The sequence below is a fragment of the Haloferax sp. AS1 genome (assembly GCF_014530665.1).
GTDB lineage: Archaea > Halobacteriota > Halobacteria > Halobacteriales > Haloferacaceae > Haloferax > Haloferax volcanii.
The window spans coordinates 1-55,245 of record NZ_SPSA01000001.1 but is presented as its reverse complement, the minus strand read 5'-3'; the positions used below and the strand labels follow the sequence as shown (position 1 = coordinate 55,245).

The 55,245-nt window shown below is 68.1% G+C and carries 57 protein-coding genes (1 of these 57 only partly in view); 35 read left to right on the top strand and 22 right to left on the bottom strand.

Annotation, left to right across the window (positions count from 1 at the left end; genetic code table 11):
- The 7 genes from E4P24_RS00285 to E4P24_RS00255 form a co-directional block, all read left to right on the top strand.
- Positions 1–1,059: the 3' portion of an O-acetylhomoserine aminocarboxypropyltransferase/cysteine synthase family protein gene (locus tag E4P24_RS00285; protein WP_004065939.1), read on the top strand. The gene continues 234 nt to the left of window position 1, outside the view; the window shows 1,059 of its 1,293 coding nt (coding positions 235–1,293); the start codon falls outside the window, past its left edge; it ends in the stop codon at positions 1,057–1,059.
- A 106-nt stretch (positions 1,060–1,165) separates the two neighbouring features.
- Positions 1,166–2,287 (top strand): inorganic phosphate transporter, encoded by a 1,122-nt coding sequence (locus E4P24_RS00280; RefSeq protein ID WP_006600870.1) that lies wholly within the window; start codon positions 1,166–1,168, stop codon positions 2,285–2,287.
- Positions 2,288–2,427: 140 nt separating this feature from the next.
- Positions 2,428–2,817, top strand: coding sequence for a ferredoxin Fer (gene fer, locus E4P24_RS00275; RefSeq protein WP_004065944.1), 390 nt, complete (start codon positions 2,428–2,430; stop codon positions 2,815–2,817).
- 118 nt (positions 2,818–2,935) lie between these two features.
- Positions 2,936–3,877, top strand: a complete 942-nt coding sequence (locus tag E4P24_RS00270) for a hypothetical protein (RefSeq protein WP_115860737.1) — start codon at positions 2,936–2,938, stop codon at positions 3,875–3,877.
- 73 nt (positions 3,878–3,950) lie between these two features.
- Entirely contained in the window at positions 3,951–5,003 is a 1,053-nt protein-coding gene (locus E4P24_RS00265; RefSeq protein WP_115801947.1) for an A24 family peptidase, read from the top strand.
- Positions 5,004–5,084: 81 nt separating this feature from the next.
- The gene (hisI, locus tag E4P24_RS00260; RefSeq protein ID WP_188147951.1) at positions 5,085–5,453 is read left to right on the top strand and encodes a phosphoribosyl-AMP cyclohydrolase; all 369 of its coding nucleotides are present in this window, start codon (positions 5,085–5,087) and stop codon (positions 5,451–5,453) included.
- 90 nt (positions 5,454–5,543) lie between these two features.
- Positions 5,544–5,795 carry a hypothetical protein gene (locus tag E4P24_RS00255; protein ID WP_115801945.1) on the top strand — a complete coding sequence of 84 codons (252 nt, stop codon included), beginning with the start codon at positions 5,544–5,546 and terminating at the stop codon, positions 5,793–5,795.
- A 45-nt stretch (positions 5,796–5,840) separates the two neighbouring features.
- On the opposite strand, the gene glmM is transcribed toward E4P24_RS00255, so the two are convergent.
- A complete protein-coding gene (glmM, locus tag E4P24_RS00250; RefSeq protein WP_004065950.1) occupies positions 5,841–7,205 on the bottom strand; it encodes a phosphoglucosamine mutase in 1,365 nt (454 codons plus the stop codon).
- A gap of 125 nt (positions 7,206–7,330) precedes the next feature.
- On the opposite strand from glmM, the gene hisA reads away from it, so the two are divergent.
- Entirely contained in the window at positions 7,331–8,047 is a 717-nt protein-coding gene (gene hisA, locus E4P24_RS00245) for a 1-(5-phosphoribosyl)-5-[(5-phosphoribosylamino)methylideneamino]imidazole-4-carboxamide isomerase (protein WP_004065951.1), read from the top strand.
- Between the two features lie 45 nt (positions 8,048–8,092).
- On the opposite strand, the gene E4P24_RS00240 is transcribed toward hisA, so the two are convergent.
- Both E4P24_RS00240 and E4P24_RS18935 read right to left on the bottom strand, forming a co-directional pair.
- Entirely contained in the window at positions 8,093–8,281 is a 189-nt protein-coding gene (locus tag E4P24_RS00240; RefSeq protein WP_008576453.1) for a hypothetical protein, read from the bottom strand.
- 57 nt (positions 8,282–8,338) lie between these two features.
- Positions 8,339–8,485 (bottom strand): hypothetical protein, encoded by a 147-nt coding sequence (locus E4P24_RS18935; protein WP_223173856.1) that lies wholly within the window; start codon positions 8,483–8,485, stop codon positions 8,339–8,341.
- 122 nt (positions 8,486–8,607) lie between these two features.
- Here E4P24_RS18935 and hisB point away from each other — a divergent pair, with 122 nt between their 5' ends.
- On the top strand, positions 8,608–9,201 hold the full coding sequence (gene hisB / locus E4P24_RS00230; protein ID WP_004044873.1) for an imidazoleglycerol-phosphate dehydratase HisB: 594 nt from the start codon (positions 8,608–8,610) through the stop codon (positions 9,199–9,201).
- Positions 9,202–9,237: 36 nt separating this feature from the next.
- On the opposite strand, the gene E4P24_RS00225 is transcribed toward hisB, so the two are convergent.
- Complete coding sequence (locus E4P24_RS00225; protein ID WP_004065955.1) at positions 9,238–9,933, bottom strand: hypothetical protein; 696 nt, start codon at positions 9,931–9,933, stop codon at positions 9,238–9,240.
- Positions 9,934–10,083: 150 nt separating this feature from the next.
- On the opposite strand from E4P24_RS00225, the gene E4P24_RS00220 reads away from it, so the two are divergent.
- Both E4P24_RS00220 and E4P24_RS00215 read left to right on the top strand, forming a co-directional pair.
- Positions 10,084–10,587 (top strand): ACT domain-containing protein, encoded by a 504-nt coding sequence (locus tag E4P24_RS00220; RefSeq protein ID WP_004044870.1) that lies wholly within the window; start codon positions 10,084–10,086, stop codon positions 10,585–10,587.
- A gap of 334 nt (positions 10,588–10,921) precedes the next feature.
- A complete protein-coding gene (locus E4P24_RS00215) occupies positions 10,922–11,554 on the top strand; it encodes a YigZ family protein (protein ID WP_115801943.1) in 633 nt (210 codons plus the stop codon).
- Positions 11,555–11,838: 284 nt separating this feature from the next.
- On the opposite strand, the gene E4P24_RS00210 is transcribed toward E4P24_RS00215, so the two are convergent.
- From E4P24_RS00210 to E4P24_RS00195, 4 genes are all read right to left on the bottom strand, one after another.
- Positions 11,839–12,042 carry a hypothetical protein gene (locus E4P24_RS00210; protein WP_004044866.1) on the bottom strand — a complete coding sequence of 68 codons (204 nt, stop codon included), beginning with the start codon at positions 12,040–12,042 and terminating at the stop codon, positions 11,839–11,841.
- A 155-nt stretch (positions 12,043–12,197) separates the two neighbouring features.
- Positions 12,198–12,878, bottom strand: a complete 681-nt coding sequence (upp, locus tag E4P24_RS00205) for a uracil phosphoribosyltransferase (RefSeq protein ID WP_004044864.1) — start codon at positions 12,876–12,878, stop codon at positions 12,198–12,200.
- Positions 12,879–12,986: 108 nt separating this feature from the next.
- Positions 12,987–13,241: a hypothetical protein gene (locus tag E4P24_RS00200; protein ID WP_115891794.1), complete on the bottom strand. Its 255-nt coding sequence runs from the start codon at positions 13,239–13,241 to the stop codon at positions 12,987–12,989.
- A complete protein-coding gene (locus E4P24_RS00195; RefSeq protein ID WP_188147950.1) occupies positions 13,238–14,524 on the bottom strand; it encodes a GTP-binding protein in 1,287 nt (428 codons plus the stop codon). Before E4P24_RS00195 ends, E4P24_RS00200 begins: the two co-directional genes overlap by 4 nt.
- A 101-nt stretch (positions 14,525–14,625) precedes the next feature.
- On the opposite strand from E4P24_RS00195, the gene E4P24_RS00190 reads away from it, so the two are divergent.
- From E4P24_RS00190 to E4P24_RS00180, 3 genes are all read left to right on the top strand, one after another.
- The gene (locus E4P24_RS00190; RefSeq protein ID WP_115801940.1) at positions 14,626–14,922 is read left to right on the top strand and encodes a hypothetical protein; all 297 of its coding nucleotides are present in this window, start codon (positions 14,626–14,628) and stop codon (positions 14,920–14,922) included.
- A 1-nt stretch (position 14,923) separates the two neighbouring features.
- Positions 14,924–15,889 carry a TRC40/GET3/ArsA family transport-energizing ATPase gene (locus E4P24_RS00185; protein WP_004065960.1) on the top strand — a complete coding sequence of 322 codons (966 nt, stop codon included), beginning with the start codon at positions 14,924–14,926 and terminating at the stop codon, positions 15,887–15,889.
- A gap of 136 nt (positions 15,890–16,025) precedes the next feature.
- Complete coding sequence (locus E4P24_RS00180; protein WP_115860745.1) at positions 16,026–17,849, top strand: carbon starvation protein A; 1,824 nt, start codon at positions 16,026–16,028, stop codon at positions 17,847–17,849.
- Between the two features lie 55 nt (positions 17,850–17,904).
- Here E4P24_RS00180 and E4P24_RS00175 read toward each other — a convergent pair whose 3' ends face one another.
- Positions 17,905–18,558 carry a hypothetical protein gene (locus E4P24_RS00175; RefSeq protein ID WP_115801937.1) on the bottom strand — a complete coding sequence of 218 codons (654 nt, stop codon included), beginning with the start codon at positions 18,556–18,558 and terminating at the stop codon, positions 17,905–17,907.
- A complete protein-coding gene (locus tag E4P24_RS00170) occupies positions 18,555–18,935 on the bottom strand; it encodes a cupin domain-containing protein (protein WP_188147949.1) in 381 nt (126 codons plus the stop codon). The genes E4P24_RS00175 and E4P24_RS00170 overlap by 4 nt, the downstream gene beginning before the upstream one ends.
- An 88-nt stretch (positions 18,936–19,023) precedes the next feature.
- On the opposite strand from E4P24_RS00170, the gene E4P24_RS00165 reads away from it, so the two are divergent.
- From E4P24_RS00165 to E4P24_RS00140, 6 genes are all read left to right on the top strand, one after another.
- Positions 19,024–19,233, top strand: coding sequence for a hypothetical protein (locus E4P24_RS00165; protein ID WP_188147948.1), 210 nt, complete (start codon positions 19,024–19,026; stop codon positions 19,231–19,233).
- A 73-nt stretch (positions 19,234–19,306) separates the two neighbouring features.
- Complete coding sequence (locus E4P24_RS00160; RefSeq protein ID WP_188147947.1) at positions 19,307–19,999, top strand: DUF5828 family protein; 693 nt, start codon at positions 19,307–19,309, stop codon at positions 19,997–19,999.
- A gap of 113 nt (positions 20,000–20,112) precedes the next feature.
- Positions 20,113–20,349, top strand: a complete 237-nt coding sequence (locus tag E4P24_RS00155; protein ID WP_004044839.1) for a hypothetical protein — start codon at positions 20,113–20,115, stop codon at positions 20,347–20,349.
- 82 nt (positions 20,350–20,431) lie between these two features.
- Positions 20,432–20,803 (top strand): helix-turn-helix domain-containing protein, encoded by a 372-nt coding sequence (locus tag E4P24_RS00150; protein WP_004044838.1) that lies wholly within the window; start codon positions 20,432–20,434, stop codon positions 20,801–20,803.
- Between the two features lie 114 nt (positions 20,804–20,917).
- Positions 20,918–22,177, top strand: coding sequence for a threonine synthase (gene thrC, locus E4P24_RS00145; RefSeq protein WP_006600885.1), 1,260 nt, complete (start codon positions 20,918–20,920; stop codon positions 22,175–22,177).
- A gap of 149 nt (positions 22,178–22,326) precedes the next feature.
- On the top strand, positions 22,327–22,905 hold the full coding sequence (locus tag E4P24_RS00140; protein WP_188147946.1) for a hypothetical protein: 579 nt from the start codon (positions 22,327–22,329) through the stop codon (positions 22,903–22,905).
- Between the two features lie 36 nt (positions 22,906–22,941).
- On the opposite strand, the gene serA is transcribed toward E4P24_RS00140, so the two are convergent.
- Positions 22,942–24,519, bottom strand: coding sequence for a phosphoglycerate dehydrogenase (gene serA / locus E4P24_RS00135; RefSeq protein ID WP_006600886.1), 1,578 nt, complete (start codon positions 24,517–24,519; stop codon positions 22,942–22,944).
- Positions 24,520–24,657: 138 nt separating this feature from the next.
- On the opposite strand from serA, the gene E4P24_RS00130 reads away from it, so the two are divergent.
- Entirely contained in the window at positions 24,658–25,323 is a 666-nt protein-coding gene (locus tag E4P24_RS00130; RefSeq protein ID WP_049922126.1) for a hypothetical protein, read from the top strand.
- Positions 25,324–25,353: 30 nt separating this feature from the next.
- On the opposite strand, the gene E4P24_RS00125 is transcribed toward E4P24_RS00130, so the two are convergent.
- Complete coding sequence (locus E4P24_RS00125; RefSeq protein ID WP_004065978.1) at positions 25,354–25,791, bottom strand: hypothetical protein; 438 nt, start codon at positions 25,789–25,791, stop codon at positions 25,354–25,356.
- A gap of 142 nt (positions 25,792–25,933) precedes the next feature.
- Here E4P24_RS00125 and serB point away from each other — a divergent pair, with 142 nt between their 5' ends.
- From serB to E4P24_RS00105, 4 genes are all read left to right on the top strand, one after another.
- Positions 25,934–26,581 (top strand): phosphoserine phosphatase SerB, encoded by a 648-nt coding sequence (serB, locus tag E4P24_RS00120; protein WP_004065980.1) that lies wholly within the window; start codon positions 25,934–25,936, stop codon positions 26,579–26,581.
- A 51-nt stretch (positions 26,582–26,632) separates the two neighbouring features.
- Positions 26,633–26,824: a hypothetical protein gene (locus tag E4P24_RS00115; RefSeq protein WP_004044830.1), complete on the top strand. Its 192-nt coding sequence runs from the start codon at positions 26,633–26,635 to the stop codon at positions 26,822–26,824.
- A 199-nt stretch (positions 26,825–27,023) separates the two neighbouring features.
- A complete protein-coding gene (locus E4P24_RS00110; RefSeq protein WP_006600888.1) occupies positions 27,024–27,440 on the top strand; it encodes a DUF2178 domain-containing protein in 417 nt (138 codons plus the stop codon).
- Positions 27,437–27,649, top strand: a complete 213-nt coding sequence (locus tag E4P24_RS00105; protein WP_004044826.1) for a helix-turn-helix transcriptional regulator — start codon at positions 27,437–27,439, stop codon at positions 27,647–27,649. Before E4P24_RS00110 ends, E4P24_RS00105 begins: the two co-directional genes overlap by 4 nt.
- A gap of 32 nt (positions 27,650–27,681) precedes the next feature.
- Here the strand turns inward: E4P24_RS00105 and lpdA are convergent, their stop codons facing one another.
- The 5 genes from lpdA to lipA all read right to left on the bottom strand — a co-directional run bounded on the left by lpdA (position 27,682) and on the right by lipA (position 34,036).
- Positions 27,682–29,109, bottom strand: a complete 1,428-nt coding sequence (gene lpdA / locus E4P24_RS00100) for a dihydrolipoyl dehydrogenase (protein ID WP_004065987.1) — start codon at positions 29,107–29,109, stop codon at positions 27,682–27,684.
- Entirely contained in the window at positions 29,109–30,689 is a 1,581-nt protein-coding gene (locus E4P24_RS00095; protein ID WP_188147945.1) for a dihydrolipoamide acetyltransferase family protein, read from the bottom strand. The genes lpdA and E4P24_RS00095 overlap by 1 nt, the downstream gene beginning before the upstream one ends.
- A 3-nt stretch (positions 30,690–30,692) precedes the next feature.
- On the bottom strand, positions 30,693–31,676 hold the full coding sequence (locus E4P24_RS00090) for an alpha-ketoacid dehydrogenase subunit beta (RefSeq protein WP_004044820.1): 984 nt from the start codon (positions 31,674–31,676) through the stop codon (positions 30,693–30,695).
- Positions 31,673–32,779, bottom strand: coding sequence for a pyruvate dehydrogenase (acetyl-transferring) E1 component subunit alpha (pdhA, locus tag E4P24_RS00085; RefSeq protein WP_004065991.1), 1,107 nt, complete (start codon positions 32,777–32,779; stop codon positions 31,673–31,675). The genes E4P24_RS00090 and pdhA overlap by 4 nt, the downstream gene beginning before the upstream one ends.
- 321 nt (positions 32,780–33,100) lie before the next feature.
- A complete protein-coding gene (gene lipA / locus E4P24_RS00080) occupies positions 33,101–34,036 on the bottom strand; it encodes a lipoyl synthase (RefSeq protein WP_049920508.1) in 936 nt (311 codons plus the stop codon).
- A gap of 709 nt (positions 34,037–34,745) precedes the next feature.
- Here lipA and E4P24_RS00075 point away from each other — a divergent pair.
- Positions 34,746–37,085, top strand: a complete 2,340-nt coding sequence (locus tag E4P24_RS00075) for a DEAD/DEAH box helicase (protein WP_115860757.1) — start codon at positions 34,746–34,748, stop codon at positions 37,083–37,085.
- Between the two features lie 69 nt (positions 37,086–37,154).
- On the opposite strand, the gene E4P24_RS00070 is transcribed toward E4P24_RS00075, so the two are convergent.
- Complete coding sequence (locus E4P24_RS00070; RefSeq protein ID WP_188147944.1) at positions 37,155–37,805, bottom strand: HAD family phosphatase; 651 nt, start codon at positions 37,803–37,805, stop codon at positions 37,155–37,157.
- Between the two features lie 102 nt (positions 37,806–37,907).
- Between E4P24_RS00070 and E4P24_RS00065 the strand changes: the two genes are divergently transcribed.
- The 3 genes from E4P24_RS00065 to E4P24_RS00055 all read left to right on the top strand — a co-directional run bounded on the left by E4P24_RS00065 (position 37,908) and on the right by E4P24_RS00055 (position 41,430).
- Positions 37,908–38,639 carry an Sjogren's syndrome/scleroderma autoantigen 1 family protein gene (locus tag E4P24_RS00065; RefSeq protein WP_188147943.1) on the top strand — a complete coding sequence of 244 codons (732 nt, stop codon included), beginning with the start codon at positions 37,908–37,910 and terminating at the stop codon, positions 38,637–38,639.
- 185 nt (positions 38,640–38,824) lie between these two features.
- Positions 38,825–39,844, top strand: a complete 1,020-nt coding sequence (gene endA, locus E4P24_RS00060; RefSeq protein WP_188147942.1) for a tRNA-intron lyase — start codon at positions 38,825–38,827, stop codon at positions 39,842–39,844.
- A complete protein-coding gene (locus E4P24_RS00055) occupies positions 39,841–41,430 on the top strand; it encodes a tryptophan--tRNA ligase (RefSeq protein WP_115860761.1) in 1,590 nt (529 codons plus the stop codon). Before endA ends, E4P24_RS00055 begins: the two co-directional genes overlap by 4 nt.
- Before the next feature lie 24 nt (positions 41,431–41,454).
- Here E4P24_RS00055 and E4P24_RS00050 read toward each other — a convergent pair whose 3' ends face one another.
- Entirely contained in the window at positions 41,455–42,504 is a 1,050-nt protein-coding gene (locus tag E4P24_RS00050) for an ornithine cyclodeaminase family protein (RefSeq protein WP_188147941.1), read from the bottom strand.
- Positions 42,505–42,595: 91 nt separating this feature from the next.
- On the opposite strand from E4P24_RS00050, the gene E4P24_RS00045 reads away from it, so the two are divergent.
- The 5 genes from E4P24_RS00045 (at position 42,596) to E4P24_RS00025 (ending at position 51,431) form a co-directional block, all read left to right on the top strand.
- A complete protein-coding gene (locus E4P24_RS00045) occupies positions 42,596–43,783 on the top strand; it encodes an FAD-binding oxidoreductase (RefSeq protein WP_115801926.1) in 1,188 nt (395 codons plus the stop codon).
- A gap of 279 nt (positions 43,784–44,062) precedes the next feature.
- Entirely contained in the window at positions 44,063–45,562 is a 1,500-nt protein-coding gene (locus tag E4P24_RS00040) for a phenylalanine--tRNA ligase subunit alpha (protein ID WP_115801925.1), read from the top strand.
- On the top strand, positions 45,562–47,274 hold the full coding sequence (pheT, locus tag E4P24_RS00035) for a phenylalanine--tRNA ligase subunit beta (protein WP_188147940.1): 1,713 nt from the start codon (positions 45,562–45,564) through the stop codon (positions 47,272–47,274). Before E4P24_RS00040 ends, pheT begins: the two co-directional genes overlap by 1 nt.
- Positions 47,275–47,521: 247 nt before the next feature.
- A complete protein-coding gene (locus tag E4P24_RS00030) occupies positions 47,522–48,727 on the top strand; it encodes a PLP-dependent aspartate aminotransferase family protein (protein WP_115801923.1) in 1,206 nt (401 codons plus the stop codon).
- Between the two features lie 91 nt (positions 48,728–48,818).
- Positions 48,819–51,431 carry a valine--tRNA ligase gene (locus E4P24_RS00025; RefSeq protein WP_188147939.1) on the top strand — a complete coding sequence of 871 codons (2,613 nt, stop codon included), beginning with the start codon at positions 48,819–48,821 and terminating at the stop codon, positions 51,429–51,431.
- A gap of 63 nt (positions 51,432–51,494) precedes the next feature.
- Here the strand turns inward: E4P24_RS00025 and E4P24_RS00020 are convergent, their stop codons facing one another.
- The 3 genes from E4P24_RS00020 to E4P24_RS00010 form a co-directional block, all read right to left on the bottom strand.
- A complete protein-coding gene (locus E4P24_RS00020; RefSeq protein ID WP_282348790.1) occupies positions 51,495–52,853 on the bottom strand; it encodes a DUF6498-containing protein in 1,359 nt (452 codons plus the stop codon).
- A 95-nt stretch (positions 52,854–52,948) separates the two neighbouring features.
- Complete coding sequence (locus E4P24_RS00015) at positions 52,949–54,004, bottom strand: quinone-dependent dihydroorotate dehydrogenase (RefSeq protein ID WP_115860769.1); 1,056 nt, start codon at positions 54,002–54,004, stop codon at positions 52,949–52,951.
- 60 nt (positions 54,005–54,064) lie between these two features.
- The gene (locus E4P24_RS00010; protein WP_004044784.1) at positions 54,065–54,262 is read right to left on the bottom strand and encodes a hypothetical protein; all 198 of its coding nucleotides are present in this window, start codon (positions 54,260–54,262) and stop codon (positions 54,065–54,067) included.
- Between the two features lie 237 nt (positions 54,263–54,499).
- Here E4P24_RS00010 and E4P24_RS00005 point away from each other — a divergent pair, with 237 nt between their 5' ends.
- Complete coding sequence (locus E4P24_RS00005; RefSeq protein ID WP_004044781.1) at positions 54,500–54,814, top strand: non-histone chromosomal MC1 family protein; 315 nt, start codon at positions 54,500–54,502, stop codon at positions 54,812–54,814.
- The last annotated feature ends 431 nt before the right edge of the window (positions 54,815–55,245 follow it).

Below are 55,245 nucleotides of genomic sequence, written 5' to 3'. Positions count from 1 at the left end.
GTGGGTGCGGTCGCCACGTCGTCCGGGATGGCCGCGTTCGACCTCGCGACCTTCCTGCTCGCCTCGGCCGGCGACAACATCGTCTCCGCGTCGTCGCTGTACGGCGGGACCTACACCTACCTCACCCACACCGTCGAGCGCCGCGGCGTCACGACCCGGTTCGTGGACACCCTCGACGTGGACGCCTACGAGGCGGCCATCGACGACGACACCGCGTTCGTCCACCTCGAAACCATCGGCAACCCGGCGCTCGTGACGCCCGACATCGAGGCCATCGCGGAGGTCGCCCACGACCACGGGACGCCGCTGTTCGTCGACAACACGTTCGCGACGCCCTACCTCTGCAACCCCATCGAACACGGCGCTGACCTCGTCTGGGAGTCGACGACGAAGTGGATTCACGGGGCCGGCACGACCATCGGCGGCATCCTCGTCGACGGCGGCAGCTTCCCGTGGGACGAGTACGCCGACGACTACCCCGAAATCGCCAAGCCGAACCCGGCGTACCACGGCGTCAACTTCGACGAGACGTTCGGCCCCGCCGGCTTCACCTACGCCGCCATCGCCCGCGGCCTGCGCGACCTCGGCAACGCCCAGTCGCCGTTCGACGCGTGGCAGACGCTCGAAAAGCTCGAATCGCTCCCGCTTCGGATGCGCGCCCACTGCGAGAACGCGCAGGCCGTCGCGGAGTTCTTAGACGACCACGAGAAGGTGTCGTGGGTGAACTACCCCGGCCTCGACTCCCACGAGACCCACGAGGAGGCGTCGAAGTACCTCGACGGCGGCTACGGCGGCATGATTACCTTCGGCCTCACCGACGGCTACGAGGCCGCCAAGGGCACCGTCAACAACGTCGAACTCGCGTCGCTCCTCGCCAACGTCGGCGACGCGAAGACGCTCGTCATCCACCCGGCGTCCACGACGCACCAGCAACTCACCGACGACGAGCAGGCCGCCGCGGGCGTCACGCCCGACATGGTCCGCCTGTCTGTCGGCATCGAGGACGTAGACGACATCGTCGACGACCTCGACCAGGCGATTCGCGCCGCGTCGAACTGAGCGGGCTTCGGCGTCGCCCGAGCGACCGACCGCCGTCACTTTTGTGCCTGCGCCAGTAGGTAACTCCGTGGTAGAAGCACTCCTCTTCGTCGGTCTCCTGGTGGCAGTGTTCGTCGGGTTCAACATCGGCGGCTCGTCCACGGGGGTCGCGTTCGGCCCCGCGGTCGGGAGCGACGTGCTCGGGAAACTCGCCGCCGCGGCCCTGATGACCGGGTTCGCGCTCCTCGGTGGGTGGACCCTCGGCCGAGAAGTCGTCGCCAAGATGGGCGGCGAAATCGTCCCGCAAAGCGAGTTCACCCTCGCGGCGAGCGTCGCCGTCCTCTTTTTCGTCGGCCTCGCGCTGTTGGTCTCGAACACCTTCGGCGTCCCCGCCTCCACGTCGATGACGGCGGTCGGGGCCATCGCGGGTCTCGGCCTCGCCCACGGGTCGCTCGACGCCGGCGTGATGCTCGAAATCATCTCGTGGTGGATCGTCGCGCCCGTCATCGCCTTCTGGATATGCGCGGTCATCGGGAGGTACGTCTACCCCTACCTCGACGCGTGGCTCAAACTCGACCGAAGCCCCGGCGCGCTCGTCGCGCTCGACCGCGACGGCGGCTTCCCGCGGCCGCGACTCGGCCCGAACACGACCTACCGCGAGTTCGGCAGCACCGTCCTCGTCGTCGTCGTCGCCTGTTACATGGCGTTCTCCGCGGGCGCGTCGAACGTCGCCAACGCGGTCGCCCCGCTCGTCGGCAACGGCGCGCTCGAGATGAACACGGGCATCCTCGTCGCCGGCGGCGCTATCGGCCTCGGCGCGTTCACCATCGCTCGCCGGACGCTCGACACCGTCGGCAACGACCTCACGCAACTGCCCATCCTCGCGGCGCTCATCGTCGAGACGGTGAGCGCGTCGCTCATCTCCTTCCTGTCGGCTATCGGTATCCCCGCCAGCCTCGCCGTGAGCGCGACGATGTGCATCGTCGGCCTCGGCTGGGGTCGGGCGACTCGAACCGTCACGCTCGGTGAGGCCCTGAGCGGCGGCGAGTCCCCGCAGGTGTCGGTCAACGCGCTCACCGTCGAGCGAGAGGACGAGGTGCCGAAGATGGGCGAGGAAGCGCCGGACGAACTCTCCGCGCAGGACCTGTTCGACCCCGGCACGACCGGGCGCGTCATCTTCTTCTGGATGCTCACGCCCTCGCTTTCGGCCATCGCGTCGTACGCGCTGTTCTCCGCCGGCATTGTCTGACCCGTGCACCCGTCGCACCCGTCATTCTGCAACCATCACGGTCAAAAATGTAATAAACGGGCGGTCGCCGCCGGAACGCGGGCCGAATTCGGCGCACGGAACAGCAAAGTCTAATGGGGTGGCCTTCGAATCCTCTGTCGATGCCCACGGTAACCTACCTCAACTACGAAGTTCTCGACGACAACGGCTGGGACCTCGACGACGACGACCTCTTCGAAGAGGCGGCTGACGCCGGTCTCGACGCCGAAGACTACGGTGAGATGGAAGTGAACCAGGGCGAGTACATCCTGGAAGCCGCCGAGGCGCAGGGCTACGACTGGCCCTTCAGCTGCCGCGCAGGTGCCTGTGCGAACTGTGCAGCCATCGTGAAGGAGGGCGAAATCGACATGGACATGCAGCAGATTCTCTCCGACGAGGAAGTCAACGAGAAGAACGTCCGCCTCACCTGCATCGGTTCGCCTATCGAGGACGAGGTCAAGATCGTCTACAACGCGAAGCACCTCGACTACCTGCAGAACCGCGTCATCTAAGGCGCTCACCCGCACATTTCTTTCGACGCGCCGACCCGTGACCGGTGGGTCCGCCATTTATCCGCGCAGTGAGCCGCGAGCCGACAGCGATTTGTCCCGCGGCGCGGTCGCTCCACCCGTGTCGAGGTTCGCGACCGCCGTCCGCGCGTTTCGACCCGACCGCTCGCTCCCCAGCGAAGCATCCGAACTCGGTCGAATCGGGCTGTTTCTCGCCTGTCTCGCAGTCGCGAGCGCGGCCAGCTACTGGGTGTCGCTCAGACTTCTCGGCGTCCCGGTAGTCGGCGCGCTCGCGTCGCCGAACGTCGCCGGCCTCGCGGTTCCGACGCTCGTCTACGCGCGCTATCGCGGTGTCCCGCCGTCGTTCGGTCTCCCCGAGCGCTCCCGCATCACCGACGCGCCGGCGGCGGCTCTCGCGCCGGGACTCGCCGTCGTCGCCGCGAGCGCACTCCTCGCGGTCGGCTTCGACGCCTCGCTCGCCGCGCTCGTCGGGTGGACGTACCACCCCGAGGCGTCAGTTGGAGCGGCGGCAGCACGGGCCGCCGAAGACGTGGTTCTCTCCGGTCTCGGCTTCGGGTTCCTCGTCGCGGCCGTGTTCGACCTCGCCTCGTCGCGGGTCGGACTCGCGCCCGCTCGGGCGGCCGTCGCTGCGGCCGCGCTCGCGACGTTCTTTCAGTCGGTGCTTCGGGACGCCGCCTTCACGCTGGTCGTCTTCCCGAAACCGTGGCGCGTCACCGTCCTCGGCCTGCTCCTCGTCGCGACCGTCTGCGGCTGTGTCGCCGCCGGCGTGACGTACCGAAGCGCGGTCGAGCGGTCGCTTCGGCCCGTCTCGCGGCCGGCGCTCGCTCCCGTGTTCGCCTTCGGACTGCTCGGCGTCGCCGCCTTCGGGACCGTCTTCGTCGACGTTCCCGGCGGCGTCGAACACGTCCTGTGGGCGCTCGCGTTCGGACTCGCCGCCGTCGGCTACCAGCGCTCGCGGTCGGTGTGGGTCCCCGCGGCCGCGCTGGCGCTGTTTTCGATTTCGGTTCGGCTCGTCGGCTTCGTCGAACTCGCGGCGTTCTGACCCGCCGCCGGGGTGGATTTCAGGATTGATACCCGTCCCGAACACCTAACTCCCCTGCCCCCAGTCTCCGGGTATGTTCGGTATCGGCACGCTCCCCGACCTCCTGCGGTTGGCGGTACTCCCCGTCCTCGCGTGGACCGCGGTACGCGACGTTCGCACGCGGCGCGTCCCCAACGTCGTCTGGTATCCGCTGGCCGCGCTGGGTATCGCTCTGCTCGCGTGGGAACTGCTCGGCCACTTTCCGCCCGAGACCGTCTTCGACCGGCTCTACCTGATTCGCGTCGGCGTGAGCGTCTGTCTCGTCGTCCCGCTTTCGTATCTGTTCTGGCGGCTCGGCGGCTTCGGCGGCGCGGACGCGAAGGCGCTCATGGTGTTCGCCATCCTGCTCCCGACGTTCCCCAGCTACACCCTCGCCGGGACGGAGTTCCCGCTGGCCACCACCCGCCTCGGCGTCTTCTCGATGACGGTTCTCACGAACACGGTCATCGTCGGCCTCGCCTACCCGCTTTACCTTGCCGCCCGGAACCTCGCGGACGGCGAGTTCGAGTTCCCCATCTCGTTCGTCGGCCGCCGCGTCTCCGTGTCGTCGCTCCCGACGGCCCACGGCCGCCTGTTCGAGTCGCCCGAGGGCGTCACGCGGAACGGCCTCGACCTCGACGCGCTCCGGATGTACCTCCGCTGGCGCGGCCTGACGCTCGCGGACCTGCGTTCGAACCCGGAGGACCTCCGCGACCCCGACGGCATCGGCGAGACGTTCGACCCGACCGACGGCGCGGTCCACCGCGCGGCCACCGACGGCGGCGCGTCGGCGGATTTCGACGGCGACGGCGAGACCGCGGACGCCGCCGGCGGAGACGCCCCCGGAGACGACGGCCGCGAAGCCGACTCTGGCGGGTCGTTCGACGACCCGTGGGGCGCGGCCCAGTTCCTCGACAGCATCGAGGGCAGCGCCTACGGCACGTCGCCGGAGAAACTCCGCGGCGGACTGGACCTCGTGACGACCCGCGAGTCGGTGTGGATTTCGCCGGGCATCCCGTTTCTCGTCCCCATGTTCGTCGGCCTCGTCGTCGCGTTCGTCTACGGCGACGTGCTCTTCGGCGTCCTCGGCGCGCTCGGTATCGTCTGAGTCGCTGCGGAGTCGGCGTCGGGCGCGCCTTCCGCGCGGCGACGCACAAGAGATAACCCCCGCCGCCGCGTGGCCCGAATCATGACCGTCGATGTCGATTTCGGCGAGGACGGCCTCGTCCCCGCCGTGGCGCAGGACGCCGACTCCGGAGAGGTGCTCATGCTGGCGTACGTCTCGCCGGAGGCGCTCGACCGAACCGTCGAGACGGGCCGGGCGCACTACTACTCGCGGAGCCGCGACGAACTCTGGGAGAAGGGGGCTTCGAGCGGCCACACACAGGAGGTTCGGGAGGTCCGCGTCGACTGCGACGCCGACACCCTGCTGTATCTCGTCGACCAGAGCGTCGGCGCGTGCCACACCGGCCACCGGTCGTGTTTCTACCGCACCGTCGAGGGCGACCACGTCGGCGAGCGCGTCTTCGACCCCGACGCGGTCTACGACGACGAGTGACCGATGCGAGCCGACCGATGACGACACCGACCGGCGCGGCGACCACGGCGACTCCCGTGGCGACCGACCGATGATTGCGACCGCAGGCCGATGGTGAACGTCAGTCCGATTTCGCTGGTCGCCATCGTCGTGGGGCTGAGCTGTTTCGCCCTCGGCGGCCGACTGCTCAAGAGCGCCGCGGCCGCCCGCCGGGTCGCCCGCTCGGACGACCCGGAGTTCGTCCTCGACCCGACCCGCGAGGACCCGCCGGACGACGACCTCGACGGCGACGACCTCGAACGCGGCTTCATGCTTCTGGTGTTCGGGGCGCTGGCGCTTTTGTTCGCGGCGATTAGCCTGTGAGCGGCGCGCGAAAAGAGATTCTTTTTCGTCGGTTCTGTCGCCGAGTTACAGCGTCGCGACCGCGCTTCGGAGCGCGTCGGCGGCGTCTTCGGCGAGTTCGGTCGCGCGCTCCTCGGAGCGGCCTTCGGCGTAGACGCGGACTTTCGGCTCGGTCCCGGAGGGGCGGACGAGCACCCACGCGTCGCCGTAGTCGAGGCGGTAGCCGTCGGTCGTGTTCGGGGTCGCGTCGGCCGATTCGGCGTAGTCGGCGGCGGCGTTGAGCATCGCCGTCAACTCGGCTTCCTCGTCGTATTCGAGGTTGATGCGGACGTTGTAGTAGTCCTCGTAGGGCGCGACGAGTTCGCTCGCGGGGCGCTCGGCGACGAGTTCGAGGAACTTCGCCGCGATGTACGCGCCGTCGCGGACGAGGCGGTAGTTGGGGTAGAACACTCCTCCGTTCCCCTCGCCCGCGACGGGGACGTTCCGACCCTCGCGCCAGAGCTCGCGGATGCGGGTGATGAGGTTCGTCGCGCCGATGGGCGTGAGTTCGAGGTCGGCACCGACCTCCTCGCAGACGTCGACGAGGCGCTGGGAGACGTTCACGGCGGAGACGGTCGCGTCGCCCGGTTCGAGGGCGGCGGCCGCGAGGGCGGCCAGCGACGCCTCGCCGGAGATGCACTCGCCGCGCTCGTTCACGAAGACGGCCCGGTCGGCGTCGCCGTCGTGGGCGATTCCCACGTCGGCGTCGGTCGCGCGGACGAGGCGTTCGAGGTCGCGGAGGTTCTCGGGGACCGGCTCGGACTGGCGACCGGGGAAGTGGCCGTCGGGCTGGGCGTTGACCGTGCGGACCTCGCAGCCGAGTTCGCGGAGGAAGTCGGGCGTGACGAGCGACCCGGCGCCGTGGCCGGGGTCGAGCGCGACCGTGAGGTTCGCGGCGGCGATTTTCTCGCGGTCGACGTTGGCGAGGAGGTCCTCGCGGTAGTCGTCGTTCGCGGTCTCGACCGACCGGACGCTCCCGACGGCGTCCCACTCGGTCACGTCGAACTCCTCGGCGAGGATGTGGTCTTCGATGCGCTCTAGCTCCTCGACGGCGAGTTCGACGCCGTCGTCGCCGACGAGTTTGACGCCGTTGAACTCCGGGGGGTTGTGCGAGGCCGTGATGACGACGCCCGGAACGGCCTGATTCTCGCAGTAGCGGACCGCCGCGGGGGTGGGGACGACGCCGAGGTCGTCCACGTCGACGCCGACGCTCGCCAGCCCGGACTCGGCGGCGTTGACGAACATCTCGCCCGTGGTTCGGGTGTCCCGTGCGATGGCGACCCGGCCGGTGTTCCAGACCGTGCCGGCGGCCTTGGCGACGCGGAGGACGAACTCCGGGGTGAGGCTCTCACCCACCACGCCGCGGGTGCCGCTGGAACCGAAGAGTTTCATTGAGTGTGTGTGAACCCCGGCGCGACAAAGCCGTTCCGAACTGTTGGTTCGCTCGTTACGTTCCTCGGTGAACCCGGGTCGCCGTATCCGGTGCGTTTACGCACGCCGCTCGCCCACGGTGACGTATGTTCCCGGAGTTCGAAGTCGTCCCCGCGGTCGACATGCAAGACGGCGAAGTCGTCCAGCTCGTGCAGGGCGAACGCGGCACCGAAAAGAGCTACGGCGACCCGGTCGAGGCCGCCCGTCGCTGGGTCGACGCCGGCGCGGAGACGCTCCACCTCGTCGACCTCGACGGCGCGTTCGAGGGCGAGCGGAAGAACGCCCCGGCGGTGGACGCCGTCCTCGACGCGGTCGACGTGCCGCTCCAACTCGGCGGCGGCATCCGCACCGCCGACGACGCCCGCGACCTCTTGGACCGCGGCGTCGACCGCGTCATCCTCGGCACCGCGGCCGTCGAGAACCCCGATATCGTCGCCGAACTCGCCGCCGACTACCCCGACGGCGTGATGGTCAGCCTCGACGCGAAAGACGGCGAAGTCGTCGTCTCCGGCTGGACCGAGGGCACCGGCCTCGACCCCGCCGAGGCGGCCGCCCGCTACGAGGAACTCGGCGCGGCGGCCATCCTCTTCACCGACGTGGACGTGGAGGGGCAGCTCGAAGGCGTCCACCTCGAGACGACCTCGGCCGTCGTCGACGCGGTCGACATCCCGGTCGTCGCCTCCGGCGGCGTCGCCTCGCTCGACGACGTGCGCGCGCTCCGCGAGGCGGGCGCGGCGGCGACCGTCGTCGGCACCGCGCTCTACGAGGGTCGATTCACGCTCGAAGAAGCGATGGAGGCGTAGTCGCGTCGCCGGCACGCCGAGACGCACCCGAGACGCCGCGCACCGCTACGCGTCGAGATACGCGGCGACGGCCGCGGCGAGGCTCTCGACAGTTCCGTAGACGCCGACGGCGACGAACAGCGCGCCGATAATCGCGGTCTCGGGGCGCGAGGTCGCCAAGAACGGCCCGGCGAGGACGAGCATACTGACCGTCACCACGTCGCGTTTCGGACTGGCGGTCGCTCCGCGGCCCATCAGTCGCCCGCCCCCTGACGGGTCGACACTTTTCGCGTCGGTTCGCTCTCTATCACTTCAGACGCCCCCGCCGAGCACGACCGCGCTGACCGCGAGCGTCACCAGCGCGACGCCGAACGCGACAGCGACCCCGGACCGCGCGGTGAGCAGGAGTCCCCCGACGCAGATGGTGTACCCCACCACCAGCGCTCCCTTTCGCTGCATACCCCACCGTACGCGTCCGAACGCATGAACGCCCGTCAGACGCGCGTCTGACGCGTCGGCGGGGTGGCCCCGGTCGCTCGACGACGAGAATCCCTATATGCGCGGCCCGCCTCGAACGCGACATGAGCGACGCCGACCGACGCGCGGCCGTCTCCCGCGAGACGGCCGAGACGACCATCGACGTGACGCTGGCCATCGACGGCGACGGCGACGCGGTCGTCGACACCGGTATCGGATTTTTCGACCACATGCTGGAGGCCTTCGCCAAACACGGCCTGTTCGACCTGACGGTCCAGTGCGACGGCGACCTCCACATCGACGACCACCACACCGTCGAGGACGTGGCCATCGTCCTCGGCGAGGCGTTCACCGAAGCGCTCGGAGACAAGCGCGGCATCGTCCGCTACGCCGACCGCAAGGTCCCGCTCGACGAGGCCGTCGCCTCCGTCGTCGTCGACGTGTCGGGCCGCCCCTTCTTCGAGTTCTCGGGCGACTTTTCCCAACCGTACGTCGGCGAGTTCACCAGCCACATGGCCGAACACTTCGCCATGTCGCTGGCGATGAACGCCGGCCTCACGCTCCACGCGGGCGTCGAGGGCGACAACGCCCACCACGAGGTCGAGGCGCTGTTCAAGGCGCTCGCGCGCTCGCTCGACGACGCGACCCGCGTGGACCCGCGGCGCTCCGACACGCCGAGCACGAAAGGAAAACTGTAATCGCCGCCTGCTCCCTGATTCCGCGCGTTCGACCGCTCAGGGCCGCCGGAGCGTCCCCGAGTCGTCGACGAGCAGCCCGCGTTCGATTGCGTAGTCGAAGATGTCGGCCACCTCGTCGTCGTCGAGGTCGTACGCGCCGGACGCCAACGCCTCGACCTCCGCCCGCTCGACGGGGAACTCGCGGTTCTGGAGGATGCGGATGACCTTCCGGAACTTCGGCGGCTCCTCACCCCGGCCGGACTCGCCGTCGGGTCGGGGCTGCTCGTCGGCCGCCGACGCGGAGGGCTCGTTCTCGGTTTCGGTCTTGGCCTCGGCTTCGGTTTCGACCTCGGCTTCGTCGTCCACGCCGTCGTTGTCGTTCGCGTCGTCTCCCGGAGAACCAGCGTCGTCGCCCTCGTCGGGCGAGTCGTGGTCCGCCGGCTCCGGCGGCGTCGGCGCGGGGTCGACCGCGTTCACGTCGACGGAGGCGGCCTCGCCGCCCGACCCGCTCGTGGTTCGCTCCGGTGCCGCGGACGCGCCGGTCTCGGCCCGCGCGTCGTCGGCCACGTCCACGTCGGCGTCGACGCCGAGTCGGGAGAGAAGCGGCGCGATGACCTCGCTGAGGGTCTCCTCGCAGTGCTCGCAGAGGACGACGCGCCGCTGGTCGTCGGCCGGCGTCAACGCCGGCGGGAGTACCTCGAACACGCCGACGGCGTCGGTCCCACAGAAGTCGCAGGTGCGTAGTTCGCGCATGGACGACCGGTCTCCGCGCCGACGGTTAAACCCATTCCCCGGACGCGGCGTCGGCGGCCCGCCGGCGGGGTCGACGCCGAATGCCTCGGCCGCGGCGTCGCCGGTGACGGACCACTTAATGCATCCGCCCGCAAATCCCCCGACCAACGAATGTTCGACGAGATTATGGAGAAGTTCGAGGGCAGCCCGAGCCAGCAGGCTGTCATTCGGCTTCTCTTGGAACGGGGCTTTTCCGTCAACGACCAGGGACGGGTCGTCTCGGGCGGCATCGAGATACCGAACACCGGAATCGCCCGCGAGGCCGAGGTCGACCGGCGGGTCGTCGACTCGACGACCGACGCCATCCTCGACGACGAGGAGCTTCGACGAATCTTCCAGAACATCTCGTCGATTCCGAGCCTGATGGACCTCGCGCCGGTGCTCGACCTCTCCGTGCTCACCGTCGAGGTGGCCGACGCCGACGAACCCGGCATCGTCGCCACCGTCACCTCGAAACTCGCTGACGCGGACATCTCGATTCGCCAGACGATAAGCGAGGACCCCGAGTTCACCGACGACCCGAAGCTCTACATCATCACCGACGAGCCGATTCCCGGCGACCTGCTCAACGACCTGTCGAACCTCGGCTTCGTCCGCCGAATCACCATCGCTTGAGCCCGCCCGTCGGCACCGCGGATATTCTGTCAACACGGCAATAAGATTCTTGTAACCTCCCGCGGTAGTTTTTCGCATGGTGTCCATGCGCAGTTGCATGTGCTGTGGTGAGCCGATTTCCGAGACGCGCCACCTCTGCGGCGTCTGCATCCAAAACGGGTGTACGTCGTACGCGGACGCCTGCGGCCAGTAGCGCGTCGATTCCGGTTCGAATCCCCGTCGCCGTCGCCGTCGCTCCCCGTTGGTCGCGTCGCTTGCCCTCCTCGCCGCCCGCGTCGGCGCGCCGACGACACGGTGCGAACGCTTTTCCACGCCGCGACGCCAACTCGGTGGCATGACCGACGCCTATCGAACCGTCGCCGGCCGGGGCGACGCCCGCTTCGAGGTCAACGGCTCGGAGTTCATCGGCTACGTCTCCCCCGCGGAGACGGTCGAGGAGGCGGAGGCGTTCGTCACCGAAATCGAGGAGCGCCACCCCGACGCGACCCACAACGTCCCCGCTTACCGGGTACCCGCGGGGTCGGCCTCGTCGTCGGTCCCCGGCGAGGGGAGCGTCATGCTCCGCGAGTACCAGAGCGACGACGGCGAGCCGAGCGGCTCGTCGGGGAAACCGGCGCTCAACGTCCTCGTCCAGCAGGACGTGCGCAACGTCGCCGCCGTCGTGACGCGCTACTACGGCGGCACCAACCTCGGCGTCGGCGGCCTCGCCCGCGCGTACTCCCGGGCCGTGAAAGAAGCGCTCGACGCGGCGGGCGTCGTCGAGGAGATTCCCCACGAGCGGTTCACCGTAACCGTCGAGTACGACGACTCGGGGAGCGTTCGCGGGCTGTTAGAAAGCGCGGGCGTCGAGTTCGAGGCCGCCTACGAGGCCGACGTGTCCTTCGAGGTTCGCGTCCCCGTCGAGGACGGCCCGGAGCTCCGCGACCGCATCCGGAGCGCGACCAGCGGCCGCGCGAACATCGAGTAGCACGGCCGTCGGTCCGATTCGACGACCCTCGGCGCGTCGGCGCTCTCCCCGTTTCCTTTTCGCCCCCGACCCACGAGCCCGCGGGGCTTCGACCCGAAACGAAGGGGTTCGCGGACTCGGGTGTCGACCCCGCCGCACCCCTTGTAACAGTCTCTCACAGTAGTCTACGGGGGTTCGGTTCGGGACGTTCGACTCGAACGAAAACCCGCCGAGGGGAATCGTTTCTCGACCCGAAAAGAGGGGGTCTGCGAGGTCGTGGGAGACACGCCCCCGAGCCGACGCCGTCAGTCGACGATTATCTCGGAATCCGTCGAGTCGTCCGACGACCGCTTGGGCGACATCTGTTCTTCGTACTGGGTGATCCAGTCCGCGAAACAGGTCGGACAGAGCCGCTGGTCGTCCACGGTCGAGCCGTCGACCTGTAACTGGACCGCACGAGCGAGGGCGTCTTCGACCGCTCGTCCACAGCCGTCGCACGGGTCGCTCATCGTCGGCACCCTCCGGCGGCGCGAGGTTCGTCCATGCGTCGGAGGTGCGCGGGCGGTAACTTAGTCGTTACCCGAATCCGGGCCGGCGGTCGTCGCGACCGCCCGCGAGCCGTGACGCGACGAGGCGGGGCGAGACGAGACGAGACGAGACCGAGTTACGTCGTGCGGAACGCGCGGTCGCCGGCGTCGCCCAGACCGGGGACGATGTAGCCGTCGTCGTCGAGGTAGTCGTCGATGGCGACCGTCAGCAGGTCGACCTCCGGGAACTCGTTGTCGACGCGGAGCAAGCCGTCGGGCGCGGAGACGGCCGAGAGGACGAACAGCTTCTCGGGGTCGACGCCGGCGTTTTCGAGGATGTGGTCGAGGACCGAGCACATCGTCGAGCCGGTGGCGAGCATCGGGTCCGCCACGATGACGGTGTCTTTCTCCGTGATTTCGGGGAGCTTCACGTAGTCGATGGTGATGGGGAAGCCGCCGTCGTCGTCCATCCCCGCCTCCTCGTCGCGGCCGGCGGAGATGACGCCCTGCTTCGCCCGCGGGAACGCCTTGAGCAGCCCTTCCACGAACGGCGTCGCGGCGCGGAGCACGTTGATGATGACGACGTTGTCGAGCCCTTTCACGCGCTCGCCGGTCGTCTCCGCGAGCGGGGTCTGGATGGTGACGTATTCGGTCTCCATCGCGCCGTCGATTATCTCGTAGCCACAGATGCGGCCGAGTTTGACGAGGCCTTTCCGGAAGGCGACCTGCGTCGTCTCCACGTCCCGGAGGCGCGAGAGCGTGTCCTTCGCCAGCGCGTGCGTGATGAGGTACGCGTCGTCTCGGTCTTCGATGGGCATCTTACTGAGAAGGCGGTTTCCCGAAGGACATAAATGCGGCTATCGGCCGCCAGCGGTCGCCTGCGGGTAGTTCACGCGGAGAATGGGTCGGTGACCCATCCCGCGGTTTCAGTTCGTCACGAGGTACGTGACCGCCGTGAGCACGAGCGCCGCCGACGCGACGTTGACGACCGAGAAGGCCGCGAGGTCGAGGTACGACAGGCCGTAGACGACCACCGCCGCGAACACGGTCGAGAGGACGAGGTTCATCACGAACAGCACCCGCGGGTCGCCCTCGCCCCACTCTATCTCCGCTTCGCGCTCCTCGGTATCGCCGCCGCGCTTCTCGTCGTCGCCGCCGGCCCGCTCCGACTCGCCGCTCATCGTCGGCCCTCCGGGACCGCGCCCGCGGTCGGAACCGACTCGCGTTCCCGGGTCGGCTCCGCGAGCGCGACTTCCTCGCCGGGGTCGGTCGGGAAGTCGCCGGCGTCCGCGGACGCGCCGGGGTCGAGCAGGTGGGCGTCGAGCGCGGCCGCGAGTGCGTCTTCGTCCATCTCGCGGCCGATAAACACCAGTTCGGTCCGCCTGTCGCCGTGGTCGTCGTGCCAGTCGAAGTCGGGGTGGTTGCGGCGGTAGGCGTCCTGTTCGAACTCGGGTCGGGAGGCGACCCACGGGCCGGCGGCGGCGACGTACGCCGACGGCCCGGCCTGACTGTAAGTGTAGTGAACGTCCTCGGCTCCGGCGACCCACAGCGACCCCTTCGCGCGAACGACCGAGTCGGGGAGGTCGCCCAGCACCGCGGCCGCGCCGTCGGGGTCCAGCGGCGCGCGGCGGCGGTAGACGAACGACGTGACGCCGTAGGTCGCCTCGGCGTGGGGCGTTTCGTCGTGGTCGTGGTCGTGGTCTCCGTCCGTGTGGTCGTCGTGGTCGCCCTCGTCGCCGTCATCGTGGCCCGCTTCGCCCTCCAGCGTCGCCCGCCAGCCGACGGGCGCGTCGGGGTCGTGGCAGTCCGACAGGAGCAGGTCCACGTCCACGTCGCCGTGGTCCGTCTCCACCACGGTCGCGCCGGGGCGGAGCGCCTCGACCGCGTCGCGGACCGCCCCGAGCTCCGCGTCGGAGACGAGGTCGCGCTTGTTGAGGACGACGAGGTCGGCGCTCTCGACCTGTTCGACGAGGAGGTCCGACAGCGGGCGCACCGAGCCGTCTCCCTCCTCGGCGACGGTTCGGTCCGGGTCGCCGCCGCCGAAGGTGTCCGCGAACAGCCGCGAGTCGACGACCGTGGCGAGGCCGGCCACGTCGTAGCGGGCGGCCGCCCGCGAGGTGACGAACAGTCGAGCGACCGGGCCGGGCTCCGAGACGCCCGACGCTTCCACGACGAGGTGGTCGAACGACCGCTCGCGCGCGAGGCGGACGACCGCGGTTTCGAGGTCGTCTTGTAGCTCACAGCAGATGCAGCCGTTCGACAGTTCGGTCACGCCGCCGCCGACCGCGAGGTCGGACTCCTCGGCGACGAGTTCGGCGTCGACGTTCACGGAGCCCATGTCGTTGACGAGCACGGCGATGTCGCGGTCGCCGGCGTTCGTCAACAGGTGGTTGAGTAGCGTCGTCTTGCCCGCCCCGAGACTCCCGCCCAGCACCGTCACCGGAATCGTCTCCCCCGCGTTCATGAGCGGGGCTACCGGGGCCGCACATATGAAATCGCAGGTAACCAGCGCGGACGTTCGTGAACGATACCCTTTTGTCCGACAGCGGGCGAGTGTGTAAACTGATGACGCTCGCCGCACGCATCGAATCCTTCCGCGAACTCGTCGAAGAGTGGCTCCGCGGCCTCTACCACGGGATGGTTTCGCACCCCGCCTACGAGAAGATAGAACAGCAGGCCGAGGACGACGAGGACGCGTTCATGCTCGCGTGCTTCCCCGACGCGTTCGGCATCCCCTCGCCCATCTCGTACTACACCGCCGAACTGCTCCCCTATCTCGAAGACGAGTTCGAGGCGTGGGAGCGGCGGATGTGGGACCGCGGGTCGCTCCTCGAACGCAAGGGTCACCAGTACCACTTCTAACATGCGCAAATTCGTCTTCTTCGGCGGCAAGGGCGGCGTGGGCAAGACGACGATGTCGAGCGCCTACGCGGTCAAGTGCGCCCGCGACGGCGTCCGGACGCTCCTCGTGTCGACCGACCCGGCCCACAGCACGAGCGACGTGTTCGACCAGTCCTTTACCGACGAGCCCGCGGCGGTCGCGGGCGAGTCGAACCTCGACGCGATGGAAATCGACCCCGAGACCGAGGTCCGCGAACATCTCATGGAGACGAAGCGGGCGATGGGCGACCAGGTCAGCCCGGCGATGGTCAACGAAATCGACCGGCAGATAGAGATGGCCCACCAGACGCCCGGCGCGTACGAATCGGCGCTGTTCGACCGCTTTATCGACGTGATGCGCTCGGCGGACGACTACGACCGGGTCGTCTTCGACACCTCACCGACCGGCGGGACGCTCCGACTGCTCTCCCTGCCGGAGTACCTCGACGGCTGGATTCAGCGACTCCTCCACAAGCGCAAGGAGTCGGTCAAACTGTTCGAACGCGCCGCCATCGGCAACAACGAGCCCCGGCGCATGATGGACGGCGACCCCATCATCGCCCGCCTCGAACAGCGCCGCGACGACTTCTCGTTCGCCAAGACGACGCTCCAGGACGACGCCGCCTTCTTCCTCGTCGTGAACCCCGACGAGCTATCGCTCCGCGAGACCGAGCGCGCCATCGACCAACTCGACTCTTACGGCCTCGACGTGCGCGGTCTCGCGGTCAACCGCCTCACGCCCGAACCCGACCCCGACGAGTCGGGTCGGGGGGCGACGTTCTTGCGCGAGCGAGTCAAGACAGAGCGCGAGCGACTCGACGACCTCCGCGAGAATTTTTCACCGCCGCTCGTCGCCGCCGTCGAGACGCGGGTCGCGGAGGTCAAAGGCGACTTCCTCGGGGAGGTCGCGGCCGAACTCGACGTAGGCACCGCACCGGACACTCAGTAAGCTGTCACAACGAGCCGCGCGGCGGAAGTTTTCGACGCGCATCTCCGAACGAACCTGTCGTTCGAACACGATACATTCCCATCTATCGTTACCATTAAGGGAGGCATTTTCGTTTCTCCCAATGGGGCAGCGTACCATGGTACAAGTCATCTGGTTGGTCGTCACGGTGCTTGCGTTGTTTACCGTCGGGTATCTCGGTTACTCCCGATATCTCGCGCAGTTCGTCGAACTCGACGACAGTCGTGAGACGCCAGCGCACAAGTACGAAGACGGTCAAGAATACGTTCCGGCGAAAAAGCCGGTGTTACTGGGGCATCACTATTCGAGCATCGCGGGCGGCGCGCCGATTGTCGGGCCGATTACGGCGGGCGTGGTGTGGGGCTGGGTCCCCGCGCTCGCGTGGATTGCGCTCGGGAATCCGCTTCTCGGGAGCGTCCACGACTTCGTGTCGCTGTCGAGCAGCCTGCGACACGACGGGAAGTCTATCGGCTACATCATCGGCGAGTACGTCGGCGAGCGCGGCAAGAACATGCTGTTGTGGTTCGCGTTTCTCACCATCGTCCTCGTCGTCGCGGTGTTCGCCCTCGTGGTGGCCATCGTGTTCAACGCCTATCCCGAGGCGGCCACGGCGAGCCTGGTGTACATCGTCCTCGCGGTGCTGTTCGGCGTCTACCTCTATCAGCTGAATCTCCCGTTCCTGCTCGGGACGGGTGTGTTCGTCGCGGCGATGTTCGTCGGCGTCTACGCGGGGATTCAGTACCCGATTGCGCTGTTCGAGCCCGCGGCCCGCGCGCCCGCCGAGACGTTCGTCCTGTTCTCCGGCTCCGGCTCGTGGCTCCCGGGCGCGAGTTCGTTCAACGGGAACACCGCGGCGTGGGTCCCGATTATCCTCGTCTACGGGGCGGTCGCCAGCGCCCTCCCGGTGTGGGTGCTCCTGCAACCGCGCGACTACCTCTCGTCGTTCCTGCTGTACGCGGGCGTCGGCGGCGCGCTCGTCGCCATCGTCGCGGGCACGTTCTTCACGACCCCGACGCAGCCGCTCGTGACGAACCTCGAACCGTACTACGGCTTCATCGGTCGCTCCGGCGCGCCGCTGTTCCCGCTTCTGTTCATCACCATCGCCTGCGGGACCATCAGCGGGTTCCACTCGCTCGTCTCGTCGGGCACGACCTCGAAGCAGTTGAACAAGGAGTCCGACGCGCGCGTCATCGGCTACGGCGGCATGCTCGGTGAGGGCCTCCTCGCCACCGTCGCGCTGGCGACGGTCGCCATCATCGCGCCCGACGTGGGCGGCGGTATCGGCCTCGCGCTGCCGACGTTCGCCGCGGGCGGCGGCGTCATCCTGTCGAGCTTCGGCATCCCGACTGACTTCGGCGGGCCGTTCATGGCCCTCGTGCTGGTCAGCTTCCTCCTCACCTCGACCGACACCGCGGTTCGCCTCGGTCGCTACATGATGGAGGAAATCGTCGGGACGCCCGAGACGCCGGTCGAGGAGTTCGCGACCAATCGCTACGGCAACGCGTTCGTGCAGTCGCTGCCGGCGTACATCCTCATCACGAGCGGCTCGTGGCTGACGCTCTGGCAGCTGTTCGGGGGCGCGAACCAGCTGCTCGCCGCGCTGGCGCTCCTGACCGCGACCGTCTGGCTCGCCAACTGGGACGACTCCAAGCAGCTTCTCAGCACGGGCCTGCCGATGGCTCTCATGACGACCATCACGTCGCTGGGCCTGCTGTGGCTCGCGTTCCACGACAACGTCTACGCGAAGTTCATGAACCCCGAGTGGATGGCCTCGGCGGGCACCTTTGCGATGGTGGCCGCAGTCGTCCAAATCGTCCTCGCGCTGGTGCTCGTCTACCTGGCGCTTGCGCTGGCGAAAATCGGCTACGACAACATCAAAGACGCGCGGAGTTCGGGCGGCGGTGGCGGTCGCGGCGGTCGGCCGCAGCCGAGCGACGACTGACGCGCGGTCGGTCACCGTTCGGTCTCTGACAACCGACCGTTCGACTCCGCTTTTCTTACCGACGCAGCTTCCCGAGGAGTCGGTCCAACAGCCCGTCGGATGCGGCCGGCGACCCGTCGCTCCAGAGCGTGAACGCGGCGACCGAGTCGGCGTTGCGGCTCGCCGCGGCGTCCTCGTCGCTCGGCGCGACGACGGCGAGGTTCACCTCGTAGTGGCCGTAGTAGCCGAACTTCAGGAGCGTCCGGTCCGCGAAGTCGGACACGAACGCCCGAACTTCCTCCGGCACCGCGTCGGCGACGAGCACGAAGGTGAACTCCGTCCCGTAGTGCTCCTCGTCGGGTTCTATCCACTCGTCGGCGAGCGCGTGGCCCAGTTCGACGAGCCGTTCGAGTTCGGCGACGGTGGCCGCGTCGACCCGCCGCGCGAACATGTACTCCATCGCGTGGTGGTTGGCGTAGTTGATAGACCGGTGGAGGAACTGCTTTTGGCTCTCCATCCGCATCGAGCCGAACAGGTCGAACCGCTCGCCGCGGACGGCGTACTCCCGCTGCAAGTCGTAGTTGTACATGAGCCGCTCGGCCGCCCGGTCGAGGTACTCGTCGTCCCACTCGGGGCGGTCGAGGGCGGACTCCGTGGCCGACGCATCCGACTCCTCCGGCCCATCCGGGTCTCCCGCCCCTTCGGCGTCCTCGGGTTCGACGCTCCTCATTCCTCGTCGGAGTCGTAGGGCACGGCATCGCCCGACACGGCCGGCGAGCCGAGCGCGAGCAGTTCGACCGGCTCCGCGGCGTCCTCGGGGTTGTACGCCCGGTGGGGGCTCTCGGGGTCGGCGACGAACAGGCCGTGGGCGTCGACTTCGAACGTCTCGTCCGGCGTCTCGACGAACAGCGTGCCCGAGAGGACGTAGAACGCCTCCTCCTGTTCTGTGTGGTAGTGATAGGTGAGCGGCACCTGCTCGCCGGGGGCGGCCCGGAAGCGGTTGAGCGCGACGGTCTCCAAGCCGGCCTCGCCGCCGATGCGGCGGAGTTCGCACGGGCGGTCGTCGGCGGGCTCGACGGCGGTTGCGTCCACGACGCGATATCCCATGAGACGGAGCAACACGTTCGACCGTATAAGCCCGTCGCGACCCGCCCGGAAACCAAGGTTTATTCGTGAAAGTTCCGAAGCGCGGCGCATGGCAGACTCGACCCGCGAGGGGTGCGGTCGGTGTTCGATGACGACCGTCGTGGACGCCACCGCGGACGAGGCCCGTGACCCGCTCGGCGACGACCGAATCGAACTCGACGAGGCGGCGCTTCGGGCCGCGTCGCCGGGGGCGTGGCTCGGTCGGCTGTCGGCTCGCCTCGACGCGGCCGCCGAGCGCTTCGTCTACGGCGACCGCTAGACGTTCTCACCCGTGTGCGAACCCGTCCCCTCGCAGAGTTTATACCGTCTGGCACGTACTCCCGTCAACGACAATGGAAGAGAGCATCTCCGGGTTCAAACGCCGTGGCACCTGGGACGAGGTCGTCGAACACGGGGAGCGAATCACCCGCGCGCTCCGCGACGCCGACGTCGACAGCGCCGCCTTCGACGACTGGGACGAGTGGCGACCGAAGTCCCACGAGCGACTCGGTGAGGACGTAAACGAGAAGACGGCCCAGCAGGCCAGCGTCGGCGAGGGCGAAGGCGAGAAGGCTGGCAAGACGCCCAACGACGACCTCAAGACGGCGGGCGAGAAGCTGTCTCGGTCCTACGAGCGGGTCGAGGAGGGCGACAACGAGGGGGCCGTCGAGTCGTGGCAGGACTCCATCAACTACGTCGCCCGCGCGGCCGACTCCGCCGGGCGGAAGGCGCTGCGGAAGGTCGAGGACACGGTCTACCGCAACGTGATGACCCAGTTGGCTCCGTACTACTTCGACAACGAACTCGTGAGCGCGAACATCCAGCGGGTCGGCCGCGGCTCCGGCGACGAGCGGTTCGTCTTCGAGGTGAACGTCAACGACGACGAGCTGAAGTCGATGGTGTCGGAGACGCTGCGCGACTTCGAGGACGAAATCGACCGCTGGCACATCGACACGCCGAAAGAGACCGAGGTCGCGGAGGCCGTCGAGGGCGTGGAGGTGCCGACGACCGACGAGGAACACCGGTCTAACTGGACGACGAACTGAGCCGGATCCGGGTTCGGCTCGACTCGCCGCCCGCCGCCCGCCGTCGGCACGCGCTTCCGTCGGCACTCGCCGCCATCGACAATACTGATACCGCTCGCCCGCGACCCTCCGGTATGCCCGAGCCGCTCCGAGTCGAGTCCGGCGAACTGACCGCAGACGAAATCCTCGACGCGCTCCGCGAGGGTCGCCGCGTCGTCGTCCAAGCGGAACTGCTCGGCGGCGTCCACGAGGTGACGCTCCGCCACGACGGGACGGTCTTTTACTGCGACACGCCGACGACGCTCCACAAACACGAGGACGAAGACGGGATGCGCGCCTGCGTGCTGAAGATGGGCTACGCGAAAGAGTAGCGTCGGTGCGGTTCCCGGCCGCGGCGGCCGCTCGCTCGCCTGTAAGTGAGGGTTTAATCCGACGCACGGCGAACAGGTGTGCATGGCCGACGCACCGGACATGGGCGAACTGATGGAGACCGAGGACCCGAACTTCGGACAGGTCCTCGCGTGCGTCTTCGGCATCCAGAGCCACGAGAGTCGGACGTATCTCGCACTACTCGACAACCCCGGAAGCACCGTCGCGGAGTTGGCGGAGGTGCTCGACCGCGACCGGAGCAACGTCAACCGCTCTTTGACGACGCTCCTCGACAAGGGCCTCACCGAGCGCAAGCGCCGCCTGCTCGACCCCGGCGGCTACGTCTACCAGTACACGGCGACCCCGCTCCCCGAGGCCAAGGAGATGATGCACGCTGCGCTCGACGAGTGGGCGGAAGACGTACACGCCCGCATCGACGCCTTCGGCGAGTCGTAGGTTCTTCGTCGTCTTCGAAGCCTCTCGGCCGACCGCGTTCTCGGTGCGCCTGTCGCCCGGCAGGTGCCGCCCAAACCCGCCCGCTTTTGTCCCTCTGGTGCCACCGCCCGAGCAATGAGCCTCGAACTCACGGCACCCGCCCCCGAGGAGCCATCCGTCGCCGCCGACGGCACCTGGCTCGAATGTATCGCGTGCGGCGCGCAGTTCGCGCCGTTCGAGGACGTTCGGTACACCTGCGACGACTGCGACGGCCTCCTCGAAGTCCGCTACGCGTCCCCGCCGACCTGGGACGACTTCGAGGGCCGCGGCGTCTGGCGCTACAACGCCGCGCTCCCCTTCGAGGAGGGCGTCTCGCTCCCCGAGGGCGCGACGCCCCTCCACGAGGTACCCCGCCTCGAAGCCGACGTGGGCGTCGAGACGCTCCGCGTCAAACACGAGGGGATGAACCCCACCGGCTCGTTCAAGGACCGCGGCATGACCGTCGGCGTCCGCGTGGCAAAGGAACTCGGCGTCGGCCGCCTCGCCTGCGCCTCGACCGGCAACACCTCCGCGGCGCTCGCCGCCTACGGCGCGCGCGGCGGGATGGAGACGCTCGTGTTGCTCCCCGCCGGGAAGGTCGCCGCCGGGAAAATCGCGCAGGCGTCGCTCCACGACGCGCGCATCCTCGAAGTCGACGGCAACTTCGACTCCTGTCTCGACATCGTCCAGGACCTCGCCGCCCGCGGCGAGGCGTACCTCCTCAACTCGCTGAACCCCTTCCGACTGGAGGGCCAGAAGACCATCGGCCTCGAAATCTTAGAGGAGTTCCACGAGGACTACGGCAGCTACCCGGACCGCATCGTCCTCCCCGTCGGCAACGCGGGCAACACCTCCGCGCTCTACAAGGCGTTCCGCGAACTCGTCCAGTCGGGCGCGCTCGACGCCGACGACGTGCCGAAACTGACCGGCGTGCAGGCCGAGGGTGCGGCCCCGATGGTCGAGGCCGTCGAGAACGGCTGGGACGACACCCAGCGCTGGGAGAACGTCGAGACGCGCGCGACCGCCATCCGCATCGGCAACCCGGTCAACGCGCCGAAGGCGCTCCCCGGCATCCGCGAGACCGACGGCACGGCCGTCGCCGTCTCCGACGAGGAAATCACCGCGGCGCAGCGCGACCTCGCGGCCGAGGGCGTCGGCGTCGAACCCGCCTCCGCCGCCTCCGTCGCCGGCCTCCGAAAGCTCCGCGCCGAGGGCGTCGTCGACGCGGACGAACAGGTCGTCTGTCTCACGACGGGCCACCTCCTGAAGGACCCCGACGCGGCGTTCGAGGCGGGCGACGACCCCGAACCCGTCCCGAACGACACCGAAGCGGTCCTCGAACACCTCGCCGAGTAGGCGCGCCGCCGGGCCCGGTGCCGACCGTGGCTGACCGTCGCTGACGGCCGCACACGACGGCGCTCGCCGCGGTCCGACCGCCGGCGATGACGCGCGTCGGGTGCGCGTCTGACACATTCTTTTCATTCTGTGGTACGTCGTGGCACACGATGTCGCTCAGCAGTATGCCGACCGGGACCGTCAGCCGGGACGGGGCCGGTTCGAGAACGTACCCGCCGGACGGAATCGACAACGGGCCGTCCGAAACCGCGTCTTCGGCCTCCGCAGCCCCCGCGTCTTCGGCCACGTCAACCAACGCATCCACGGCCTCGTCAGCGCCCTCGTCCTCGCCCTCGTCCTCACCCGCGTCCGCGACTCCGTCAGCACAGGCGTCCACGGCCTCGCAGTCGCGCGGCCGTCAGCAGTCGCGCGGTCGCCGCCCGTCGCCCCCCGCCGACGCGCGGGGCCGAGACGCCCTCCAGCGCGAGAACGAGGCGCTTCGGCGCGCGAACGCCCGGCTCAACGCCCGACTCGACAGCGCCGAAACGAACCAACAGGAGATAATCGACCGCTACGAACGGTTGCTGGCCGAGCGTCGGGACGGGAGCCGAAAACAGACCCGCGGTCGCTCGGCCCGGCGAAACGACCGGTCGCGCCGCTCGGGAGTCGAATCGAACGCGGCCGACGCGGTGCGGTCCGCCGTCGGGCGCGTGGTCGAGGGCGTCGCGTCGGCGCTCGGCCGACGGTAGCTCGTCTCGTTTTTCAGAAGATTCGGGTCGGCCGCTTCAGAGCGTGATGAGGTCGACGTCGATGATGCGGTCGTCGGCGAGGAGCTTCTCGCGGACGCTTTCGGGCACGTCGTCGTCGAGGTTGTAGACGGTCAGCGCCTCGCCGCCGGCCTTCGCGCGGCGGGCGTTGAACATCCCGGCGATGTTCACGTCGTTCTCGCCGAGGACGGTCCCGATGAAGCCGATGACTCCCGGCTTGTCGTAGTTGCGGGCGACGAGCATCTGGCCGTACGGGATGGCGTCCAGCCGGTAGCCGTTGATGCGGACGATGCGCGGGTCCTCGCCGGTGAACAGCGTCCCCGAGACGGTCATCTCCTCGTCGCCGTTGCGGACGGTGACGGTCACGAGGCTCTGGAAGTCGTCGGACTGGCGGGACTTCGACTCGACGACCTCGATGCCGCGCTCCTCTGCGACCTGCGGGGCGTTGACGGCGTTGACCTGCCATTCGAGCGGCGCGAAGACGCCCTTCAGCGCGGAGGCCGTGACGAGTTCGATATCCTCGGCGGCGATGTCGCCGGTGTAGGTGACCTCGACTTCGTTGAGGCGCCCGCCCAGCAGTTGGGCGGCGATTTTGCCGGCGGTCTCGGCGAGGCCGATGTACGGCTGGATGCGCGGGAAGGCGCTCTCGTCGACCGAGGGCGCGTTGAGCGCGTTGATGACGGGTTCGTCGCGGAACGCGGCGACCACTTGGTCGGCCGTCGAGACGGCGACGTTCTCCTGTGCGGCCGAGGTGGACGCGCCGAGGTGCGGCGTGACGACCACGTCGTCGACGGACAGAAGCGGGTTGTCGGGCGAGACGGGCTCGTCTGCGAACACGTCGACCGCGGCTCCGTCGATGACGCCGGCGTCGACGGCCTCGGCGAGGGCGGCCTCGTCGACCACGCCGCCGCGGGCGCAGTTGATGAGGTAGCCGCTGCCCATCGTTTCGAGTTCGTCGGTGGAGATGAGCCCCTCCGTCTCGGGGGTCAGCGGCGTGTGGACGGTGAGGAAGTCGGCGCGAGAGAGACAGGCGTCGAACTCGACGAGTTCGGCACCGAGCTGGTCGGCGCGCTCCTCCCCGATGTAGGGGTCGAAGGCCACGATGTCCATCCCGAGCGACGAGAACTTCTTTGCGACCTCCTGGCCGACGCGGCCGAGGCCGACGACGCCGAGGGTCTTGCCGTTGACCTCGTTGCCGAGGTAGTCGGACTTGGCCCACTCGCCGTCCTTCAGGCGGGCGTGAGCCTGCGGAATCGAGCGCGCGGCGGCGAAGCCCATCGCGACCGTGTGCTCGGCGGCGGCGCGGACGTTCCCCTCGGGCGCGTTGGCGACGATGACGCCGTGTTGGGTCGCGGCGTCGATGTCGATGTTGTCGACGCCGATGCCGGCGCGTCCGACGATGACGAGGTCGGGTGCCGCCTCGAACACCTCGGCGGTCACCTGCGTTCCGGAGCGGACGATGAGCCCGTTCGCGTCGGAGACGGCTTCGAGCAGCGCGTCACCTTCGACGTCGTACGCGGTCTCTACCTCGTAACCGGCCTCGCGTAACCGGTCCAGACCCGCGTCGGCGATCGGGTCCGTGACGAGTACCTTCATGCGCGTAGGGTCTGACCCGTGCGGGTTAAGGGTTGTCACAACGGCCGATATCGTGACATTGAGACTGTCTCGCATGGGTTGGCGTCTCAACACGTTCGCCCACTAGTATTATCTGCGCGAGTCCGATAGATTCAGTAGATGGTCTTCCGTCCCGAGAACGCTTCGCCGGCGACGCAACCGCCCGAGGTGTCGCTTCCGGACTCCGGGTCCGTGCTCATCGCCGGCCCGACGATGACGCGGAAGCGGCGGCTCATGCTCTCGATGCTCGCGCCCGGCGAGCGTACCGACGCGGGGACGGTCGTCGTGACGACGAAAAAGCCCGCCCCGAGCATCGCACGGGAGCTGTCGTACATCAGCGGGTCGCCCCCGGAGCAGTTCGAGGTCATCGACACGACGAGCGTCGCAGACCTCCTCGATGACCGCGCCGACGCGGGAAACCTCCGGTACGTCTCCAGCCCCGGCGACCTGACCGGCATCGGCATCCACCTGACCGAGTCGCTCCGGGAGCACTACGAGGCGAGTCGGTCGGCCCGCGTCGGCCTGCACGTCCTCTCGACGCTCGTGATGTACACCGACCTCAAGCGGCTGTTCCAGTTCCTCCACGTCATCACGGGCCGCATCTCCGCGGCCGGGTTCACGGGCGTCTTCACGCTCGACACCGGCTTCGTCGACGAGCGCGAACTCGCGCTCCTCAAACAGCCGTTCGACGGCTTCGTCGAGACGCGCGACACCGACGGCGACCCCGAGTTCCGGGTCCGCGGCCTCGACGACGGCCCGCGGTCGTGGACGCCGGTTCGAATCTGAGCGGGTTCCGGAGGCGGCCGGCGAGCCTTCTCACGACAGGTGCGTCACCGCGAGGTCGACCAGCGGCGAGTTCGCCCGGTCGAACGTCGCGATGGCCCCCGACCACTCGTCGTGCGGATAGATGGCGACGACGACCTCGTCGAACCACCGGATGACGGCGTTCAACTCCCCGTAGTCGTCGAGTTCGGGTTCGTTGACTGGCTCGCCGAGCGCCTTCATCACGAGTGTCTTCACGCGCTCGGTGCGCGCGTCCGGTTCGAGCGCCTCGTCGATATCGTCGCGGAGGTAGAGCAGTTCGAACGCCTCGCCGTCGTACTGGCCGACCGCGCGCACCTCGGCCTCGTCGAGGTCGTGCAGGCTTCGGACGAACTGTCGGAGCGGACTGTCTCCTTCCTCGCCGAAGTCCTCGGCAAGGTCGGCTTCGACGTCGCTGAGCGTCTCGTGTTCGGCGTCGTGGAGGTCGTCCATACGTGTTGTCAGGGAGACGATGGATAAATAGCTGTGCGCGGCGTCGCCGCGGCTTCCCGGCGGTCGGCTCGCCAGCGTCCCTCCCGCGCCGCATAACTGCCGACGCGGAAGCTTTGAAACCCCGCGGCGACGACGGGCAGATATGCGCATCATCGCCTTCGACTTCGACGGCACGCTCTCGGACTCCGAGATGACGGTCCTCCTCGGCAAGAAGAACGGCACGGCCGACGAGATGGCCGACATCACCGAGCGAGCCATGAACGACGAGCTGAGCTACGCGGAGAGCCTCCGGTCGCGCGCCCGCCTCCTCGAAGGTCTCGAAGAGGAACTCGCAGAGGAGGCCTACGGCGAGGTGGCACTCCGCCCCGGCGCGGCCGACCTCATCCAGCGCCTCCGCGACTACGGCCACCACGTCGCCATCTTCACCGGCGGCTTCGAACGCGGCGTCGAGCGCGCGCTCGAAAAGGAAGGCGTCGAGGTCGACGACATCGTCTCGAACCGCCTGCCCGTGAAGGGCGGCCGACTCACCGGCGACGTGGAAGGGTCGCTTATCGAGGGCACGAAGGACACGGCGCTGGAGACTCACGCCGCCGAACTCGACGTACCCATGGACCGAACGGTCGCGGTCGGCGACGGCGCGAACGACCTCCCGATGCTCGAAGTCGCCGGCCTCTCGGTCGGTTTCGTCCCCAAGGACGCGGTCCGCCCGGCCTGCGACGCCGTCGTCGCCTCCATGGACCGACTCGGAAAGCTCTTCGAGAGCCACGGGATTCTCGACGCCGACGAGTAGACTGCTTGTGGTCTGCTAACACTTATCATATCTCGGCCCGTAGCGCCGCGCATGGCAATCAGCGACGTCAACACGCCCGAACTCTGGGTGGCGGGCTTCGCCTTCGTGGTTCTCGCGGTCGCCGCCCTGTTCGAAGGCGTCGTCCTCCTCGATGTCCGCACACTCGGCGTCGACGAGTCGCTTCCCGCGGCCGTGGCAGTCGTGGGGACGATGCTGGCGCTGTGGTGGTTCGACGACGGGTGAGCGCGACCGCGACTGCGACCGCGACCCAGACAGGACAGAACAGAACTGAACCGACGCTGAACTGCTCTTTTTGCGACTGTGCGAACCCCGGAGCGACGCGACCGAACGGGGACAACGATTAAGTCGATGTGTAAAGTATACTTTACTGTAAAGCGAACTTTCCACCCGGCTTCCCGCGACCGGCGCTTTACACAGCACTATGTCACAAGTCCAACGCTCACCGACGCCTCGGCTCTCCAGACAACGGCGGTACCGGCGCCTGCTGTTCGGTTCCATCGGAGCGGGCGTCCTCGCCTCCCTCGTCCTCCGATTCCTCGACTACCCCGTCCTCGGGGAAGCCGTCTACTGGCTCGGCATCGTCGCCGCGCTCGCCGTCTGGCGCGGCACCGACGTCGCGCTGTTCGACGAGCGCGACCGCTCGCTCGAACGGCGGGCGAGTCAGCTCACCATGACCGTCGCCGCGGTGGTTCTCGTCCTCGGCGCGTCCGCCGCCCGACTCGGTGCGACGCTCGGGCTGTTCGAGGTCTCGCCGTTCCTCTCGGGCGCGCTGTACGGCTACGTCGGACTGTTCGGGCTCTTCGCCCTGTGCTACCTCTGGGTCCGCGCTCGGACATGAAAAACGGGCTCCGAACGCGCCGCGAGGCCGCCGACCTCAGCCAAGGCGAACTCGCCGAAGCGGTCGGCGTCACCCGCCAGACCATCAACGCCATCGAGCGCGAGCGGTACGACCCCTCGCTCGAACTGGCGTTCAAGCTGGCGGCGTACTTCGACTGCCGCGTCGAGGACCTCTTCGACCCGGAACTCGATGCCGACCTGACCGCCTAAAAAAATCAGCTCGCCGTTTTTCGGACGCTTCCTCACCGATTCAGGGTGTGAATCGCCTGTCCGAGCGCGTTCTCGGCGGCCTCCATGACCGCTTCCGCGAGCGTCGGGTGGGTGTGGATGGTCGAGGCCACGTCTTCGAGCGTCGCGCCCATCTCGATGGCGAACGCGAGTTCGGCGATGAGTTCGGAGGCCTCGGGGCCGACGATTTGCGCCCCGAGGACGAAGCCGGACTCCTCGCCGGCGACGACGCGGACGAAGCCGTCGGCGTGGTTCGTCGTCAGCGCGCGGCCGGATGCCCGGAAGGGCATCTGCCCGACGACGGGCGTGAAGCCGGCTTCCTCGGCGTCGGCTTCGGTCATGCCGACCGTGCCGATTTCGGGGTCGGTGAACACCGCGGCGGGGACGGCCTGACTGTCGAAGGCGACCGGTTCGCCGGCGACGTGCTCGGCGGCGACGATGCCCTCCTTCGAGGCGACGTGCGCGAGCATCGGCGTGTCCTCGACCACGTCGCCGACGGCGTAGATGTGCTCCACGTCGGTGCGGCGGCGGTCGTCGACCGAGAGGAATCCGCGGTCGTCGGCTTCGAGACCGGCGTTCTCGATGTCCATCGTGTCGGTGACGGGCGAGCGCCCGACGGCGACGAGCACCTTGTCGGCGCGGTACTCGTTTTCCTCGCCGTCTTCGGTCTCGGTCGTCACCATGATGCCGTCGTCCTCCTCGCGCCAGCCGCTGGCTCCCTCACCGAAGTGCATGTCGATGCCGAGCTCTTCGGCGCGCTTGCGGACGACGCGGGCCACGTCGGCCTCGTAGCCCGGCAGGATGTCGTCGAGCATCTCGACGACGGTCACGTCCGCGCCGAGTTTCGCGAACGTCGTGGACAGCTCCATCCCGATGTAGCCGCCGCCGACGACGACCAGTCGCTCCGGGACGGTGTCGGCTTCGAGGGCGTCGCGCGACGACCACACCGGCTCGTCCCCGAAGTCGAAGCCGGGAATCTGGATGACGCGCGAGCCGGTGGCGATGATGCAGTGTTCGAACTCGATGGTCTCCGAGCCCTGCCCCTCGCCGCCGTGGGCGATGCGGACGGCGTGTTCGTCCTTGAAGCGGGCGGTTCCCTCGACGAGGTTGACGCCGTTCGCCTTACAGAGCTTCTCGACGCCGCCGGTGAGTTGGTCGACGACGCCGCTCTTCCAGTCGCGCAGTTGCGACATGTCCACGACGGGGTCGGCGTGGATGCCCATCTCCTCGGCGTTGCCCGCCTCGTGGGCGAGGTTCGCCCCCGTGATGAGCGCCTTCGAGGGGATACAGCCGTAGTTGAGGCAGGTGCCCCCGTAGGCGTCCTTCTCGACCAGCGTCGTGTCGATGCCGTTCTGTGCGGCGCGGATGGCGGCGACGTAGCCGCCGGGTCCCGCGCCGATGACGAGCAGTTCGGTTCCGGTTGCGATGTCTCCGACGACCATTATTCTAACACCAGCAGTTTGGGGTCTTCGAGCAGTTCCTTCACGCGGTTCGTGAACCGAGCGCCCTGCGCGCCGTCGACGACGCGGTGGTCGAACGACAGCGAGAGGGTGAGGACGTTTCGCGGCACGACCTCACCGTCGACGACCCGGGGCTTTTCTTTGATGGCTCCGAGCGCAAGAATCGCCACCTCGGGGTAGTTGATAATCGGCGTGGCGTACTCGCCGCCGATGCCGCCGACGTTGGTGATGGTGAAGGTGCCGCCGCGCATCTCCTCGGGCGCGATTTTGCGGTTGCGGGCCTTCTCGACCTTCTCGTTCATCTCGTCGGCGAGTTCGAGCATCCCCTTGCGGTCCGCGTCGTGGACGACGGGGACGAGCAGACCGGCGTCGGTCGCGGCCGCGACGCCGATGTTGTACTCGTCGCGCAGGACGATTTCCTCGTTTTCCTCGTCGAGCTGCGAGTTGAGGTACGGGAAGTCCTTCAGCGCCGCGACGACGGCCTTCATCACGAACGGCATGTAGGTCAGCCGCGAGCCGCGCTCCTCGGCGACGGGCTTGAGCTGTTCGCGCAGTTCGACGAGCTCCGTCACGTCCACCTCGTCGTGGTGGGTGACGTGCGGCGCGGTGTACTTCGACCGCTGCATCTGGTCGCCGATGGCCTTGCGGACGCCCTTGTAGGGGACGCGCTCGCCGGCACCGGGGCCGGCCTCGGGCGGTGCGGGTTCACTCGCCGCGTCGCCCGTCGCCTCGGCGGTCGCGGTTCCGGCGTCGGCCTCGGCGGACACCGCCTCGGCGTCCGCGGCCTGCGCCTCGCGCTGGGCCTGCGCGTACTCCTGGACGGCCTCGGGCGAGACGAACGCCTCGCCGTCGCGCATCTCCGTCGCGGGGACCGCGTCGATGTCGACGCCCTCCTCTTTGGCCAGCGCGCGGGTCGCGGGCGCGGCGAGCGTCTGCTCGCGGTCGGCGCTCTCGGCCGGCGCGGACGAGGAGGCGGACGCGGACGTTCCCTCGTCGCGCTTCGCGGTCGCGGACTTCCCGTTGGTCTGGACGGTCCGCGGGCCGCTGGGTTCGTCGTCGCCGTCGCCGTCGTCGTCCGCGGCGGCGCGAACGTCGCCTTCGGTCACGCGGCCGCTCGGGCCGCTGCCGTCGACGGCGTCGAGGTCGACGCCGAGCTCGCGGGCGAGGCGACGGACGCTCGGCGGGGCGAACACGCGCCCGCCGGAACCCGACTCGTCGTCGCTAGCGCCGTCGGCGTCGTCGCTCTCGGCCGACTCAGACTCGGCCGTTTCAGCGTCCGAATCGGAAGTCTCGGCGTCTGCGGCGGCCTCCTCGTCGTCGCCATCCTCCTGAATGGTGATGATGACGTCGCCGACGGGGACGACCTCGCCCTCCTCGGCGAGGAGTTCCTTCACCGTCCCGTCGAACGGCGAGGGCACGTCGACGAGCGCCTTGTCGGTCTCGACTTCCGCGAGCACCTGGTCTTCGGTTACCTCGTCGCCCGGCGCGACGTGCCACGTTACGAGTTCGCCTTCCGCGACGCCTTCACCGACGTCGGGGAGTTTGAATTCCTTGAGCGCCATCGTTCAGAAGTTCACCGCCTCACGAATACCTTCTTCGACGCGGGCGACCGACGGGAGGTAGTAGTCCTCCAGCGCGTACAGCGGGTACGGCACGTCGTAGCCCGCGACGCGCTTGACCGGCGCTTCCTGATAGAGCAGCGCCTCCTCCTGAACCGTCGCCGTGATTTCGGCGCCGAGGCCGCCGTTCTTCGGGGCCTCGTGGACGACCACCGCGCGGCCGGTCTTCTTGAACGACTCCACGATGGTCTCGCGGTCGAGCGGCGAGATGGTTCGGATGTCCACGACCTCGGCGTCGATACCCTCTTCTTCGAGGTTCTCGACGGCCTCCAGCGTCGGGCGCGTCATCGCGCCGAAGGTGAACACGGACACGTCCGTGCCCTCGCGGCGAACCGCGGCCTCGCCGATGGGGACCGTGTAGTCGTCTTCCGGGACCTCGCCGCGGAACGCCCGGTAGATGAGCTTCGGCTCCATGAAGATGACCGGGTCGGGGTCGCGGATGGCGGAGATGAGCAGTCCCTTCGTGTCGTACGGCGTCGAGGGGATGACGACCTTCAGGCCGGCCTCGTGCGCGTAGAACATCTCCTTGGACTCCGAGTGCGACTCGGGGGCGCGGATGCCGCCGCCGTAGGGCGCGCGGAGCACCATGGGGAGCGTGTAGCGGCCGCGGGTGCGGTTGCGGAACCGCCCCATGTGGCTCACGATTTGGTCGAATCCGGGGTACATGAAGCCGGAGAACTGAATCTCGGGGACCGGCTTCAGCCCCATCGCGGCCATGCCGATGGCCGTGCCGACGATGCCCGATTCGGCCAGCGGCGTGTCGATGACGCGGTCGTCTCCGAACTCGTCCCAGAGGCCCTCCGTGGCCCGGAAGACGCCGCCGTTCTTGCCGACGTCCTCGCCCATGACGAGCACCTCGTCGTCGAGGTTCATCTCGGTGTAGAGACCGTCCCGTACCGCCTGCACGATGGTGAGGTTCTGACTGCTCATTCTCTGAGGAATCCTTCGTCGCCGAACTTCTCGCGGAGCGCTTCGAACTCCTCGTACTGTGCCTGAATCTCCGGGGTCCGCTCGGCGTAGGCGTAGTTGAACATCTCGCTCGGGTCCGGCCGCGGGTCGGACTCGGCCGCCTCGATGGCGTCCGCGACCCGCCCTTTCACGTCTTCTTCGATGGCCTCGACGGCCTCGTCGTCGATGCGGCCCGTCTCGCGGAGGAACGCCTCCAGCCGCGGGATGGGGTCTTTCGCCTTCCACTTCTCGACTTCCTCGTCGTCGCGGTAGACGGTCGGGTCGTCGGCGGTCGTGTGCGCGCCGAAGCGGTACTGGACCGCCTCGATGAGCGTCGGGCGGCCCTCGCCCTCGCCGGGGTTCTTCGCCTTGTCGAGCGCCGCCTTCGTCACGGAGTAGACCGCGAGCGGGTCCATCCCGTCGACCTGCACGCCGTCGATGCCGTAGGCGGTCGCCTTCTGCGCCAGCGTCTCGGAGGCGGTCTGTCGCTCCCGCGGCACCGAGATGGCCCACTGGTTGTTGTTACAGAAGAAGACGTTCGGGGTGTCGAAGACGCCCGCGAAGTTCAGCCCCTCGTGGAAGTCGCCCTCGGAGGTCGCGCCGTCACCGAAGTAACAGATGACGGCCGTGTCGTCCTCGCCGCGGAGCTTTTTCGCCCACGCCGCGCCGGTCGCGTGGGGAATCTGCGAAGCGATGGGGACCGCGGGCGGGAAGAGGTTCACGCCCTCGGGCATCTCGTTGCCCTTCTCGTGGCCCATCCAGTACAGAAGCGTCTGCTTCAGCGGAAGCCCCCGGAGCAGCGACGCGCCGTGTTCGCGATAGCTCGGGACCATCCAGTCCTGTTCGTCGAGCGCGATTGCGCTCCCGATTTGTGCGCCCTCCTGTCCCGACAGCGGCGGATACGTCCCCATCCGCCCCTGTCGCTGGAGACTCACCGCCCGCGTGTCGAAGTGCCGGGCGAGACGCATGTATCGGTACATCTCGACGAGCGTCTCGTCGTCGATGTCGGGAACCTCGCCGACGACGGTCCCGTCCTCGTCGAGCACTCGTACCTGGTCCTGCGGGTCGCGTTGAAGCACGCTCACGGGAGAACCCTCCTGTTCATGGCAAAATCGACACCCGCCGGCGTTATATTGTTTTCGTATATAATTTACTTTGACTCGGAATATTGTGTCTCGCGTCGTGCTATGTCAACTCACACGGGGTAAAATTGGACATTTTCGCTTCTAAACGATTCTTCCTGACGTTCATTCGTGTGAACCCACACATCACCGAGAGATAATCGGAAATATCGGCAGCGTTGCAGGTCCGCTTCGGGGCGGGCGTGGAGTCGGATCCGGGCTGTCGAGTCACGCGGACGCGGGCGGCGCGGCGTAACGCAGTCGGCACGGCGCGGCGGCCGCGGCCTACTGTCCGGCGGCCGCGCGGGCGGCCTGCCGCGCCTCCTCGACGCTCGACCCCTCGCGGAGGAGCGCGTCCACGAACAGTTCGCCGGCCTTGTACGACGACCGGACCATCGGGCCGGACGCGCAGTAGAGGAAGCCCAGTTCGTCTTCTGCGACGCGCCGCCACGTCTCGAAGGCGTCGGGGTGGACGTACTCGAACACGTCGAGGTGGCTCCGGGAGGGCTGGAGGTACTGGCCGAAGGTGACGATGTCAACGTCGGCCTCGCGGAGGTCCGAGAGGGTCTGGTAGACCTCGTGGGCGTGCTCGCCGAGGCCGAGCATGACCGAGGTCTTCGTGTGGATGTCGGACTCGTCTGTCACCTGCTGGAGCACCGAAAGCGACTGCTCGTAGCCGGCGCGGCGGTCCCGAATCGGCCACTGGAGGCGCTCGACGGTCTCGATGTTGTGGGCGATGACGTCGGGTCCGGCGTCGATTATCTTCCGGACGTGCTCGGGTTCGCCCTGGAAGTCGGGAATCAGCACCTCGACGAGCACCTCGGGGTCGCGGCGCTTGATTTCGCGGATGGTCTCCGCGAAGTGGGCCGCGCCCTGGTCCGGCAGGTCGTCGCGGTCCACGGAGGTCAACACGACGTAGTCGAGGCCGATTTCGGTCACCGCGTCGGCGACGTTCGCCGGTTCGTCGGGGTCCAGAGGCTCCATCCCGCCTGTCGTCACGTCGCAGAAGTTACACCCGCGCGAACACCGGTCGCCCATGAGCATGAACGTGGCCGTCCCGGGGCCGTCGCGGCCGCTCCAGCACTCCCCGAGGTTCGGGCAGTTCGCCTCCTCGCAGACGGTGTTGAGGTTCCGGTCCCGGAGCGTCGATTTGATATCGGTGAAGCGCCGGCCCGATGGCGGTCGCATCTTCAACCAGTCTGGCTTCCGCCGCGTGCGCATAGGCAGTTCTTGCGAGGCGACGGGCAAAAACGTGAGGATTGGTCCGCCGTCTGTCGGGTTGGCGGCGGGATCGCTCGCCGGAGGCGACCGAACCCGCGTCGCCACGATACCGTTCGGTCGAACAATGGTCTACGGTAGCACACGTTGTTCAGAATAGTTCAAACGAACAGTTCTATCACGGAAAGCGAAACGTCCACCTCGGATACATCACGACTTTCCATCAAACAGCACGTACGACCGTGCTAGATATATCACATAACTGAAAAACTTATATTCGAGTAAATACTTCTCTCGAGTATGAACTGGAAACACCGCCGCGACATGACGAAGGCCGAATCGAAGAAGCACGAGGCCACCGCGGGGACGAACTGGTCGTTCATCGCCGCGCTCGCCGGCGCCGCGTAAGCGGGCCTGCGCCTCGGGCCCCGAACCAATCCTCACCACCCTACCACTCACCAACCTCGGCCCTCCACCCACCACACCCCGCCGCGTTCCGCCGGAACGCCCCACCACCCACCACACCCCGCCGCGTTCCGCCGGAACCCCCCACCACTCACCAACCTCAGCCCCTCCGTTTTCCGCTCGTTCGACGCTCCCGAGTCGCCGCGCCGGATGGAGAAACGCCTTTCCCCACGGACGACTCGGCTTCGTGTATGACGCTCGTCTTCGTCTCGTCCCCGACGCCAGCGCGCACCCGGAGGTGCGCCCAGTGAAAGTCGCCGAGGCGGTCCCCGAGTTCGCAGACGCCTTCGGGTTCGAGGAGTTCAACCGGATGCAGCGCGAGGCGCTGCCCGCCATCCTCGACACCGACCACAACGTCGTCGCCTCCGCGCCCACCGCCAGCGGGAAGACGGCGCTCGCCGAACTCGCCATCTGCCGGACCCTCCGCGACGAGGGGACGGCGCTTTTCATCGCGCCGCTCCGCGCGCTCACCACCGAGAAGGAGACCGAGTGGGAGCGCTTCGAGGACCTCGGTTACTCCGTCTACGTCGTTACCGGCGAGCGCGACCTGAATCCCCGCCGGGCCGCCCGCGCCGACATCCTCGTGATGACGCCCGAGAAGACCGACTCCGCGACCCGGAAACACGACTCCGCGCGCTACTCGTTCATAGAGGACGTCGACTGCGTCGTCATCGACGAGGTCCACCTGCTGGATTCGGAGACCCGCGGCGGCGTCCTCGAAGTCACCGTCTCGCGGATGCGCCGCATCTGCGACCCCCGAATCGTCGCGCTGTCTGCGACCATGCCCAACATCGACGACGTGGCGGCGTGGCTCGACGCGCCGGACGAGACCACCTTCGAGTTCGGTGACGACTATCGCCCCGTCGACCTCCACGCGGGCGTCAAGACCTACACCCACGGCGAGAACTCCTTCGCCGACAAGTACCGCCGACTGTACCGGGCGTTCGACCTCGCGGAGCCGCACATCCGCGACGGCGGCCAGTCGCTCGTCTTCGTCTCCTCGCGGCAGGACGCCGTCCGCGCGGCCGCCAAGGCCCGCGACGAACTCGCAAAGCGCGACGTACCCATCGGCGCGCGCGGCGACTACGACTTCCACAACGAGGCGAAGGAACTGAGCAACGACTCGCTCGCCAAGGGCGTCTTGGACGGCGTCGGCTTCCACCACGCCGGCCTCTCGCGGGACGACCGCGAGGCCGTCGAGGAGTGGTTCAAGGAGGGCAAGATTCAGCTCCTGTTTTCGACCTCCACGCTCGCGTGGGGCGTGAACCTCCCCGCGCGCTGCGTCGTCATCCGCGACACGAAACACCACGACCCGCTCGAAGGCGAGGTGGACATCTCCCCGCTCGACATCCTCCAGATGCTCGGCCGCGCGGGCCGCCCCGGCTACGACGACGTCGGCTACGGCTGGGTCGTCTGCGACCGCTCGGACCAGAACAAGTACCGCCGCCTGCTCCGCGAGGGCAAGGAAATCGAGTCGCGCCTCGCAGAAGACCTCGATTCGCACCTCAACGCCGAAATCGCCATGGGGACCATCCGCGACCTCGACGACGTCATGTCGTGGCTGGAGACGACGTTCTACTACCGGCGGGCGCAGTCGAACCCGGCGGCCTACGATTTCGAAGACCTCCGCGAGCGCGTCCGCGACGTGCTCGACCGCCTCGTCTCCCGCGGCTTCGTCGAGATGGACGACGACCTCTCCATCGACGCGACCCCGCTCGGGCGACTCACCTCGAAGTACTATCTCCGACTCGGGACCGCCTCGCGCTTCGCGGACCTCGCGGAACGGGACCGCATCACCGCCGACGACGTCCTCGAAACCGTCGCGGGCGCGGCCGACTTCCGACAGGTGTCGGCGCGCCAGTCCGAGGTGGACGCCGTCGACTCGGTGCTGACGGGCGTCTCGACCACGCTCGAAGACGGCCCGAAGAAGGTGCTCGCCATCCTCCACGCCAGCATGGCGAACTCGACGCCGAGCGAACTCCGGAGCGACGCGTGGGTCATCAAGCAGAACGCGCTCCGACTCCTCTCGGCGCTCCGGGAGTTCCTCGACACCTTCGCGGACGCCCGCGCGGCCAACCTCGCGAAGCGCGTCGAGGCCCGCGTCGACAACGGCGTCAGCAGCGACGCCGCGGCGCTCACGGCCGTCGACGGCATCGGTCCCGGTCGCGCGCGAAAGCTCGCCACCGGCGGCCTCTCGACCCCGGCAGACGTGGTCGACGCCGGCGTGAAAGAACTCACTCGGGCGGGCCTCTCGCAGGGCGTCGCCGAGCGCGTCATCGAGAGCGCGAAGGACCTCCCCGCGCCCGACATCGACTGGGGCGAGTTCCCCGAGTCGGTCGCCCGCGGCGAGAGCGACATGCACGACATCCGCGTTCGAAACGACGGCGGCGGCGGTTCCGTCGGCATCCGCGTCACCGTCAACGACGTTGAGATGTCGACGAAGACGTGCTACCTCTCCGACGAGGTGACCGTCCCCGTCGGCGTCTTCGGCGCGACGGACGACGAACTGGAGTTCGTCGTGGAGGTCGCGTTCCCCGACCTGCCGCTGCTCCCGATTCGGGAGTCGCGGACGGTTCGGGTCGAATAGAAAAGCGCGGCGGCAGCCGCGTTCGGTCGGGGTTCGGTCGTTTGTAATCTCGTCTCGGTCGCCTCTCGCTTACTCCTCGCCCAACAGCGCCGCCCGCAACTCTTCGGGCCCGTTCACGATTTCGTCCGCCCGCGAGAGGTCGAGGTCGGCGTTCTGTCCGCCGCGGTAGGCGATGGTGTACGCCCCGGACCGCACGGCCGCCTTGATGCCGTTTAACGAGTCCTCGATGACGACGCAGTCCTCGGGGGCGACGCCGAACTCGGCCGCGGCGTGCTCGTAGATGTGTGGCTCGGGCTTCCCCGGTTTGTCGATGTCGTCGGCCGAGAGCACGAGGTCGAGCGGGTCGAGGTCGAACCGCTCGCGGACGGTCGAAATCCAGTCCTGCGGGGCCGACGAGACGATTGCGAGTTTCTTGCCCGCCGCGCGGAGGTCCGAAAACAGCTCCTCCGCGCCGTCCATCAGGACGACGTGTTCGCCGTAGACGCTCTCTGAGTTCTCGTGGTACGCCGCGACGAACTCGTCTTTCGTGACGGTCGTCCCGTACTCCGCGTCGAGGTAGTCGTATATCTCGCGGAAGTTCATCCCCGTTATCTCCTCGTGGTCGGGGTCGCCGGACTCGATGGCGTCGGCGAACACCCACTCGTCCTCGAAGGCGTGCCAGTACTGCTCGGAATCGACTAACACTCCGTCCATGTCGAACAGCACGACGTTCGCGTCCATGATTCGCCCTCGGCCGCGACCGACCAAAGAGCTTCGTGCCGCGGCATGCCCGGTGAACCCTCGCACGTAGGTTCAAATCGGAACCGGCGACCACCCCGCCGCATGGATTCGATACGCGTCTTCGCCGGCGACTGCACCGTCAGCTTCGAAGGCTCCCGCGACCGCACCCAGCGCGGCCGGGTCGTCGTCGTGGCCAAGCCCGACAGAACCGTCCTCGTCCACGACGCCGGGGGCTACCAGCCCGTCGCGTGGCTGACCCGCGCCGACTCGCTGACCGTCGAGTCGGGACCGGGGTCGTTCGGCCTCGTGGCCCGCGCGGGCGACCAGACCCTCACCGTCGACTCGAACGACGTGACCGGCCGCGCCGAGTACCCCGCGAGCGACGCGGGTGTCCCGGTCGGCTCGCATCCCGACACCGGCGACCCGCTCGTCAGGACTAACGGCTCCGTTGTCGCCCTCGACTCGGGGACCGAGTACCGCCTGCCGGCGGGTGCGACCGTCCTCGACGAGACGTGCGACGACTGCGGCCTGCCGCTGATGCGCGTCGAGCGCGGCGCGCCGTTCGAGGTGTGCATCGACCGCCGGTGCGACCCGCTGGACGACCACGTGAACGCCCGCTTCGACGGCGAGTGGTCGTGCCCGGACTGCGGGTCGCCGCTCCGAATCCTCCGGCGGAGCGGTCGCCTGCTCGCCGGCTGTGACGCCTATCCCGAGTGCGAGACGGCGTTTTCTCTCCCCGCGGGCGTCGTCGGCGACGACTGCGACTGCGGCCTGCCGATGTTCGAGACGGGTCGCGGCCGGCGGTGTCTCGACTCGACCTGCGAGGGCCGATGAGTCGAGACGAGGGGCGGCGAGCGTGGCCCCGTCGCTGGCGACACGGCCGGCCGCGAGGGGTGCGTCCGGGGTCGGGGCCGCGACCGCGACGAACCGGTGGCGGCGACGGCCGCCGCTCCGACGCCCCCGCGGGCCGCGCCGCCGGCATCGCAGGCCCTTTGTCGTCGCCGCGCCCCGATTCTGGTATGCAAGGACGCCTCGAAGACGGCGTCGTCCATCTCCCGGGCGACGCTCGACAGCGGTTCCACGACTCCCGCGGCTACGGGAGACCCACCGGCGGCGACGACTTGGAGGTCGCGCCCGTCGAGGCCGCCCACCTGCTCTCGCGGGACGACATCGACGGCGTGGACGGGATGGGCCTGCGCGAACTCCTCGCGCGCACCGGGACCACCCTCGATTTCGTCGTCTACAAAGACCTCCGCGACCGCGGGTTCTACCTCTCGCCCGCCCGCGAGGGGTGGCCCGGCGTCGCGGACGCCGCGGGCGCTGACTTCCTCGTCTACCCCCGCGGGAAGGGGCCGTGGGACGGCGAGGTCGAACACCGCGTCCGCGTCGTCGGCGAGCGCGAGAGCATCCCCGTCTCGTCGCTCGGAGAGGTGGTGCTCGCCATCGTCGACGAGGACGGCGACCTGACCTACTTCGACACCGAGAGCGACTCCCCCGAGGGGACGGCCGCGGAGGACCTCCCGGCCGACCTCGACGCGGAACTCCTCTCGGACCGCGCGCTCGTCTGGGACGGCGTCGACCGCCTCTACCAGCGCGGCTTCTTCGGTCAGCGGCTGTACGGCAGAAACGCCGACAGCGGCCCGCTCCAACTGTCGCTGCTGGAAGCCGCCTACCTCGCCCGCGCCGACGCGCTCGCCATCGACGAGGCCGACGTGGTCTCCCGCGGCCGCGACGTGGAGGGCGACCGGTTCGACCGTCGACTCGCGGTGTACGCCGCGCTCAGGGAGGCCAAGACGGTCCCGAAGAGCGGCTTCAAGTTCGGCTCGGACTTCCGCGTCTACACCGAGTTCGAGTCGGTCGACGACCTCTCGCACTCCGAGTTCCTCGTGCGCGTGGTCGCGCCCGACCACACGTTCGTCCCGCGGGACCTCTCGCTCGACGTGCGCCTCGCCGGCGGTGTCCGCAAGCGAATGGTTTTTGCGCTGACCGACGACAACGGAGAGATAGACTGGCTTTCGGTCAGTCGGCTCACGCCATGACAGACGACGAACCCGCGGAGCGCATCCGCACCGATGGAGGCACAGCAGAGGGGAAAGACGAAGTTGCCCTCGACCCGTGGGGCTCGTCGACCGTCTCCGACTACCGGAAGCTGTTCGAGGAGTTCGGCATCGAGGAGTTCGACGAGGTGCTCGACGAGGTGCCGAACCCGCACTACCTGATGCGCCGCGGGGTCATCTTCGGCCACCGCGACTACCGGCCCGTCCTCGACGCCATGCGCAACGGCGACGACTTCGCCGTCCTCTCGGGGTTCATGCCGACGGGCGACCCCCACATCGGCCACAAGCTCGTCTTCGACGAGATAATCTGGCATCAACAGCAGGGCGGCGACGCCTACGGCCTCATCGCGGACATGGAGGCGCACTCCGCCCGCGGCATCCCGTGGGACGAAATCAACGAGCACAGCCGCGACTACCTGCTGTCGCTCATCGCGCTCGGGTTCGACCCCGAGGCGGGCGAACTCTACCGGCAGTCGGACAACGACCGCCTCCAGCGGCTCGCGTTCGAACTCGGCGGGAAGGCCAACTTCTCGGAGTTCCAGTCCATCTACGGCTTCGACGGCGAGACCAACGTCTCGCACATGCAGTCGGTCGTCACGCAGATGGCCGACATCCTCTACCCGCAGTTGGACGACCCCAAGCCGACGGTCATCCCGGTCGGCCCCGACCAGGACCCCCACGTCCGGTTCGCCCGCGACCTCGCCACCCGGATGCGATTCTTCAAGGTGACGGAGGCGTTCGCGAGCTTCGAACTCGACGACGCCGAGCGCCCGCTCGTCGCGGCAGCCCACGACGCCCGCGAGGCGTACGCCGAGGACGCCGACATGCCGCGGTGCGGCGAGGCGGCCGACTGGCTCGACGACGCCGACCTCGACGCGGCGGGCGTGCTCGTCTCCGAGTCGGTCCGCGACTCTGCGGTCGAGAAGCTCGAAAACGCCGGGATGGAACCGCTCCGCCCGCGGATTCGCTTCTTCGCCCGACAGGCGACCGACGAGGCGTTCGAGGCGCTCATCGAGGAGATTGACGGCGAAAAGCGGCGGTACGACCAGCACATCGACGCGTTCGACATGGGCGTCGACGAGGCCGAGGAACTCGCCCGCGAGGTCGAAGCCAACCACGGCGGCTACGGCTTCATCCCGCCGTCGTCCATCTACCACCGCTTCATGACCGGCCTCACCGGCGGCAAGATGTCGTCGTCGATTCCGGCGAGCCACATTTCGCTGCTCGACGCGCCCGAGGAGGGTTACGACAAGGTCAAGTCCGCCACGACCGGCGGCCGCGACACGGCCGAACAGCAGCGCGAACTCGGCGGCGAGGCCGACAAATGTCCGGTGTACGAGCTGTACGCCTACCTGCTGACGGGCGACGACGACGAACTCGCAAAGGAGGTCTACGACGAGTGCCTCGGCGGCGAGCGCCTCTGCGGCGGCTGTAAGGAGCAGGCGGCGACGATGATGCGCGAGTTCCTCGAAGACCACCACGAAAAGCGCGAGGAGGCCGAGGAACTCCTCGACTCGCTGGATATCGACCTCGAGACGGAGCGACGGGGCGTGGCCGCCGAACATTAGTGAGGCGGCAACACTACCGACCGCTCACAACCCCACTTCTTCTCCCACGCCGCGGGCGTTCGACTTCTCGTAGAGGTACTCGGCGGTCGCGGCGTCGAGCACCGCCGACCCGACGCTCTCGACCACCAGAATCTCGTCGTCGCTCTCGCGGCCGGCGTCGCCCTCGAAGACGGCCGAGAGCGGAAGCAGGTCGGATTCGTCGATGCCGGCCCCGCGAACGTCACCGATGTCGGCCACTTCCTCGGGCACGTCGGCGAACACCCGCGCGGCTCGCTCGAACGTCTCGGCGTCGAGTTCGCGCGTCTCGGGCGTGTAGGCTCCGACGGCGACGACGAGCGTTCCGGGGTCGAGCCACGAGCCGTCGAAGACGGGCGTCTCGCTGGTCGTCGCGGTGACGACGACGTTCGCGCCGGAGACGGCCGCTTCGGGGGAATCGACGGCCTCGGCGGGGATGCCGTCCTCGCGGAGGTCGGCGGCGCACGCCTCGCGGGAGTCGCTCGGGGAGTAGACGTTCACCGACTCGACTGCGGAGCCGACGGCGATAGCGCGGCTCTGCCAGCGGGCCTGCGCGCCCGCGCCGAGGACGCCCAGGCCGACCGGGTCGGTCCCGAGGGACTCCGCGGCGAGCCCGCCGATACAGCCCGTCCGGGCGCTGGTAATCGTCGTCCCGTCGAGGAGCGCGAGCGGGAGACCGGTCGTCGCGTCGGTGAGGACGACCTGCGCGTTCACCGTCGGAAGGCCGTGAGCGCAGTTTTCCGGGTGGACGGCCGCGAGCTTCGTCGCGTACACCTCGCGGCCGTGGATGTACGCCGGCATGGTGAGGCCGGTGCCGAGCGGGCCGTCCTGCTCCGTCGGTTCCGAACCCGAGCGCGTTTCCGTTCCCGCGCCCGCGACGCCGTTTCCGTTCGTCCCGTCCCGGACGCTGTCGATATCGATACCCACCGGAAAGTGCGGCCGTGGCGGGCGTTCGACCTCGCCGCGGCCCTGCTTGACGAACGCCTCCTCGACGACCGGAAACAGCTCCGCGAGCGAGAGTAACTCGCCGACGGCGTCGGCGGAGAGAATACGGACCATACCCGAACTACTCTCCGCGGCCGCGTGAAAACAGTGTCCCTCGACAGTATGTGACAGACACACTCATGTCGGTGGCGAATCAGACACGACCATGCACGTCCTCATCGTCGGCGGCGGGGTCGTCGGACTCGCCTGCGCCCACGCGCTGGCCGGTCGCGGGGCCGAGGTCACCGTCTGCGAGGCGGGGACGCTCGGCGGCGGTAGCACGGGTCGCGCGGCGGGCGGCATCCGAACGCAGTTTTCGACGCGCGTGAACGTCGACCTCTCGCTCGCAAGCGTCCCAGTCTGGGAGTCCTTCGCGGACGAGTTCGGCGTCGACATCGACTACCGGCGTTCGGGCTACCTCTTTCTCGCCCGGACCGAGGCGACCGCCGCGGCGTTCCGCGAAAACGTCGCCATGCAGACCGACGCGGGCGCGCCGAGTCGCGTCCTCTCGCCCGCGGAGGCCGCCGAGTACCTCCCGGAGCTCCGAACCGAGTCGTTCGTCGCGGCGACGTTCTCGGCGGCCGACGGCGTCGCAGACCCGCACTCCGCGGTGCAGGGCTACTCGGACGCGGTCCGCGCCGCCGGCGTCGACGTTCGGACGAAGACGCCCGTGACCGACCTCGCTCGCGTCGGTGACGGCGGTGGCTCGGTCGATGCGGGAGCCACTCCCGACGCCGGCGGCTGGCGCGCCGAGACGCCGGACGGTTCCATCGACGCCGACGCCGTGGTCGTCGCGGCGGGCGCGTGGTCCGCCCGGGTCGCGGCGCTCGTGGGGGTTGACCTCCCACTCGCGCCGCGCCGCCGCCAGATAGCCGTCGTGGAACCCGAGGGCGACCTCCCCGCGGACGCCCCGCTCACCATCGACCTCGACACGGGGGCGTACTTCCGGCCGGAACGGGAGGGGACCGCCATCGTCGGCGGGCACTTCTCGGCGTCGGACCCCGACGTGGACCCCGACCGATTCGACGAGTCGATGGACGTGGAGTGGGCGGTCGAGGCGACCGAGCGGGCCGACGACGCCGCGGCTTACTTCGGCCCGGAGACGCGGATTCGGAACGGTTGGGCCGGGCTGTACGCCGTGACGCCCGACCACCACGCGATTCTGGACGAGGCGGCCCCCGGTCTCGTCGTCGCCGCGGGCTTTTCGGGCCACGGCTTCCAGCACGCGCCCGCGACCGGCGAGGCCGTCGCCGACCTGTGTCTCGGCGAGGACGCCTGCGAGGTGGACGTGTCGGCGCTGTCGCTCGACCGGTTCAAGTCGGGCGAGACGCTCCGCGAGCGGAACGTCGCGTAGGAGCGCTCGTCGGGCGGCGCGGCGCCGACGCGGAACGTTTTTACTCGGCACTCACAATCGGTCGCATATGGTATCCGAACCCAAGCGCGGGGCGCGAGCGAGCGAACCGACCACCGACGGGTTCGGAGTTTTCTTTCTGACCGCCTGAGGTCGGCGGACTCCGGCCGGGCGTCACCGCGCCCGCCGGACGAAACCGACCCCGCCGGTCAGCCCCGCCAGCGCGGCGAGGCTTCGAAACTGCTAACCGACCACCAGACGGCTAACGCCACAACGAACCAGATGCGACTTCCGGAATCACAGGTCGCGGTGTTGAACGCCGCGAGCGCCACGGACGAACGAACGATTGCACAGCTCGCGGAGGCGACAGACCAGAAGCCCGAGACGGTGACGGGCGCGGTCTTCGACCTCCGCGACGAGGGACTCGTCTCGGTCGCAGAGACCACGGCGGAGTCCGTCGAACTGACAGACGAGGGCGTCGAGTACGCCGACGAGGGCCTCCCCGAGGTCCGGCTCTACCGCGCCGCGCTCGACGCGGGCGACGGCGACGCGGTCCCGATGGGACAGGTCATCGGCGCGTCCTCCCTCGGCGGCCCGCAGGTCGATATCGCGCTGTCGAACTTCGCGCGCAAGGGCTACGGGCACATCGACTCGGGCGAACTCGCGCCCGACGCGGACGCCGACCCCGACGCCGACGAGGAGGCCGCCGCGCTCGCGGCCCTCTCCGCGGGCGAGTCCGTCGACGGCGACGTGCTCGACCAGCTCGAATCGCGGAACCTCGTGGTCCGCCACGAGCGCACCATCCGCGCCGTCACCCTCACAGACGAGGGCGTCACGGCGCTGATGGAGGGCGTCGAGGCGGCGGAGACGGTCGACCGCCTCACCCCCGAGATGCTCACCTCCGGCGAGTGGGAGGACGTGGAGTTCACCGAGTACAACGTCGAGGCCGACGCGCCCGAGGCCCGCGGCGGCAAAAAGCACATCCTCCGGCAGACCGCCGACCGCGTGAAGGACGTGCTCACCGGCATGGGCTTCGCGGAGATGGAAGGCCCGCACGCCGACGCGGACTTCTGGATCAACGACTGCCTGTTCATGCCCCAGGACCACCCGGCGCGCACCCACTGGGACCGCTTCGCCCTCGACGTGCCGCCGATGGAGGACATCCCCGAGGACCTCATCGACCGCGTCCGCGACGCCCACTTGGAGGGCGTCGGCGACGACGGCGACGGCTACCACTCGCCGTGGTCCGAGGACTTCGCGCGGGCTATCGCGCTCCGCGGCCACACCACGTCGCTGTCGATGCGCTACCTCTCGGGTCACGAGGTCGGGGAGTTAGAGCCGCCGCAGCGGTACTTCTCGGTCGAGAAGGTGTACCGCAACGACACGCTCGACCCGACGCATCTCTTGGAGTTCTACCAAATCGAGGGCTGGGTGATGGCCGAGGACCTCTCGGTGCGCGACCTGATGGGTACGTTCGAGGAGTTCTACTCCCACTTCGGCATCACGGACATCCAGTTCAAGCCGCACTACAACCCCTACACGGAGCCGTCGTTCGAGCTGTTCGGCCGACACCCCGAGACGGGCGAACTCATCGAGATAGGGAATTCGGGGATGTTCCGCGAGGAGGTGCTCCGCCCCCTCGGCGTCGAGTGCGACGTGATGGCGTGGGGCCTCGCCTTAGAGCGCCTGCTGATGCTCATGTACGGCTTCGACGACATCCGCGACGTGCACGGAACGCTCTGCGACCTCGACCTGCTCCGCGAGACGGAGGTGCTCAAGTAATGCCCGTAGTCGACGTTCAACCCGACGAACTGCGCCGCCTGACCGGCCACGAAGACAAGTCCGACGAGGAGTTCAAAGACGACCTGTTCGCGCTCGGACTGGAGTTCGAGGGCGTCACCGACGACGGGGCGTTCCAACTGGAGTTCGGTCCCGACCGCCTCGACCGCCTGTCGGTCGAAGGCGTCGCCCGCTCGCTTCGCTACCAGTACGGCGACGCCCGCGGCGTCTCCGTGCCGAACACGAACGACCCCGACTGGACGTTCGTCGTCGACGACGACGTGCCCGACGAGCGCCCCTACGTCACGGGCGCGGTCGTCCGCGGGGTCGACTTGGACGACGCGGCGCTCGACTCGCTCATCCAGTTGCAGGAGAAACTCCACGCGACGATGGGCCGCAAGCGCGCCAAGGGAGCCATCGGCATCCACGACCTCACGATGCTGAAAGGCGACGTGCTCTCGGAGAACGCCTCCGGCAACTCCATCACGTACACCGGTATCGAACCCGACGGCGACACGTTCGTCGCGCTCGACTCCAACGACGAACTCACGCCCGCCGAGGTGCTCGAACAGCACGCGACGGGTCGGAAGTACGCCGACCTCGTGAGCGAATACGACCGCTACCCGGCCATCTACGACGAAATCGGCCTGTTTTCGTTCCCGCCGGTCATCAACGGCCGCCGGACCGAGGTTTCGACGGACTCCCGCGACCTGCTCGTCGAACTCACCGGCACCGACCAGTGGACCATCGACCGGATGTGCAACATCATCTGCTACGCGCTGGCCGCCCGCGGGGCGACCATCGAGGACGTCGAGGTCCAGTACGAGACGGGCACCGTCACGAAGCCCGACTTCGAAGTCGAGACGAAACACGTCTCCCACGACCGCATCGAGACGGTCCTCGGCGTCGAGTTGGAGCTGGACGAGGTTATCGACCTGTTCGAGCGCTCCGGCCTCGACGCGAACGCCGAACTGGGCGAAGAAACCGTCTACGAGGTCTCCATTCCGCCGTACCGCGTCGACGTGCTCCACCCGCTCGACCTCGTCGACGACGTGGGCCGCGCCTACGGCTTCAACGAGCTCGAACCGCGCTACCCTGACGTGGGGACGGTCGGCCAGCGCCACGAGCGCTCCCGACTCGAAGACGCCGTCCGCACCTCGCTCGTCGGCCTCGGCTTCGAGGACCTGCTCAACTTCCACATGATTTCGGAGGAGGAGAACTACGAGCGCATGGACGTCGAGGTCGGTTCCGAGTATCTCGGCGGCGGCGAACCCGCCTCCATCACCGAACCGTACAGCGAGGACTACACCATGCTCCGGACGTGGGTGTTGCCCTCGCTGACGATGGTGCTGGAGAACAACACCCACCGGGCGTACCCGCAGGACCTCGCGGAAATCGGCCACGTGGCCCACCGCGACGACGACGAGAACACCCGCGTCGCCGAGGCCCGCCACGTCGCGGCCGTTCTCGCCCGTCACGACGCGACCTACGAGGACGCGAAGGCCCGCCTCGCGGCGCTCTGCCGCGACTTCGACGCGGACCTGGAGACGCCCGCGACCGACCACCCGTCGTTCATCGACGGCCGCACCGCCGCGGTCGTCATCGACGGCGAGGAAGTCGGCGTCGTCGGGGAACTCCTCCCGAAGGTCATCGTCGAGCACGACCTCGAACTGCCGGTCGCGGCGTTCGAGTTCGACCTGTCGGCGCTGGCGTAGTCGTTTGGCGATTATTTTTGGTCCAGATTTTTGCGCGACGAGCGATGCGAGTCGCGGAAAAAGGTGGGAGCTTCGACCTGTCGGCGCTGGCGTAGTCGTTTAGCGATTATTTTTGGTCCGGATTTTTGAGAGTCCACGAACCGAGATTTGATAACTTCGGGTAATTCCAGGCCTCCAGTAATTCTTTTCATGCATTTGGTCAGAACGCGATAGAAACCTTTAGGACGCGAGTCGTCGCTTTTTCTGTATGAACGATAATGATGTTCGTCGCGAGACGCTGGCGGTGACCCACGGCGAGCGCGGGCAGGCCCCGGCCCCGGGCGTCGAGGACGTCGTCGTTCCGGTCCACCTCTCGTCGACCTACGCGGTGCCGAGCATCGACCCCGACGCGGACTTGGAGACGCTCGACCCCGACGCGGGCGAGTACCTCTACTCGCGGCTGTCGAATCCGACGCGGAACGCGCTGGAACACCGGCTCGCGGCGCTCGAAGGTGCGGACCACGCGCTGGCGTTCGTCTCCGGCACGGCGGCCATCGCGGCGACGATGACCGCGGTGGTCCGGCCGGGCGACCACATCGTCGCGTTCGAGGACCTCTACGGCGGGACGAAGACGATGCTCACCCGGCTGTTCGCCGACCGGCTGAACGTGGACGTGTCGTTCGTGGACGCCACCGACCCCGAGAACGTCGCGGCCGCGATGCGCGAGGAGACGGCGCTCGTCTGGATGGAGACGCCGACGAACCCGCTCATGCACCTCTGCGACATCGAGGCCATCGCGGCCATCGCCGACGAGGGCGACGCGGTCTTCGGCGTGGACAACACGTTCCTCAGCCCGCAGTTCCAGAACCCGCTGTCGCTCGGGGCCGACGTGGTCGTCCACAGCACCACGAAGTACCTCAACGGCCATTCGGACTCCATCGGCGGCGCGGTCGTCACCGACCGCGAGGACGTACTGGAGGAGCTCACGTTCCTCCAGCGCGTCGGGATGGGGTCGATGCTCTCACCGTTCGACTCCTACCTGACGCTCCGGGGCATCAAGACGCTCCCCCTGCGGATGCGCCAGCACGAGACCAACGCGATGGAAATCGCCGAATTCCTCGACTCCCACGAGGCGGTGACGCGGGTGCTGTATCCGGGGCTGGAGTCCCATCCGCAGCACGACCTCGCGGCCCGCCAGCAGTCCGGCTTCGGCGGCGTGTTGTCGTTCGAACTCGACACCGACCTCGACGGGACCGCCGAGTTCCTCGGCGCACTCCGGGAGTTCCCGCTGGCGGTCAGCCTCGGCGGCGTCGAGAGCCTCATCGAGCATCCGGCGACGATGACGCACTCGCCGCTCTCGCAGACCGAACGCGACGCGCTCGGCATCTCCGATTCGCTGTTGCGGCTGTCGGTGGGCGTCGAGCACGTCGACGACCTGCGCTCGGACCTCGCGTCGGCGCTGTCGGTCCTCTGAGGAGTCCGGGGCTCGCACGGCCGAATTCCGTCCCCTCGGGCACTTAACCGAGGCGTTTAACAGTCCGCCCGGTTGTAGGTACGCCAACGCAATGCCGAGCGGAGAATACGACCCGGAAACCGTCGAGGCGAAGTGGCAAGAGAGGTGGGTCGACGAAGACCTGTACGCGTACCCGGAGCGTGCGGTAGACCCCGACACCGTCTTCTCCATCGACTCACCGCCGCCGACGGTGTCCGGAAGCTTGCATTGGGGCCACGTCTACGGCTTCACCCTCCAGGACTTCGTCGCCCGGTTCAACCGGATGCGCGGCGACGAGGTGTACTTCCCGTTCGGTTACGACGACAACGGCATCGCGTCGGAGCTCCTGACCGAGGACCAACTCGGCATCAAACACCAGGACTACGAGCGACGCGAGTTCCAGAAGCTCTGCCGCGAGGTCACGGCGGAGTACGAAAGCGAGTTCACGGAGAAGATGCAGAACCTCGGTATCTCCATCGACTGGGACCAGACGTACCAGACGATTTCGCCCGAGGTCCAGCGCGTCTCGCAGCTCTCTTTCGTCGACCTCTACGAGAAGGGCCGGCAGTACCGCCAGCGCGCGCCCGCCATCTGGTGTCCCGAGTGCGAGACCGCTATCTCGCAGGTCGAGACCGAAGACGACGAACAGGGCTCGCACTTCCACGACATCGAGTTCGGCGTGGCCGATTCCGAGGAGTCGTTCGTCATCTCCACGACGCGGCCCGAACTGCTCCCCGCCTGCGTCGCCGTCTTCGTCCACCCCGACGACGACGACAACGCGCACCTCGTCGGCCAGGAAGCCGAGATTCCGCTGTTCGGCCAGCGAGTCCCCATCCTCGAAGACGAGCGCGTCGACCTCGAAACGGGCACGGGCCTCGTCATGTGCTGTACCTTCGGTGACCAGACCGACATCGAGTGGTATCAGGCCCACGACCTGCCGCTCCGCGTCGCCATCGACGAGTCCGGCACGATGACCGAGGAGGCCGACGACTACGCCGGGCTCTCCGCCGACGAGGCGCGGGAGGCCATCGTCTCCGACCTCGACGACGCCGGGGCGCTCCTCGACAAGCGCGCCATCACGCACACGGTCAACGTCCACGAGCGCTGCGGCACGAGCGTCGAGTTCCTCGTCAAAGACCAGTGGTACATCAAACTGCTCGACAAGCGCGAGGAGTACCTCGAAGCCGGCGAGCAGATGGACTGGTACCCCGAGAAGATGTTCACGCGGTACAAGAACTGGATAGAGGGGCTCCAGTGGGACTGGGCCATCTCGCGGCAGCGCTCCTCGGGGATTCCGTTCCCCGTCTGGTACTGCGAGGACTGCGAGCACGTCGTCGTGGCCGACCGCGAAGACCTGCCGGTCGACCCGCTTTCCGACGACCCGCCGGTCGACGCCTGTCCCGAGTGCGGCCACGACGAGTTCGCCGCCGAGGACGACGTGTTCGACACCTGGGCCACTTCGTCGCTCACGCCCCTCATCAACGCCGGGTGGGACTGGAACCCCGAGACGGAGGCGATGGAACTCGACCGGCCCGAACTCTACCCGTTCGATATGCGCCCGCAGGGCCACGACATCATCTCCTTTTGGCTGTTCCACACGGTCGTCAAGTGCTACGAGCACACCGGCGAGGTCCCGTTCGACAGCGTCATGATAAACGGGATGGTCCTCGACGAGAACCGCGAGAAGATGTCGAAGTCCGTCGGCAACGTCGTCTCGCCGGACGAGGTTCTAGAGAAGTTCCCGGTCGACGCCGCCCGCTACTGGGCCGCCGGGAGCGCCGTCGGCGACGACCTCCCGTATCAGGAGAAGGGTCTCGTCGCGGGCGAGAAGCTCATGCGGAAGCTCTGGAACGCCTCGAAGCTCGTCGAGAGCCTCACCGAGGACGCGCCCGCCGAGTTCGACCACGACGACCTGAAGGCCATCGACCGCTGGCTGCTCGCGTCGCTCGACCGCGAACTCGAGTTCGTCACGGAGAAACTGGAGAACCGCGAGTTCTCGAAGGCGCGCGACCGCCTGCGCAGTTTCTTCTGGCACACGTTCTGCGACGACTACCTCGAAATCGCCAAACAGCGCGTCCGCGAGGGCGACGACCCCTCGGCGGCGTACACGCTCCAGACCGCCCACAAGCGGTTCCTGGCCTGCTTCGCGCCCATCCTCGCGCACGTCACGGAGGAACTCTGGCGCGACATGTACGACGAGGCGAGCGTCCACGACCAGTCGTGGCCCGAACCGCTCGGCCTCGACGCCGACGTCGCGGCCGGCGAAACCGCGATGGCCGTCGTCGGCGCGCTCCGTAAGTACAAAAGCGACAACCAGCTCTCGATGAACGCCCCGGTCGACCTCGTGGAAGTGTACGGCGACATCCACGGCTTCGAGGAGGACGTGAGCGGCGTCATGCACATCGAGGAACTCGAACTGCTCGACGAGGAGCCCGAAATCGAGTCGGTCGTGACCGGCGTCGACCTCGATTACTCGCTCGTCGGCCCCGAGTACGGCGCGCAGGTCCCGGACATCGAGGCCGCGCTCGAAGGCGACGACTACGAGGTCGAAGACGGCGTGATGCACGTCGCGGGCGTCGAACTCGACCCCGAGATGTTCACCATCGAGGAGTCCCGCGAGTACGTCGGCGACGGCGACATGCTCGAAGCCGGCGACGCCATCGTCATCGTCCAGCACGCCGACTGAGGGGTCGTTCGGTCGGCTTCGTTCGCTCTTTTCTCGGTACCCGGTCGCCCAGCCCGCGGCTCGTCAGCCGTCGCGGCTCGGCACTGGTGTCTCGCTCTCGGCCTCGGTTTCGGCTTCTGTCTCGGTCCCAGCTTCCGTCTCCGCCTCCGACTCAGCTTCAGCCTCAGTTTCGCCGCCGCCGTCGAAGGCGGCCAGCACCGCGGCCGCGTCTTGGACGTGGGGAACCGTCATCGGGTGGTTCGCGTTCGCGTCGTCGGTGCGGACCTCCTCGGGGTCGGGGACCGTGAGTTGCACGTCCGGTGTCGTGTCCACGTCGGTCTCGAACCGCACCGTCTCCGTGCCGAACAGGCGGTCGACGGCGTGGGTGGACACGCCGACCTCGGTGACCGCGTCGCGTTCGAGGCGGGCTTGCGGCTCGTCTAACAGCGCGTCGTGGGCGACGAGTACCTCGCCGTAGCACCGGAACTCGACGGGGCCGGTTTCGAGATAGCGGGAGACTCCCCGGAGGGTCCCGAACGCGGCGGCGAGGGCGAGCGGCGCGAGCGCGACCGTCCACGCGCCGAAGAAGACGAGCGCGGCGGCGACGCCGTAGCACCACAGCACGCCGCTGGTGACCGTGTACCGGAGGCTCTGGTAGACCGCATCGGCGAGGGCGACCGCGCGGGCGGGCGCGGTTCGATAGGTCGGCGCTCCCGTCGGCTCCTCGACCGGAATCGGTTCTATCTCGGTCTCCTCGCTCCCGTAGAGGCGGTAGAAGACGCCTCGCGTTTCGCTCCGTTCGAGCTGGAGCGCGCGGAGGTCGTAGAGGAGTTTCAGGCCGACGAGAACCACGAGGAACACGTCGTTTTCGAGTTCGACCGCGAACGGCCCGAAGACGAACATCAGCAGTCCGGCGGCGAACAGGAACTTGAACGGGGGAAGCAACACCGACCGCGCGGAGTGGTCGCGGTAGCCGCCCGCGGCGAAGTATTTGGTAACCGTTTCGACACCCCGCCCGACGAACACGCCCGCGCCGCCCAGCAGGATTTGTCCGGCGACCTCGTCGGTGACGACCGGGTCGGTCAGGCCGAAGGCGACGAAGGCGACGGCGAGTTCGAGCGGGACGAGCAGGAACGCCGCGATGAGGAGCGTCGGGACGTTCCGAAGATAGCCCGGCGGGAGCGGTCCGGGCAGCGAAACCGACCCTCGTTTGGCCTGCAACGGGCCGAACAGCCGGTCCCCGTCGCCGATGGCGTTGTTGGGGCGCTTGGCCGCGAAGGGTATCTTCACGAGCGTCCACCACAGCACGGCGGCGATTTCGGCGACGAACACGCCGAAGAGCGCGGCCGGTGCCCAACCGAGAAACAGGACGCCGAGCGGCGCGACGGCGTTCGAGACGAGAACCGCGAGCACGCCGGAGACACGAGTGGAGGGCGGGCGCACGATTTGTCAAGCGACCGGGCGGAAAATCAGTCTTCGGTTCGGAAGCGAGACGCGGGCGGTCGGTTCTCGCGGTGAGCGGTCGTCGCGGGCGAACGTTACAGTCCCGACCCGACGGCGTCGGCCACGTCGTCGAAGCCGTCGCGGTCGAGCAGGTCGAGGAGGCCGCGGTTGATGTCGCGAGCGATAGACGGCCCCTCGTACACCAAACCCGTGTAGAGTTGGACCACCTCGGCCCCGGCGCGAATCTTCCGATAGGCGCTTTCGGCGTCCGAAACGCCGCCGACGCCCACGACGGGCACGTCGGTCCGCTCGGCGATGAAGCGAATCATGTTCGTGGCCTCGGCCTCGATGGGTTTCCCGGAGAGGCCGCCGCGTTCTGCTCGGTTCGGGTTCCGAAGAGTGTCGGGCCGCGAGGTGGTCGTGTTGCTGGCGATAACGCCGTCGAGCCCGAGGTCGTCGACGACTTCGAGCGCGTCCTCCACGGCGGGGTCCGGGAGGTCCGGCGAGAGTTTCACGAGCAGCGGGTCGGCACCGGCGTCGACGAGCGTCCCGAGAATCGCTTCGAGGGAGTCGCGGTTCTGCAAGTCGCGGAACCCCTCGCTGTTGGGACACGAGACGTTGACGACGAAGTAGTCCGCGCCGTCGGCAACGCGCTCGTAGGTGTACCGGTAGTCCTCGGGGGCCTCCTCGGTGGGCGTCACCTCCGAGAGCGCGAGGTTGACACCGACCGGGATATCGGGGTGCGGTCCGGCGGCGAGGCGCTCTCCGACCGCGTCCGCGCCCTCGTTGTTGAGGCCCATACGGTTGATGAGCGCCTCGTCTTCGGGGAGGCGGAACATCCGCGGGCGCGGGTTTCCGGGCTGCGGCTCCGCGGTGACGCCGCCGACCTCGACGTGGCCGAAACCGAGCGCCGAGAGGACGGTGGGTATCTCGGCGTTCTTGTCGAAGCCGGCCGCGACGCCGACCGGGTTCGGGAAGTCGAGGCCGAACGCGCGCGTGGCGAGCCGGGCGTCGTCGACGCGGTAGCGCCGCTCCAAGAGCGGTTCGGCGGGCGTGCCGCGCGCGGCCGCGAGCAGGCCGTGAATGGTCCGGTGGGCGGTCTCGGGCGGGAGCGAAAACAGGAGCGGTTTGGCGAGTCGGTAGGGGTTCATTGCTGTCTGTCGGGCCGTCCGCTGGGGGCGAGTCGGTTCGAGACGATACGGGTCACGCGCTTAGAAGTCGTGTTCGACCTGGTCTGGGTCCGCTTTCTGGATGATGATTTTGCCGTCCCGAACGCGGACGAACACCTCGTCTCCGATCTCCATCCCGGCGACCGCGAGTTCGTCTTCGTGGAGGTTGACGTGGACGTTGTGGTACTCGCCGTTCTCGTCTTTGGCGCCACTCGGACTGAGCTTCTTTTTCCGGACCATCTGGGGGTCTATCCGTTGGTTCGCCGCAGGGGATACATAAGTGTTGTCTCCGTCTCTCTGTGGAGTGGTGATTTTCGCCGCAACCGGATCGTCTCGCATCGAAACTCGTCGCCACCTCGGTGGGGTCGGCGGCCCGGCAAATCGGTCGAGTTTATAAGTATCACGGCGTCGTCGGTCGAAATCCGGCGATATATTTATCATGTGCCATGTGGTTCATTGCCATAGAGGTGGAAAATCATGGTACGCGAGGACGGTAAGCGAAACTTCGTGCTCCGAGAGGAGGACGGTACAGAGACGAGTGTGTTTTCGGGCAGCATGCCGAGACAGGCGGCGCTCAAGGCGGCCCGACGACTCGACCCCGCCGGCTCCGAGGACGACGCGAAGTCGGACGCGGTCGAGATTCGACTCCGGGAGAAAGGGACTGATAAAGTCCACATCTTCGACGCGTGGGCGTGGAACAGCAGCGCCCCCGAGGACAAGCCCGGCTGGATGGAGGGGAAGATTACCAAAGGAAACGTTTCCAAGAAGGGAATCGAGCACCTCGACGAGTAATCCGACCGACGTTCACATTCTTATCGTGCGCACGCACGTGTAGCATCCGAGTCGTAGTGCAGTCGATACGCCTTTCAGATAGCGCCGCCAGCGTCTGCTTGCGCGACCGACACCCGGTCAGACCGCACGTGCGACGCGGGGGATGACCGACCGGCCTCCAGTCGCGCGATATCTATCCCTTCGAGACTCATCGCTCTCCCCGACAGTCTGTCATCATTTTATGAGTAACCCCGCCATGAAACCGCATGACGAAGCGCCATCGGTTCGACGGCCTTTTATGTATCCCGGGCATTCGGATTAATGCGAAGAAGCGCACGGGGGTACTCCCCCTGAAAGCTTCCACCGAACGCCCCTGACCCCAAGGTCGTCAGGCGCTCACCGGGATGACACACCTTCCCGGGGGTCGCCACGATACGACGGCCTTAAGTGGT

Bases quoted from the DNA above. Each gene is read 5' to 3' on its own strand.
- E4P24_RS00240 (WP_008576453.1), bottom strand. From the start codon at position 8,281: ATGGGCCGCGGAGCGACCGCCAGTCCGAAACGCGACGTGGTGACGGTC.
- E4P24_RS00005 (WP_004044781.1), top strand. From the start codon at position 54,500: ATGGTACGCGAGGACGGTAAGCGAAACTTCGTGCTCCGAGAGGAGGAC.
- E4P24_RS00095 (WP_188147945.1), bottom strand. From the start codon at position 30,689: ATGGCGCTCAAGGAATTCAAACTCCCCGACGTCGGTGAAGGCGTCGCG.
- E4P24_RS00010 (WP_004044784.1), bottom strand. From the start codon at position 54,262: ATGGTCCGGAAAAAGAAGCTCAGTCCGAGTGGCGCCAAAGACGAGAAC.
- E4P24_RS00015 (WP_115860769.1), bottom strand. From the start codon at position 54,004: ATGAACCCCTACCGACTCGCCAAACCGCTCCTGTTTTCGCTCCCGCCC.
- E4P24_RS00210 (WP_004044866.1), bottom strand. From the start codon at position 12,042: ATGAGCGACCCGTGCGACGGCTGTGGACGAGCGGTCGAAGACGCCCTC.
- E4P24_RS00195 (WP_188147950.1), bottom strand. From the start codon at position 14,524: ATGAACGCGGGGGAGACGATTCCGGTGACGGTGCTGGGCGGGAGTCTC.
- E4P24_RS00155 (WP_004044839.1), top strand. From the start codon at position 20,113: ATGCCCGAGCCGCTCCGAGTCGAGTCCGGCGAACTGACCGCAGACGAA.
- E4P24_RS00255 (WP_115801945.1), top strand. From the start codon at position 5,544: ATGGTGAACGTCAGTCCGATTTCGCTGGTCGCCATCGTCGTGGGGCTG.
- E4P24_RS00175 (WP_115801937.1), bottom strand. From the start codon at position 18,558: ATGAGGAGCGTCGAACCCGAGGACGCCGAAGGGGCGGGAGACCCGGAT.
- E4P24_RS00180 (WP_115860745.1), top strand. From the start codon at position 16,026: ATGGTACAAGTCATCTGGTTGGTCGTCACGGTGCTTGCGTTGTTTACC.
- fer (WP_004065944.1), top strand. From the start codon at position 2,428: ATGCCCACGGTAACCTACCTCAACTACGAAGTTCTCGACGACAACGGC.
- lipA (WP_049920508.1), bottom strand. From the start codon at position 34,036: ATGCGCACGCGGCGGAAGCCAGACTGGTTGAAGATGCGACCGCCATCG.
- E4P24_RS00105 (WP_004044826.1), top strand. From the start codon at position 27,437: ATGAAAAACGGGCTCCGAACGCGCCGCGAGGCCGCCGACCTCAGCCAA.
- E4P24_RS00190 (WP_115801940.1), top strand. From the start codon at position 14,626: ATGACGCTCGCCGCACGCATCGAATCCTTCCGCGAACTCGTCGAAGAG.
- glmM (WP_004065950.1), bottom strand. From the start codon at position 7,205: ATGAAACTCTTCGGTTCCAGCGGCACCCGCGGCGTGGTGGGTGAGAGC.
- E4P24_RS00065 (WP_188147943.1), top strand. From the start codon at position 37,908: ATGGATTCGATACGCGTCTTCGCCGGCGACTGCACCGTCAGCTTCGAA.
- E4P24_RS00115 (WP_004044830.1), top strand. From the start codon at position 26,633: ATGGCAATCAGCGACGTCAACACGCCCGAACTCTGGGTGGCGGGCTTC.
- E4P24_RS00125 (WP_004065978.1), bottom strand. From the start codon at position 25,791: ATGGACGACCTCCACGACGCCGAACACGAGACGCTCAGCGACGTCGAA.
- hisB (WP_004044873.1), top strand. From the start codon at position 8,608: ATGAGCGACGCCGACCGACGCGCGGCCGTCTCCCGCGAGACGGCCGAG.
- E4P24_RS00200 (WP_115891794.1), bottom strand. From the start codon at position 13,241: ATGAGCGGCGAGTCGGAGCGGGCCGGCGGCGACGACGAGAAGCGCGGC.
- hisA (WP_004065951.1), top strand. From the start codon at position 7,331: ATGTTCCCGGAGTTCGAAGTCGTCCCCGCGGTCGACATGCAAGACGGC.
- E4P24_RS00225 (WP_004065955.1), bottom strand. From the start codon at position 9,933: ATGCGCGAACTACGCACCTGCGACTTCTGTGGGACCGACGCCGTCGGC.
- E4P24_RS00025 (WP_188147939.1), top strand. From the start codon at position 48,819: ATGCCGAGCGGAGAATACGACCCGGAAACCGTCGAGGCGAAGTGGCAA.
- E4P24_RS00185 (WP_004065960.1), top strand. From the start codon at position 14,924: ATGCGCAAATTCGTCTTCTTCGGCGGCAAGGGCGGCGTGGGCAAGACG.
- E4P24_RS00150 (WP_004044838.1), top strand. From the start codon at position 20,432: ATGGCCGACGCACCGGACATGGGCGAACTGATGGAGACCGAGGACCCG.
- endA (WP_188147942.1), top strand. From the start codon at position 38,825: ATGCAAGGACGCCTCGAAGACGGCGTCGTCCATCTCCCGGGCGACGCT.
- E4P24_RS00110 (WP_006600888.1), top strand. From the start codon at position 27,024: ATGTCACAAGTCCAACGCTCACCGACGCCTCGGCTCTCCAGACAACGG.
- E4P24_RS00265 (WP_115801947.1), top strand. From the start codon at position 3,951: ATGTTCGGTATCGGCACGCTCCCCGACCTCCTGCGGTTGGCGGTACTC.
- E4P24_RS00215 (WP_115801943.1), top strand. From the start codon at position 10,922: ATGACCGACGCCTATCGAACCGTCGCCGGCCGGGGCGACGCCCGCTTC.
- E4P24_RS00160 (WP_188147947.1), top strand. From the start codon at position 19,307: ATGGAAGAGAGCATCTCCGGGTTCAAACGCCGTGGCACCTGGGACGAG.
- E4P24_RS00170 (WP_188147949.1), bottom strand. From the start codon at position 18,935: ATGGGATATCGCGTCGTGGACGCAACCGCCGTCGAGCCCGCCGACGAC.
- E4P24_RS00220 (WP_004044870.1), top strand. From the start codon at position 10,084: ATGTTCGACGAGATTATGGAGAAGTTCGAGGGCAGCCCGAGCCAGCAG.
- hisI (WP_188147951.1), top strand. From the start codon at position 5,085: ATGACCGTCGATGTCGATTTCGGCGAGGACGGCCTCGTCCCCGCCGTG.
- E4P24_RS00045 (WP_115801926.1), top strand. From the start codon at position 42,596: ATGCACGTCCTCATCGTCGGCGGCGGGGTCGTCGGACTCGCCTGCGCC.
- pheT (WP_188147940.1), top strand. From the start codon at position 45,562: ATGCCCGTAGTCGACGTTCAACCCGACGAACTGCGCCGCCTGACCGGC.
- E4P24_RS00130 (WP_049922126.1), top strand. From the start codon at position 24,658: ATGGTCTTCCGTCCCGAGAACGCTTCGCCGGCGACGCAACCGCCCGAG.
- thrC (WP_006600885.1), top strand. From the start codon at position 20,918: ATGAGCCTCGAACTCACGGCACCCGCCCCCGAGGAGCCATCCGTCGCC.
- E4P24_RS18935 (WP_223173856.1), bottom strand. From the start codon at position 8,485: ATGCAGCGAAAGGGAGCGCTGGTGGTGGGGTACACCATCTGCGTCGGG.
- E4P24_RS00050 (WP_188147941.1), bottom strand. From the start codon at position 42,504: ATGGTCCGTATTCTCTCCGCCGACGCCGTCGGCGAGTTACTCTCGCTC.
- serB (WP_004065980.1), top strand. From the start codon at position 25,934: ATGCGCATCATCGCCTTCGACTTCGACGGCACGCTCTCGGACTCCGAG.
- lpdA (WP_004065987.1), bottom strand. From the start codon at position 29,109: ATGGTCGTCGGAGACATCGCAACCGGAACCGAACTGCTCGTCATCGGC.
- E4P24_RS00090 (WP_004044820.1), bottom strand. From the start codon at position 31,676: ATGAGCAGTCAGAACCTCACCATCGTGCAGGCGGTACGGGACGGTCTC.
- E4P24_RS00165 (WP_188147948.1), top strand. From the start codon at position 19,024: ATGGCAGACTCGACCCGCGAGGGGTGCGGTCGGTGTTCGATGACGACC.
- E4P24_RS00055 (WP_115860761.1), top strand. From the start codon at position 39,841: ATGACAGACGACGAACCCGCGGAGCGCATCCGCACCGATGGAGGCACA.
- E4P24_RS00040 (WP_115801925.1), top strand. From the start codon at position 44,063: ATGCGACTTCCGGAATCACAGGTCGCGGTGTTGAACGCCGCGAGCGCC.
- E4P24_RS00070 (WP_188147944.1), bottom strand. From the start codon at position 37,805: ATGGACGCGAACGTCGTGCTGTTCGACATGGACGGAGTGTTAGTCGAT.
- upp (WP_004044864.1), bottom strand. From the start codon at position 12,878: ATGCCCATCGAAGACCGAGACGACGCGTACCTCATCACGCACGCGCTG.
- serA (WP_006600886.1), bottom strand. From the start codon at position 24,519: ATGAAGGTACTCGTCACGGACCCGATCGCCGACGCGGGTCTGGACCGG.
- E4P24_RS00140 (WP_188147946.1), top strand. From the start codon at position 22,327: ATGTCGCTCAGCAGTATGCCGACCGGGACCGTCAGCCGGGACGGGGCC.
- E4P24_RS00030 (WP_115801923.1), top strand. From the start codon at position 47,522: ATGAACGATAATGATGTTCGTCGCGAGACGCTGGCGGTGACCCACGGC.